The 57,671-nt window shown below is 72.5% G+C and carries 48 protein-coding genes, 1 tRNA gene and 2 rRNA genes (2 of these 51 running past the window's edge); 21 read left to right on the top strand and 30 right to left on the bottom strand.

Translation table 11 applies throughout. From position 1 onward, the window contains the following. From BJ971_RS09795 to BJ971_RS09760, 8 genes are all read left to right on the top strand, one after another. Positions 1-764, top strand: the 3' end of a protein-coding gene (locus BJ971_RS09795; protein WP_239087481.1) for a hypothetical protein. The gene continues 1,219 nt to the left of window position 1, outside the view; only the last 764 of its 1,983 coding nucleotides appear in the window; the start codon falls outside the window, past its left edge; it ends in the stop codon at positions 762-764. A 370-nt stretch (positions 765-1,134) separates the two neighbouring features. Further along, positions 1,135-1,488: a hypothetical protein gene (locus BJ971_RS09790; RefSeq protein WP_184991778.1), complete on the top strand. Its 354-nt coding sequence runs from the start codon at positions 1,135-1,137 to the stop codon at positions 1,486-1,488. Between the two features lie 13 nt (positions 1,489-1,501). Further along, positions 1,502-2,230, top strand: coding sequence for a hypothetical protein (locus BJ971_RS09785; RefSeq protein ID WP_239087482.1), 729 nt, complete (start codon positions 1,502-1,504; stop codon positions 2,228-2,230). Next, on the top strand, positions 2,227-2,994 hold the full coding sequence (locus tag BJ971_RS09780) for a hypothetical protein (protein ID WP_184991776.1): 768 nt from the start codon (positions 2,227-2,229) through the stop codon (positions 2,992-2,994). Before BJ971_RS09785 ends, BJ971_RS09780 begins: the two co-directional genes overlap by 4 nt. Positions 2,995-3,194: 200 nt before the next feature. Further along, positions 3,195-4,076, top strand: a complete 882-nt coding sequence (locus BJ971_RS09775) for a bifunctional DNA primase/polymerase (protein ID WP_184991775.1) — start codon at positions 3,195-3,197, stop codon at positions 4,074-4,076. Then, a complete protein-coding gene (locus BJ971_RS09770; RefSeq protein ID WP_184991774.1) occupies positions 4,073-5,287 on the top strand; it encodes a DUF3631 domain-containing protein in 1,215 nt (404 codons plus the stop codon). Before BJ971_RS09775 ends, BJ971_RS09770 begins: the two co-directional genes overlap by 4 nt. Before the next feature lie 348 nt (positions 5,288-5,635). Then, the gene (locus BJ971_RS09765) at positions 5,636-5,881 is read left to right on the top strand and encodes a helix-turn-helix transcriptional regulator (RefSeq protein WP_184991773.1); all 246 of its coding nucleotides are present in this window, start codon (positions 5,636-5,638) and stop codon (positions 5,879-5,881) included. Positions 5,882-5,967: 86 nt separating this feature from the next. Continuing rightward, positions 5,968-7,083, top strand: a complete 1,116-nt coding sequence (locus BJ971_RS09760) for a site-specific integrase (RefSeq protein WP_239087483.1) — start codon at positions 5,968-5,970, stop codon at positions 7,081-7,083. Positions 7,084-7,239: 156 nt separating this feature from the next. Here the strand turns inward: BJ971_RS09760 and BJ971_RS09755 are convergent. The 6 genes from BJ971_RS09755 to BJ971_RS09730 all read right to left on the bottom strand — a co-directional run bounded on the left by BJ971_RS09755 (position 7,240) and on the right by BJ971_RS09730 (position 12,614). Continuing rightward, a tRNA-Pro gene (locus BJ971_RS09755) sits at positions 7,240-7,313 on the bottom strand. Between the two features lie 86 nt (positions 7,314-7,399). After that, entirely contained in the window at positions 7,400-8,791 is a 1,392-nt protein-coding gene (gene der, locus BJ971_RS09750; protein WP_184991772.1) for a ribosome biogenesis GTPase Der, read from the bottom strand. Continuing rightward, positions 8,788-9,480, bottom strand: a complete 693-nt coding sequence (cmk, locus tag BJ971_RS09745) for a (d)CMP kinase (RefSeq protein WP_184991771.1) — start codon at positions 9,478-9,480, stop codon at positions 8,788-8,790. Before cmk ends, der begins: the two co-directional genes overlap by 4 nt. Positions 9,481-9,524: 44 nt before the next feature. Next, a complete protein-coding gene (locus BJ971_RS09740) occupies positions 9,525-10,265 on the bottom strand; it encodes a pseudouridine synthase (protein ID WP_184991770.1) in 741 nt (246 codons plus the stop codon). Continuing rightward, entirely contained in the window at positions 10,252-11,544 is a 1,293-nt protein-coding gene (scpB, locus tag BJ971_RS09735; protein ID WP_184991769.1) for an SMC-Scp complex subunit ScpB, read from the bottom strand. Before scpB ends, BJ971_RS09740 begins: the two co-directional genes overlap by 14 nt. Then, on the bottom strand, positions 11,541-12,614 hold the full coding sequence (locus BJ971_RS09730) for a segregation and condensation protein A (protein ID WP_184991768.1): 1,074 nt from the start codon (positions 12,612-12,614) through the stop codon (positions 11,541-11,543). Before BJ971_RS09730 ends, scpB begins: the two co-directional genes overlap by 4 nt. A gap of 151 nt (positions 12,615-12,765) precedes the next feature. On the opposite strand from BJ971_RS09730, the gene BJ971_RS09725 reads away from it, so the two are divergent. Then, positions 12,766-13,470, top strand: coding sequence for a sulfotransferase-like domain-containing protein (locus BJ971_RS09725; RefSeq protein ID WP_184991767.1), 705 nt, complete (start codon positions 12,766-12,768; stop codon positions 13,468-13,470). A 4-nt stretch (positions 13,471-13,474) separates the two neighbouring features. On the opposite strand, the gene BJ971_RS09720 is transcribed toward BJ971_RS09725, so the two are convergent. From BJ971_RS09720 to BJ971_RS09630, 19 genes are all read right to left on the bottom strand, one after another. Continuing rightward, entirely contained in the window at positions 13,475-14,380 is a 906-nt protein-coding gene (locus tag BJ971_RS09720) for an aminotransferase class IV (RefSeq protein WP_184991765.1), read from the bottom strand. Between the two features lie 72 nt (positions 14,381-14,452). Next, complete coding sequence (locus BJ971_RS09715) at positions 14,453-15,823, bottom strand: MFS transporter (protein ID WP_184991762.1); 1,371 nt, start codon at positions 15,821-15,823, stop codon at positions 14,453-14,455. 60 nt (positions 15,824-15,883) lie between these two features. Beyond that, on the bottom strand, positions 15,884-18,934 hold the full coding sequence (locus BJ971_RS09710; RefSeq protein ID WP_239087485.1) for a hybrid sensor histidine kinase/response regulator: 3,051 nt from the start codon (positions 18,932-18,934) through the stop codon (positions 15,884-15,886). A gap of 108 nt (positions 18,935-19,042) precedes the next feature. Then, entirely contained in the window at positions 19,043-19,711 is a 669-nt protein-coding gene (locus tag BJ971_RS09705) for a zinc metalloprotease (protein ID WP_184991760.1), read from the bottom strand. Between the two features lies 1 nt (position 19,712). Beyond that, the gene (locus BJ971_RS09700; RefSeq protein WP_184991757.1) at positions 19,713-20,642 is read right to left on the bottom strand and encodes a ParA family protein; all 930 of its coding nucleotides are present in this window, start codon (positions 20,640-20,642) and stop codon (positions 19,713-19,715) included. A gap of 111 nt (positions 20,643-20,753) precedes the next feature. Continuing rightward, a complete protein-coding gene (locus BJ971_RS09695) occupies positions 20,754-21,689 on the bottom strand; it encodes a site-specific tyrosine recombinase XerD (protein ID WP_184998753.1) in 936 nt (311 codons plus the stop codon). After that, positions 21,686-22,801, bottom strand: a complete 1,116-nt coding sequence (gene ald / locus BJ971_RS09690; RefSeq protein WP_184991755.1) for an alanine dehydrogenase — start codon at positions 22,799-22,801, stop codon at positions 21,686-21,688. Before ald ends, BJ971_RS09695 begins: the two co-directional genes overlap by 4 nt. Before the next feature lie 195 nt (positions 22,802-22,996). After that, positions 22,997-23,593 (bottom strand): NUDIX domain-containing protein, encoded by a 597-nt coding sequence (locus BJ971_RS09685; RefSeq protein WP_184991753.1) that lies wholly within the window; start codon positions 23,591-23,593, stop codon positions 22,997-22,999. Then, positions 23,590-25,308 (bottom strand): CTP synthase, encoded by a 1,719-nt coding sequence (gene pyrG, locus BJ971_RS09680; protein WP_184991751.1) that lies wholly within the window; start codon positions 25,306-25,308, stop codon positions 23,590-23,592. Before pyrG ends, BJ971_RS09685 begins: the two co-directional genes overlap by 4 nt. Before the next feature lie 140 nt (positions 25,309-25,448). Next, positions 25,449-27,851: an alkaline phosphatase family protein gene (locus BJ971_RS09675; RefSeq protein WP_184991750.1), complete on the bottom strand. Its 2,403-nt coding sequence runs from the start codon at positions 27,849-27,851 to the stop codon at positions 25,449-25,451. 5 nt (positions 27,852-27,856) lie between these two features. Next, positions 27,857-28,984, bottom strand: a complete 1,128-nt coding sequence (locus BJ971_RS09670; protein ID WP_184991749.1) for a glycosyltransferase family 4 protein — start codon at positions 28,982-28,984, stop codon at positions 27,857-27,859. Continuing rightward, a complete protein-coding gene (murJ, locus tag BJ971_RS09665; protein WP_239087486.1) occupies positions 28,981-30,594 on the bottom strand; it encodes a murein biosynthesis integral membrane protein MurJ in 1,614 nt (537 codons plus the stop codon). The genes BJ971_RS09670 and murJ overlap by 4 nt, the downstream gene beginning before the upstream one ends. A 133-nt stretch (positions 30,595-30,727) precedes the next feature. Then, entirely contained in the window at positions 30,728-31,594 is an 867-nt protein-coding gene (locus BJ971_RS09660; protein WP_184991747.1) for a hypothetical protein, read from the bottom strand. A 109-nt stretch (positions 31,595-31,703) separates the two neighbouring features. Continuing rightward, positions 31,704-32,633, bottom strand: coding sequence for a copper transporter (locus BJ971_RS09655; protein ID WP_184991746.1), 930 nt, complete (start codon positions 32,631-32,633; stop codon positions 31,704-31,706). 27 nt (positions 32,634-32,660) lie between these two features. Then, complete coding sequence (gene steA / locus BJ971_RS09650; protein WP_184991744.1) at positions 32,661-33,839, bottom strand: putative cytokinetic ring protein SteA; 1,179 nt, start codon at positions 33,837-33,839, stop codon at positions 32,661-32,663. Between the two features lie 114 nt (positions 33,840-33,953). Beyond that, entirely contained in the window at positions 33,954-35,711 is a 1,758-nt protein-coding gene (recN, locus tag BJ971_RS09645) for a DNA repair protein RecN (RefSeq protein WP_184991742.1), read from the bottom strand. 133 nt (positions 35,712-35,844) lie between these two features. Continuing rightward, on the bottom strand, positions 35,845-36,732 hold the full coding sequence (locus tag BJ971_RS09640) for an NAD kinase (RefSeq protein ID WP_184991740.1): 888 nt from the start codon (positions 36,730-36,732) through the stop codon (positions 35,845-35,847). Continuing rightward, the gene (locus BJ971_RS09635; RefSeq protein WP_184991738.1) at positions 36,729-37,589 is read right to left on the bottom strand and encodes a TlyA family RNA methyltransferase; all 861 of its coding nucleotides are present in this window, start codon (positions 37,587-37,589) and stop codon (positions 36,729-36,731) included. The genes BJ971_RS09640 and BJ971_RS09635 overlap by 4 nt, the downstream gene beginning before the upstream one ends. A gap of 26 nt (positions 37,590-37,615) precedes the next feature. Next, positions 37,616-37,972, bottom strand: coding sequence for a hypothetical protein (locus tag BJ971_RS09630; protein ID WP_184999370.1), 357 nt, complete (start codon positions 37,970-37,972; stop codon positions 37,616-37,618). A 27-nt stretch (positions 37,973-37,999) separates the two neighbouring features. Between BJ971_RS09630 and BJ971_RS42625 the strand changes: the two genes are divergently transcribed. The 11 genes from BJ971_RS42625 (at position 38,000) to BJ971_RS09575 (ending at position 49,972) form a co-directional block, all read left to right on the top strand. Then, positions 38,000-38,827 carry a pentapeptide repeat-containing protein gene (locus BJ971_RS42625; protein ID WP_377921939.1) on the top strand — a complete coding sequence of 276 codons (828 nt, stop codon included), beginning with the start codon at positions 38,000-38,002 and terminating at the stop codon, positions 38,825-38,827. Between the two features lie 310 nt (positions 38,828-39,137). Continuing rightward, entirely contained in the window at positions 39,138-39,473 is a 336-nt protein-coding gene (locus BJ971_RS09620; protein ID WP_184991736.1) for an SCP2 sterol-binding domain-containing protein, read from the top strand. An 88-nt stretch (positions 39,474-39,561) separates the two neighbouring features. Next, entirely contained in the window at positions 39,562-40,452 is an 891-nt protein-coding gene (locus BJ971_RS09615) for an ABC transporter ATP-binding protein (protein ID WP_184991735.1), read from the top strand. Further along, on the top strand, positions 40,445-41,266 hold the full coding sequence (locus BJ971_RS09610; RefSeq protein WP_184991733.1) for an ABC-2 transporter permease family protein: 822 nt from the start codon (positions 40,445-40,447) through the stop codon (positions 41,264-41,266). Before BJ971_RS09615 ends, BJ971_RS09610 begins: the two co-directional genes overlap by 8 nt. A 5-nt stretch (positions 41,267-41,271) precedes the next feature. Beyond that, positions 41,272-42,375, top strand: a complete 1,104-nt coding sequence (locus tag BJ971_RS09605) for a sensor histidine kinase (RefSeq protein ID WP_184991731.1) — start codon at positions 41,272-41,274, stop codon at positions 42,373-42,375. Beyond that, positions 42,372-43,055: a response regulator transcription factor gene (locus BJ971_RS09600; protein ID WP_239087487.1), complete on the top strand. Its 684-nt coding sequence runs from the start codon at positions 42,372-42,374 to the stop codon at positions 43,053-43,055. Before BJ971_RS09605 ends, BJ971_RS09600 begins: the two co-directional genes overlap by 4 nt. A 383-nt stretch (positions 43,056-43,438) precedes the next feature. Then, on the top strand, positions 43,439-44,194 hold the full coding sequence (locus BJ971_RS09595; RefSeq protein ID WP_184991729.1) for a hypothetical protein: 756 nt from the start codon (positions 43,439-43,441) through the stop codon (positions 44,192-44,194). Further along, the gene (locus tag BJ971_RS09590) at positions 44,187-45,593 is read left to right on the top strand and encodes a serine/threonine-protein kinase (protein WP_184991727.1); all 1,407 of its coding nucleotides are present in this window, start codon (positions 44,187-44,189) and stop codon (positions 45,591-45,593) included. The genes BJ971_RS09595 and BJ971_RS09590 overlap by 8 nt, the downstream gene beginning before the upstream one ends. Before the next feature lies 1 nt (position 45,594). Further along, complete coding sequence (locus BJ971_RS09585) at positions 45,595-45,870, top strand: hypothetical protein (protein WP_184991725.1); 276 nt, start codon at positions 45,595-45,597, stop codon at positions 45,868-45,870. A gap of 23 nt (positions 45,871-45,893) precedes the next feature. Further along, positions 45,894-47,660 carry a vWA domain-containing protein gene (locus tag BJ971_RS09580; RefSeq protein WP_184991723.1) on the top strand — a complete coding sequence of 589 codons (1,767 nt, stop codon included), beginning with the start codon at positions 45,894-45,896 and terminating at the stop codon, positions 47,658-47,660. Continuing rightward, complete coding sequence (locus tag BJ971_RS09575) at positions 47,657-49,972, top strand: hypothetical protein (RefSeq protein ID WP_184991721.1); 2,316 nt, start codon at positions 47,657-47,659, stop codon at positions 49,970-49,972. Before BJ971_RS09580 ends, BJ971_RS09575 begins: the two co-directional genes overlap by 4 nt. 45 nt (positions 49,973-50,017) lie before the next feature. On the opposite strand, the gene BJ971_RS09570 is transcribed toward BJ971_RS09575, so the two are convergent. From BJ971_RS09570 to BJ971_RS09560, 3 genes are all read right to left on the bottom strand, one after another. Next, the gene (locus BJ971_RS09570; RefSeq protein ID WP_184991719.1) at positions 50,018-51,502 is read right to left on the bottom strand and encodes a DUF4407 domain-containing protein; all 1,485 of its coding nucleotides are present in this window, start codon (positions 51,500-51,502) and stop codon (positions 50,018-50,020) included. A 226-nt stretch (positions 51,503-51,728) separates the two neighbouring features. After that, the gene (locus BJ971_RS09565; protein ID WP_184991717.1) at positions 51,729-52,712 is read right to left on the bottom strand and encodes an HAD-IIA family hydrolase; all 984 of its coding nucleotides are present in this window, start codon (positions 52,710-52,712) and stop codon (positions 51,729-51,731) included. Further along, positions 52,709-53,614, bottom strand: coding sequence for a Replicase polyprotein 1ab (locus BJ971_RS09560; RefSeq protein WP_184998750.1), 906 nt, complete (start codon positions 53,612-53,614; stop codon positions 52,709-52,711). Before BJ971_RS09560 ends, BJ971_RS09565 begins: the two co-directional genes overlap by 4 nt. Before the next feature lie 270 nt (positions 53,615-53,884). Between BJ971_RS09560 and BJ971_RS42005 the strand changes: the two genes are divergently transcribed. Continuing rightward, positions 53,885-55,636, top strand: a complete 1,752-nt coding sequence (locus tag BJ971_RS42005) for a hypothetical protein (protein WP_184991715.1) — start codon at positions 53,885-53,887, stop codon at positions 55,634-55,636. Positions 55,637-55,702: 66 nt separating this feature from the next. On the opposite strand, the gene rrf is transcribed toward BJ971_RS42005, so the two are convergent. Both rrf and BJ971_RS09545 read right to left on the bottom strand, forming a co-directional pair. Continuing rightward, positions 55,703-55,819 (bottom strand): 5S ribosomal RNA (gene rrf, locus BJ971_RS09550). A 95-nt stretch (positions 55,820-55,914) separates the two neighbouring features. Then, positions 55,915-57,671: ribosomal RNA gene (locus tag BJ971_RS09545) — 23S ribosomal RNA — on the bottom strand (it continues 1,353 nt past the right edge of the window).

The following is a 57,671-nucleotide window of genomic DNA, read 5'->3' as shown; positions in this document are numbered from 1 at the left end:
CCACCGGTGACCGGCTGCCCACCTCGGTCCGCTCGACGATCGGCGGGGTGCTGTGCATGGGCGTCCGCGACGTCGGAGAGGCGGCACGCGTGCTGTCGGAGGAAACCATCGAGGCCGGCGCGGACCCGTCGTGGAGGAACCGCAAGCCCGGCGCCCTCTATGCCGAGCTGCCCGGCACCGACCCCGACGACTGGTCACTGCCCGGTCGCACCTACAAGATCGACCGGGATGAGGTCGTCGCCGAGCTGGTCAGCTACCTGGCCAGCATCGGCGAGGCACCCTCGGCCGGCGGGCCGGTCTCACCGGTCGCGGGCGCCCCCGCGGCGTCGATCCGTGACGACGATGAGGATTACGACCCGGACGCCGACAAGGACGTCGAGTGCACGCCGCCGCCGGTCGACCCGGACTGCCCGCCCGACGAAGATCCGCACGAGCCGATCACCGTCCCGCGCCGGCCGCGGATCCCGCTCGACCTGGAGGCGGCCGGCGGCCGCAGGTACAGCCCGGTCGAGATCCGCGGCATGGTCCGCGACGGGATCCTCACCGCCTACGGCAACGGCGTGCGCACGGTGCGGCCGTCGAACTTCGCACCGCTGCTCGAAATCGTCGGTGAGGAAGGCCTCAAGCCACCCACGCTGTCGAAGATCCTTGGTGAGTTCTGCCAGGGACCGCACCCGTTGCTGCACCGCAGCAACGACCGCGGTGTCTACGAGATCGTCCCGCCCGACGGCGGCGACGGCGAGCCGCTGGCGCGTGCCGCATGACTGGCTCGACGATCGTCCGCCGAATCCGCCGGGCCGCCACGTGGCGGCCCGGGGGCCGGGCCCGCGTCGTCAGCGTCCGCTGCCCGTACTGCGGGCTGATGCGCCCGGCCCGGCAGTTCCGCCGCGGCGCTCTCAGCTGCCGTCTCTGCGTCGGCAACGGCTGACCACACCACACTCCCACGCCATCTCCGAGCGTCACGCGGTGTGACGCCCGCGGGCATGCATTTCACGCGCTTCATGCACTTCACGGACTTCACGATCAGGTCTGTGAGGTGCATCTACGCGTGCGCGTGCGCGCGCGCAAGCCTCCGTGAAGTCCGTGAAGTGAAATCCGTGAAGTCCCAAGACCGTATACAGAAAGTGACATCACATGTCGTCATGGTTCGGGCTCGCCCGCCGCGGCGCCGCCTACGAACTCGGCCGCCGCCTGTGGGTCTGGTTCCTCGCCTTCGAAATCATCCGCATCGTCGTACGGCGGGTCCTGCCCGCCGCACTGATCGCCGCCGCGCTCGGCATGACCGTGTGGGCGGCGATCCGCACCGCCGGATGGTGGCTGCCCCGGCTGACCGCCCTCGCGGTCGTCGCGCTCACCCTCACCGCCACGGTGTGGCTGGCCCGCCGCTACCGGTGGGAACTCCGCGCCGGCCTGCCCCGCACCGCCGTCGCTGCCCTCGTCGTCGCCCTGGCCGGCGTGCTCGGCACCGCTCTCTACCACCTCCGCTGAAAGGGCAGGCATCGTGAGCAACCTAGAGATCCGCACGATGCGCCGCCCGCGGGCACTGGATCTGTACTGCTGCCAGGGCGGCGCATCCGCCGGGCTCGCAGCGGCCGGGTTTGACGTCACCGGCGTCGACAAGGACCCGCAGCCGCGCTACCCGTTCCGGTTCGTGCAAGCCGACGCGCTCACCTACCTGCGGGAGCTCATCTCGACCGGTGAGATCTACGAGTACGGCCTGATCGGCGCTTCGCCGCCATGCCAGCGCAAGACGAAATGCCAGAAGATCCGGGGCCGGGAGCACCCGGCCCTGATCGCCCCGACCCGGCGGCTGCTCCAGCTCACCGGCCTGCCCTACGTGATCGAGAACGTGCCCCCCGAAGGCGACGACGACGACCCGCTGATCGACCCGATCGAGCTCTGCGGCGCCATGTTCGGGTTGCACACCTACCGGCACCGCTGGTTCGAGTCAAACATCTCGCTGACCGCACCTCCGCACCCGCGGCACAGGCATCCGACGGTCAAGATGGGCCGCCCGGTCGCCGAGGGCCAGTGGTACCACGCCGTCGGGAACTTCTCCGGGGTCAGCTACATCCGCCGCGACCTCGGCGTGCACTGGATGACCCGCGACGGGCTACGCGAATGCATCCCGCCGGTCTACGCCGAGCACATCGGCACGGCCATCCTCGCCACCAGCGGTGAGGCCGTGCGGAGCGGGCGGCCTGAAGCTGTGCGGGCGGTAGCGGCGTGACTGCCGCATCTGACGTCGGGCACGACTCGTCGCGTACCACCGTGGTGGAACCCAACGCGTCGCCCCTGCAGCAGCCGATCCAGACACGACGGATGTGCGCGTGGTGCGAGGGACCCATCCCGACCCGCGCGCGGCGCGACTCGGTGTGCTGCTCGACCCGGTGCCGGCAAGCCCGGCACCGGTTCGGTCGGGCCGCCGGAAAGCCGGTCGCCGAAACTGACGGCCGCCCGCTACGCCTCGCGTACGCCGACCCGCCGTATCCGGGCACGGCGCGGCTCTACCGCGGCCACCGCGACTACGCCGGCGAGGTCGACCACGCGGCGCTGATCCGTCGCCTGTCGACGTATGACGGGTGGGCGCTGTCGACCTCGGCCGCCGCCCTGCCCGCCGTGCTCGCGCTCTGCCCGCCCGGCATCCGCGTCGCGGCGTGGCACCGCGGCGAGCGGCCAAACGTCAGCCGATGGCCACTCAACGCCTGGGAACCGGTCATCTACAGCGGCGGTCGGCCCGTCGACCCGTCGCGTCTCGAACAGTCGCTGCAGACGCGACGCGTCGACTCACTCGTGCACGGCGTCGCCCCGATGACCACCCTCCCGGGCCGGGTCATCGGCGCGAAGCCGGCCGCGTTCTGCCGGTGGCTGTTCGACCTGCTCGGCGCCGCCCCAGGCGATCTGCTCGACGACCTGTTTCCCGGCTCCGGTGCCGTCGCCCGGGCGTGGGCCGCCTACACCAAAGCCGACCCGGCCAAGCCGCGGGCCGCGTGATGACGGCGCCGATCCAGCACGCGGATCACCCACTCGCGCCGCGCTGCCGCCACTGGATCGGCGCCGCGGCCCGTCACTGCCACACCGCCGTGCAGGTGCGGCCCTGCCTCGTGGGGCCGCGCTGCCCTGCTCACACGCCGGCCGCCGTCGCCGGCCTGCCGGATCCTCCATCGGTTCCCTTGAACAAGGAGCGTGCTCCGATGCCCGACCCTGCCCTGCTCTCCGCGGCGCTCGCGCTCGCCGACGAGGGCATTCCGGTGTTCTGGCTCGGCCGCAGCAAACGGCCCGTGGCCAACTGCCCGGCCTGCCCGAAGGTTGAAGACGACCCGAGCCACGACCCCGAGGCCTGTGGATGTCTGACCTGCCACGGCTTCTACGCCGCCACCTGCGACCCCGACCGCATCCGCGCCATGCAGGCGGCCGTTCCTGCCGGGTTGCTCGCCCTGCGCACCGGGACCGTCAGCGACCGGGTGGTGCTCGACATCGACCCGCGCAACGGCGGCACCGTGCTCCGCGACCTAATGCCCGCGACCCGGTGCGCCCGCTCCGGGTCCGGTGGCTGGCACCTGCACTACCGCCACCCCGGCGGACGGCTCGCCGGCAAACTCCGTGGGCACCCGGGCATCGACGTCAAGGCCGACGGCGGGTACGTCGTCGCCCCGCCCTCGATTCACCCCGGCACTCGCCAGCCGTACCGGTGGACCGGTGGCCGGGCCGAGGTTGAGATGCCCCCGCCGCTGATCGCCGCGTGCCGGCCCGCCGAGGCGCCGCCCGCCGGCAGCCCAGTTACGGCCCCGACCCCGACGACCAACGGGCGGGGCATCTCATCCCCGGCCGCGCTACTCGCCGCGCACCTCGACACCCTCGCCCGCGCGCCCGAGGGCCGCCGCCGCAACACCCTCTACGGCGTCGCCCGCGGCGTGGCCCGCATGGTCGCCGCCGGGGCGCTCACCGCCACCGATGCCCACACCGTGCTCTACCAAGCCGGCCGCGCCGCCGGCCAGACCGACCGGGACACCCGTGCCGCGATCGCGGACGGCTTCCGGCACGAATCCGTTGCCACCGAAGGGATTGCCGCATGACCGACCCGTCACCGCCGCCGGAGGGCGCGGCGATCCTCGACCGGCTCCACGCCGCCCTCACCCGGTACGTGATCCTGCCCTCGGCCGAGGCAGTCGACGCCGCCGTGCTGTGGATCGCCGCCACTCACGCCCAACCCGCATGGACCTACGCCGCCCGACTGGTAATCAAGGCGCCGGAGAAGCGGTGCGGCAAGTCCCGGCTCCTCGACGTCGTGGACGGCACCTGCTACCGGCCGCTGATGACCGTCAACGCCTCCACACCGGCGATCTACCGGTCGATCGGCACCGACGACCCGCCCACGATCCTGCTCGACGAAGCCGACACGATCTTCGGCGGCAAGCAAGCCGAGGCCAACGAAGACCTCCGCGGTCTGCTCAACGCCGGTCACCAGCGCGGCCGGCCCACGATCCGCTGGAACCAGCAGAAACAGCAGGTCGAGCAGATCCAGACCTTCGCCATGGCGGCCCTCGCGGGCATCGGCTCGATGCCCGACACGATCGAAGACCGCGCCGTCGTGATCAAGATGCGGCGGCGTACCGCGGCCGAGAGGGTAGCCCCGTTCCGGCAGCGCCGCGACGGCCCAGCCCTGCGGCAGCTCGCCGCCGACCTCAACGCCTGGCTCCGCGGCAACATGATCGAGCTTGAAGCCGCCATACCTGCGATGCCGCTGGAAGACCGGGCCGCCGACACGTGGGAACCGCTGATCGCGGTCGCTGACCTCGCCGGCGGCAACTGGCCCGAACGAGCTCGCAGTGCTGCGCTCGCGCTGAACGCGGCCCGCGAGGGCGACGTCGAGTACTCCGACCGGCTCCGGCTGCTGATCGACTGCCGTACCGTGTTCGGTGACCTCGACGCCATCCCGAGCACCGTGCTGCTCGACCGGCTCAAAAACCTGCCCGAGGCGCCATGGGCCGAGTTCAACGGCACCGGGCTTACCGCGATGAAGCTCGGCGTGCTGCTACGCGAGTACGAGATCGCGTCCGAGAACATCCGATTCCCGCCCCCGGTCGGCCGGATCAAGGGCTTCCACCGCGCCTGCTTCACCGACGCGTGGGAACGCTACTGCCCGGCCGTCGACCCGGTCGAGGTCACCGGCCCCGACAAGCCGTACCAGCCGTACCAAGCCGACGTTTCCGCAGCTCACCCTCGGTACGGCTTGCTGCGGGCGGTACGACCTGAGCCGTACCAGGAGGAGGCCGGTACGGCTTAGCCGTACCGGGCCCCAAAAGCCGTACCGGGGTTGACCTGCACAAACAGGCCCCCGGTACGGCTTGTACGGCTTGACCCCCTCCACGGCACCCCGACAAGCCGTACCGGTTTGGCGCGATCCGCCGAAGGTTCGACCCGCTGAGATGCCTATAGGGACATCGGTGCATCCGGTCATACCAACCGGGTCGAGATCTTGCCCCTGCGGACCTCTCAGCGGTCCACTCTGAGGCCCTCCACGTAGGCGCTCGTACCGCCTTCGACGAACCACGCTCATGCGCAGAACGGGCGCGTAGGGCCGTTCTGCGCGGCCCAACCGCACCGTTCAACGCAGCATCGGGAGGCATTTAGCATGCGACTCAGGCTGTTCACCACTGCCGAGACGCCCGATCAGGCCGATACCGACGACGATCTGATCACGACCGAGGAACTCGCCAAGATGCTTCGCGTCGACCCCTCGACGGTCCGGCGGTGGCGAACCGCCCGACCGATCCAGGGGCCGCCGTTCATCCCGCTGTCCGAACGCGTGATCATGTATGACCGCGAGGACGTCCGTATCTGGATTGCCGGCCGTCGCGTAAACCCGGAGGCGGCGTGATCACAGCCCAACATCTACCTCTCGGCGTAGAGGTCAAATCCGATGTGGAGTTCCGTACCGGCCGGCCAAGGCCATACAGAGCCAGGGTGCGTTGGAACGACCCCACAACCGGCAAGCGGAGATCCAAGTCGCACTCGACGGAGACGCTAGAGCAGGCTCAGGCATGGATCGACGACATGATCCGAGCGGCCCGCGGCGGGATCAACCCCGCCGCGGCCACGCAGCGACTCGCCGAATACGGCGCGGACGTGATGCCACTGGCCATCCGCGGATTGGAGCGCAAGACGCTCGATCCGTACCTGGCCGGCTGGCGGCTACGTGTCGTGCCGACCCTCGGCCACATCCCCACGGCAATGATCACTAACGGTGTGGTGGATCGGGCCGTCTACTCGTGGATCGAGGACGAGTGCAGCCGCTCGACAGTCAAGAACACCCTTGCCATCCTGGTCAGGGTGCTCGAGCAGGCCATGCGCGATGGCGTGGTGGATCACAACGTCGCGCGGGTGAAGGGCTGGCAACGCGAGTACCAGCAGGCCGAGGACGAGTTGGACGACCCGCGCTCGCTCGCCTTGCCGAGTTGGGAGGCGTTGACCACCCTCGCGGACGCCCTCACCGCCCGGTCGCACGGCCAGTTCACCGGGTGGGGGCACATCGTCACTTTCGCGGCCTGTACTGCGGCCCGGATCGGCGAGGTGTCCGGCGTCCGCGCCGGGGACATCGACCGAGCAACGTGGACGTGGACTGTGCGGAGACAGACCACACCGGGACCGGGCGGCCTGATCGACAAGGGCACCAAGGGCAAACGCGCCCGCAAGGTGCCGATCATCGAAGAGGTCCGGCCGATGGTGGTCGAGCGGCTCGACTCGGCGACCGGCCCGGACGCCCGACTGTTCACCGGCCCGCGCGGCGGCCGGATCAGTACCGCGGTGCTGCGGGATGCCACACACTGGGATGAGGTGGTCGCCGAGCTGGGTTACGAGCATTTGCGGCGGCACGACCTGCGGCACACCGGCCTGACATGGCTGGCCGACGCTGGCGTCCACGTGCACGTGCTGCGGAAGATCGCCGGGCACGGTTCGCTGACCACCACACAGCGGTACCTGCATCCGGATCAGCGTTCGATCAGCGAGGCAGGCGACGCGCTCAGCGCCCACCTACGTGCCCCGCGGTCTCCCGCAGTCTCACGGCTACGCGCCGTCTGACCAGGACAAATGAAAGTCAAGGAGTCCATGAACGTGTCGTCTGGTCCCTAAACGGTCCCCAAATGCACATAAGCAAGTAGGAGTTTGAGGATCAAGAACGATACGAAGAAGGCCGTTTACCAGGAAAAACACCCAGGTAAACGGCCTTCTTGATCGTCGGGCTGACAGGATTTGAACCTGCGACCCCTTGACCCCCAGTCAAGTGCGCTACCAAGCTGCGCTACAGCCCGATGCCACGCCCCGGTACCCCAGTGCGCGGCAACCACATCACCCTACCAACAACCCAACCCCGACCACACACCGGTATACCGGCGCGTCAGCCGTGAGCCTTCCCCCGCCCACCAGGCCCCAACTTCTTCCGAGGCCGCACGGACACCTCGATCGGGCTCCCCTCGAACCCGAACTCCTCACGAAGCTTCCGCTCCACGAACCGCTGGTAACCAGCGTCCAGGGGCGCGGTCGTGAACAGCACGAACCGAGGCGGCGAGACCCCGGCCTGCGTGGCGAACATGATTCGAGGCGCCCGGCCGCCGCGGACCGGGTGCGGGGTGGCCTGGGTCAGTGCCGTCAGCCACTGGTTCAGCGCCCCGGTGAGGATGCGCTTCTCCCAGCTTGCCAGCGCCCGGCGAATTGCCGGCGCCAGCTTGTCGACGGCCCGGCCGGTCTTGGCGGAGATGTTCACCCGGATGGCCCACGGGATCCGCTTGAGTTCCCGCTCGACCTCCTTCTCCAGGTAGTTCCGCCGATCGTCGTCGACCAGGTCCCACTTGTTGAAGGCGATGACCAGCGCCCGCCCGGCCTCGACCACCGAGGTCAGCACCCGCTGGTCCTGCTCGCTGATGACCTCCGCCGCGTCGAGGAGCACCACCGCGACCTCAGCCGCCTCCACCGCCCCGGCGGTGCGCAGCGACGCGTAGTACTCCGTGCCGGAGGCGTGGCTGACGCGCTTGCGCAGGCCGGCGGTGTCGACGAACTGCCAGACCTCGCCGTCCATCTCGACCAGGCTGTCGACGGGGTCGACCGTGGTGCCGGCGACGGAGTCGACCACCGCGCGCTCTTCGCGGGCGACGCGGTTGAGCAGCGAGGACTTGCCGACGTTCGGGCGGCCGACGAGTGCCACTCGGCGGGGGCCGCGGGGGCCGCCCTCGATGATCGGGGGTGCGGGCGGGACCGCCGCGAGGATCGCGTCGAGCAGGTCGCCGGAGCCTCGGCCGTGCAGTGCGGAGATCGGGAACGGCTCGCCGAGGCCCAGGCTCCAGAGGGCTACGGCCTCGTGTTCGATGGCCTGGTTGTCGGCCTTGTTCGCGACCAGGATGACCGGCTTGTGGCTGCGGCGCAGCATCTTCACGGCCTTCTCGTCCACGTCGGTGGCGCCGACCATGGTGTCGACCACGAAGATGACCACGTCGGCGGTCTGCACGGCGATCTCGGCCTGGGCGGCGATGGCGGCCGCACGGTCCTTGGCGTCGGGTTCCCAGCCGCCCGTGTCGACCACCGTGAAGCGGCGGCCGTTCCACTGGGCGTCGTACGGGACCCGGTCGCGGGTGACGCCGGGCTTGTCCTCGACGACCGCCTGGCGGCGGCCGATGATGCGGTTGACCAGGGTCGACTTGCCGACGTTGGGCCGGCCGACCACGGCTACTACGGGGACTGGCCCCTCGGCAGGCGGGGATTCGGAATCCAGAACGAAATCAGGGGCCTCGGTCACGAACTCACCTTGCTGTTCAACATGCTGAGGAGCTCCGCGACGACCTCGTCGATGCCCATGCCCGTGGTGTCGAGCGTGGTCGCGTCGGAGGCCTGGCGGAGCGGGTCGGCGGCGCGGCTGGAGTCGAGCTTGTCGCGGCGGGCAAGGTCGGCCTCGGTGGCGGTCACATCCGTCGCGTCCTCGGCGCTGCGGCGCTGGGCGCGGGCGGCGGCGGAGGCGGTCAGGTAGACCTTCAGGTCGGCGTCGGGGGCGACGACCGACGCGATGTCGCGGCCCTCGACGATGATGCGCGGCGCGGCGGCGATGATGTCCTTCTGAAGCTGGACGAGCATCGCGCGTACCGCCGGGACCGCGGCGACGGCCGAGACCGCGCCGGTGACCTCGGGGCCGCGGATGGCCGCGTCGACGTCGATGCCGTTCGCCTCGAAGTGGGGGGCGGCCGGGTCGGTGCCGATCGACAGGTCGGTCTCCTGGGCGATCTTCAGCACGGCGTCGGCGTTCTGCGGGTCGACGCCGGCGTGCAGCACCGCCCAGGTGATCGCCCGGTACATGGCGCCGGTGTCGAGGTAGATGCCGTCGATCGCGGTGGCCAGCCGACGGGAAACGGTGGACTTGCCCGATCCCGAGGGACCGTCGACGGCAACTACACACCGCTCGGGCCGCACTGCCTGCACCACCGTTACCTCCATGAAGACCGACGAATCAACAACCTATTGTGCCCGGCGTGCGAAGCTCAGTCGCCGACGGCCTTGAACAGGGCGCCGACCTCGGCGTTCGAGAGCCGGCGGAAGCCGCCGGGGCGCATGTCGCCGAGGCGGATCGGGCCGACCGCCGTGCGGATCAGGCGGGACACCGGGTGGCCGACCTCGTCCATCATCCGGCGGACGATGTGCTTGCGGCCCTCGTGCAGGGTGATCTCGATCTGGGCGGTCTTGCCGACCGCGTCGATGAGCTTGAACGTGTCGACTTTGGCGGGGCCGTCCTCGAGCTCGACGCCGCCGAGCAGCCGGCGGCCGACGTTGCGCGGCAGCGGGCCGGCGACCTCGGCCAGGTAGGTCTTGGCGATTCCGTACGACGGGTGCATCAGCTTGTGCGCGAGCGCGCCGTCGTTGGTCAGCAGCAGCAGGCCCTCGCTGTCGGCGTCGAGGCGGCCGACGTGGAAGATCCGCTGCTCGAAGGTGCCGAGGAAGTTCGCGAGCTCGTTGCGGCCCTTCTCGTCATCCATGCTCGAGACGACGCCGCGGGGCTTGTTCATCGCCAGGTACACCAGCTTGGTGTCGGTGATGATCCGCGCGCCGTCGACGTGGATCTCGGCGGTGGCGGGGTCGACCTTGTCGCCGAGCTGGGCGACGCGGCCGTTGACGGTCACGCGCTTGCGGAATATCAGGTCCTCGCAGGCACGGCGGGATCCGACCCCTGCGGTGGCGAGGATCTTCTGCAGCCGTATGGAGCCAGCCTGTTCAACCTGAGGCATCGAGCACTTCTTCCACGTCGTCGGGTAGGAACGGGGCCAGCGGCGGGAGCTGGTCGACCGAGTTGAGGCCGAGCTTCTCCAGGAACAGCGCCGTGGTGCGGTACAGGAATGCCCCGGTCTCGCCCTCAGTGCCGCATTCCTCGATGAGGCCGCGAGTGTTAAGCGTACGCATGACGCCGTCGCAGTTCACACCGCGGATGGCCGAGATGCGCGACCTGGTTACAGGCTGCTTATAGGCGACTACAGCGAGTGTCTCCAGGGCGGCCTGCGTCAGCCGCACGGACTGCCCATCCAGTACAAATCGCTCCACATACGGCGCATATTCCGGCCGGGTATAGAGACGCCAGCCACCCGCCGCCCGCCGCAGGTCGAACCCGTGCCCGGCCGCCGTGTAGCGCGCCGAGATGTCCTCCAGCATCGCGCCGACACGCTCGGCCGGCTGCTCCACGATCTGCGCGAGCTGCAACTCCGCGACCGGCTCGTCAACCACCAGCAGGATGGCCTCAAGCGCCGCCCGCAACTCGCCGTCCTCCATCGGGACCGGCTCCGGCGTTACTTCCTCTTCCTTTTCAGTACGGCGCGACGGCTCCTCAGAAGCAGCAGCGTCGCCCTTGCGGCGACGACCCTGTGCCGGGATCTCGGACGGCCGTGCCGGGGCCTCCGGCTCCCCGTCGGCACCGGCGTCGGCGGACTCCGCGTCGGAGAGCACCGCGGCGACGGCGACCGCCGGCTCGGCGACCCCGTCCAGGCCCCACCCAGCGGGGTCCGGGTCGATCTCGGCCTCGTCGTCCGCGGCGGCCTCGAGGACGGCATCCGCCGTCGGGGCGTCGACCGTCGGCGACGGGTCGTCCTCGTGCTCGACGGCGTCGACGATCGCCTCGGGCATCGGCAGCTCGGGGCCGCCGCCGACCTCGGTCGGCTCCGGCTCCGGCTCGCCGGGCAGCTCCTGCGGCGCGTCCACGCCCGGCTCCCCCGGGAACTCCTCCGGCGTCCTGGTCCCGCCCTCGGCCGGGTTCGCACCCTCGAAGTCGGGCTCCTCGTCCGCCGACGCGGACGCGACCACGCCGTCGTCGGACAGCACCGGCTCGGCGGACGCGACGTCGTCGTCCGCCGGAGTCGCCTCGGCGGGCGCCTCGGTGGGCGGCTCGTCGTGGTCCTCGTCCGCGGAGACCCGCTGCGACGCCGCGTACTCCTCGTCGGGCGGGCGCGGCGCCCGTTCCCACGGCGGCACCCAGGAGGCTGCCTGCGCGGCAAGGGACTCGGGTCGCTGGTCGGTCATCGCTGTTCCTCGTCGATTGAATCTGCGGATTCGGCTTCCGGGCCGGGATCGTCGTCGTCTGCGTCTGCGTCGGTCGGGGCGGGCTCCGTGGCGTCCGGGTCGGCGGCGGCCGTGTCCGGCTCCGGCGGGGTGCCCTCGTAGTCGTCGATGTCGAGCTCGACCTCGGTCAGGTCGCCGCCGACCCAGCGGACCGTCATCTCCTCCAGCGACACCGGCTGCTCGAACTCGACGAGGCCCTCGCGGTAGAGCTCCAGCAGCGCCAGGAACCGCGCGACCACCTCGAGGGTGTTCTCGCAGTCGGCGATGAGCAGGCCGAACGTCGCGCTGCCGGCCCGGCGCAGCCGTTCGCTGATCAGCGCCGCGTGCTCGCGAACGCTGACGCGCACCTGGTGGATGTGCGCGATCGACACCTCGGGCGGGCCCGGCTTGGGCAGGAACTGCCGCAGCGCCAGCTTCAGCAGCCGCTCCGCGCCGACGCCGAGGACCAGGTCCGGCAGCGCCTCCGCGTACCGGGGCTCGAGGGAGACCGCGCGCGGCCAGCGCCGCGCGCCGAGGCCCTCCAGGTCCGCGATGACGGCCGCGGCCTCCTTGTAGGCCTTGTATTGCAGCAGCCGGGAGAAGAGCAGGTCGCGGGCCTCGAGCAGGGCCAGGTCCTCCTCGTCCTCGACCTCGGCCGCCGGCAGCAGCCGCGCGGCCTTCAGGTCGAGCAGGGTGGCGGCGACCAGCAGGAACTCGCTGGTCTCGCCGAGGTCCCAGTCGTCGCCCATGGCCCGGATGTAGGCGATGAAGTCGTCGGTGACCTGGTGCAGCGCGATCTCGGTCACGTCGAGCTTGTGCTTGCCGATGAGCTGGAGCAGCAGGTCGAACGGCCCGGTGAAGTTCGTCAGCCGCACGGTGAACCGGCCGGTGTCGGCCTCCGGGACGCCGTCGATGGCGGCGCCGTCAGGGGCGGCGGTGTCCAGCACCGCGGCGTCGGCGGTGCCCGGCTCGGCGGGCTGCGGCGACGGGACTGGCTGTTCGGGCACGTGCTGACGGTAGTCCACGGGTCCGACAGGCTGCTCCCGGCTCATGCTCAAACCCCCGCGACCTCGAGTGCAGCTTCCCCCAAGATCAACGCAATGACCGGCGAGCGGTAACTGTCCGTGCGGGCGCGGAAACGCCGTACCCGAAAGAGATCATCGGCGGAGGGTCCGGGAGCGGGCGGGGTGTGATCCTGGTGGCATGACGACGCGGGTGGCGATGTGGTCCGGGCCGCGCAACATCTCCACGGCCATGATGCGCAGCTTCGGCTCCCGCGCGGACACCGTGGTGGCCGACGAGCCGTTCTACGCGCACTACCTGGCCGTGACCGGCCTCGACCACCCCGGCCGCGACGCGGTGCTGGCGAGCCAGCCGAACCGGTGGCAGGACGTGGCCGCGGCGCTGACCGGCCCGCCGCCGGCCGGGGCCGCCGTGTACTACCAGAAGCACATGGCACACCACCTGCTGCCCGGCATGGGCCGGTCCTGGCTGCCCGCGCTCACCCACGCGTTCCTGATCCGCGATCCGGCGCACGTGGTCGCCTCCTACGCCCGGGTGCGCGGCGAGCCGACGCTCGCCGATCTCGGCTACCCGCAGCAGGCGGAGATCTTCCGCGCCTTCGGCGGTCCGGTGGTCGACGCCGCCGACGTGCTGCGCGACCCGGACGCGGTGCTGCGCCGGCTCTGCGCCGCCCTCGGCCTGGAGTTCGACCCGGCCATGCTGCGCTGGCCGGCCGGGCCGCGCGACACCGACGGCGTGTGGGCGCCGCACTGGTACGCGTCGGTGCGGGCCTCCACCGGGTTCGCGCCGTACGACCCGGCGCCGGCCGAGGTGCCGCAGCGGCTGCGCCCGCTCGTCGAGGCGGCAACCCCGTACTACGAGGAGCTGGCCGCGCACCGGCTCTGACGCCCTACCCGGTGACCACCGGGGTGCCGTGCGCCCGGGCGTGCTCGCGGTAGAGGCCGGCGATCCGGGCGGTCAGGTCGCCGGGCCGCCCGGCGCCGATCGGCCGGCCGTCGATCATCGTGACGGCGGCGATCTCGCCCATCGTGCCGGTGCAGAACGCCTCGTCGGCGGCGTACATCTCGGCGAGTGACACGTCGCGGACCGCGGCCGGGATCGCGGCCGACCGCGCCAGCTCCAGCACGGTCTGCCGGGTGATGCCCTCCGGGCAGGCCGCCGTGGTCGGGGTGACAAGCGTCCCGCCGATCACGGCGAACAGGTGGGTGGCGTTGGTCTCGGCGACGAAGCCGCGCCCGTCGAGCATCAGCGCGTCGTCGGCGCCGGCCACGTTCGCCTCGATCTTCGCCAGGATCGAATTCAGCAGGTTGGCGTGGTGGATCTTCGGGTCGAGCACGTCCGGGCCGGGGCGCCGCACGCTCGCGGTGATCAGCCGCAGCCCGGTGGTGTCGTAGACCGGCGCCTTGAACTCGGCGAGCACGATCAGCGTCGCGCCCGCCTGGTTCAGGCGCGGGTCCATCCCGCTGGTGATCTTCACGCCGCGGGTCAGGGTGAGCCGGATGTGCACGCCGTCGACCATCCGGTTCGCGCGCAGGGTGGCCGTGATCGCGTCGGTGAGCTCGGCGTCGGTGGGCACGGCCGCGAAGTTCAGGGCGGCCGCGGAGCGCCGCAGCCGGGCCAGGTGTTCGGTGAGCCCGAAGATCCGGCCCTGGTAGAGGCGCAGGCCCTCCCAGACGGCGTCGCCGCCCTGCACCGCCGAGTCGAACGGCGAGACGCCGGGCTCGTCGCGGTGCCGCAGCACCCCGTTCACCCAGTACACGATGTCGGCGTTGCGCTCGTCGTAGCTCTGCAACATCGGCGACGGCCCCCTGAACGGCGGGCCCGCGGTCGTGACCCACCTGAGTGGATCATAGAGCGGACAGGAGGGTCAGGTCGCCAGGTCCGGCTCCGACGGGACCGGGCCGGCGGTGGCCGCCGGGCCCGCCGCATATCGGTTGCGCAGCCGCCGGTACGGGCCGCTGCGCAGCGCCAGGACCGTGGCGATCATGCCGATGACGCCGGTCAGCACGAACACGAGCGCGAGCCCCCGGTCGGCGCCGGTGCCGAACCAGGAACCGATCGCCCGGGCGCCCGCGCCGCCCGCGGTCATGAACGGGATGAACACGAACTGGGCGATCGGCGCGATCAGGAACGCGGTCAGCGGCGAGGCGGCCTGCTCGACGCTCTGCGCGAAGCCGAAGACCCGGCCCTGCCGCTCGTACGGCACGACCTTCTGGAGGATGGTCTGCTCGGCGGCCTCCGCGTACGGCACGAGCAGCATGTACACGTACATGCCGACGGCGAGCGGGGCGATCGAGGAGCGCAGCGGGAACAGCATGGTGACGGTCCACAGCACGAGGTTGACGAGCAGCAGCAGCCGGACCGGGTTCGTGCCGAGGCCGGTCCGGGCGACGAGCAGCCCGCCGACGATGAAGCCGGTGCTCAGCAGGCCCCAGAGCAGGCCCCACGCCTGCACCGAGACCAGCGACAACCCGTACGCGTCCATGAGCGCCATGAACACGCCGCCCAGGAAGTTGTTGAACGCCGAGAAGAGGATCAGGGCGGTCAGCCCGGGCACCGCGGCGATCACCCGCATGGTGCCCCGCACGTCGACGGTGCGTTTCGCCGCGGCGGGCGGGCCACCCGGGTGCGCGCGCTCCGGCACCGTGACGAAGGCCAGGTGCACCAGCGCCACGGCGAGCACCACCAGCGCCAGGACCAGCACCCAGAACATTCCGCCGAACGCCACGAGCACGCCGCTGATCACCGACGTCAGCAGGAAGGTCACGCCGGAGGTGGTGCCGACCAGCCCGTTGGCCCGGTCCCGGGTGTCCTCGCTGATCAGCACCGTCACCAGCGTCGGCAGCGCGATCGTGCGGATGTTGCCGGCGATCACGCCGAACATCAGCAGCACGATGAGCGTCCACAGGGCGACGCTCGCCGGGTCGGTGAACGACCCGCGCGGTGCGGCCTGATAGACCACGAAGGCCGCGGCGTACAGCAGGAGGGACGCCGCCGCCGACACCTGCATCATCGTCTTCTTCGAGTGGTGGTCGACCAGGCTGCCGAACCAGATGCCGGTGAGCGCCGTGTTCACCAGGAAGATTCCGGACACCACGCCAGTGGCGAAGACCGAGCGGGTTTGCAGGTAGACGTAGAAGGTGATCGCGAACCAGACCGTAAAGTTGATCACCGAAACCAGCAGCGTGTTGACCAGCAGCTGGTAGAACGCCTTCCGGTTCCCGCGGATGATGGCCATGGCACAGACCGTATTGCCTCAACCCCGGTTGATGTCCAGGCGATGACACATCGACACTCGTCACACTCCGCGCGCGCTGTCCTCGGCGGCGGCCTCCTGTAGCCGGGCGTGTACCCGCTCGAGCAGGTCGCTGCGCGTGAACGGCTTCTCGATGATGCTGACGCCGGGCGGGAGGGTGCCGTTCTCGGTGAGGACCGGCTGGGCGTACCCGGACATGTAGAGCACCGGGATGCCGGGGCGCAGCGCCTCCAGCCGGGCGGCGACCTCGTTGCCCATCATGTTCGGCATGATCACGTCGGTGAGCAGCAGGTGGATCGGATCCTGGTGCTGCTCGGCCATGCGCAGCGCGCCGGCGCCGCCGTCGGCGACCAGCACCTGGTAGCCGGCGCGCTTGAGGATCCGGCTGGCCGCCTCCCGCAGCGCGGCCTCGTCCTCCACCAGCAGGATCGTCTCCTGCGGTGCGGCGGTCTCCGCGGCGGGCGCGTCAACGGCGGCCTGAGCCTCGGCCTCGCCCTCCGCATCGGTGGCCGGCAGCACCAGCGTGATCGTGGTGCCGATGCCGTTCTCGGAGTAGATGCGCACGTGGCCGTCGGCCGCCGCGATGATGCCGTAGACGGTGGCCAGCCCGAGCCCGGTGCCGGCGCCCTGCGGCTTGGTGGTGAAGAACGGCTCGAAGGCCCGCTCGGCCACCTCGGCGGGCATTCCGGTGCCGGTGTCGCTGATCCGGACCCGCGCGTACCGGCCGGGTACCAGCCCGGTGCCGTCGGCGACGTCGTCCTCGTCGAGGCAGGCGTTGCCGGTGTCGATCGACAGCGTGCCGCCGGTCGGCATCGCGTCCCGCGCGTTCACCGCGAGGTTCAGCAGGACCTGCTCGAACTGGCCCGGGTCGACGCAGACCGGCCAGAGCTCCCGGTCGAGGTGGGTGATGAGGTGGATGTGCTCGCCGAGGGTGCGCCGCAGCATCTGCTCGACGTCGCCGACCACGTGGTTGAGGCTGACCACCTGCGCCTGGGTGATCTCGCGCCGGCCGAACGCCAGAAGCTGCTTGGTAAGCCGGGTGGCGCGCTCGGTGGCCCTGGCGATCTGGGCCAGGTCGGCGCGGGCCGCGCTCAGCTCCCGCTGATCCGGTTCGGGGGCGGCGAGCGTGTCGGTGAGCAGTTCGGTGTAGCTGGCGATCACCGCCAGGATGTTGTTGAAGTCGTGCGCCACCCCGCCGGCGAGCTGGCCGAGGCTCTCCAGCCGGCGGGTGTGCTGCATGCGGCGCTCGGCGGCGTCGCGTTCGGCCTGCGCGGCGAGGCGCTCCCGCTCGGCCTGCGCGTGTATCCGTTCCGTGACGTCGCGGACCGCGGCGGAGACGATCACACCGTCTTCCGTCTCGATGGCGGACAGGCTGACCTCGGCGGGGAACTCGCTGCCGTCCTTGCGGACACCCACCAGGGGCTCGTCGACGCCCAGCTCCTGTGGCTGCGGGTCGGCGAAGTAGGTCCGGCGCTGGTCGGGTTGGGTGGCGCGGAACCGCTCCGGTGCCAGGATGTCGACGTCGCGCCCGAGCAGTTCGTCACGGTGGTAGCCGAACAGCCGCTCGGCCTGCGCGTTGATCAGGACGATCTTTCCGTCGGCGGTGACGCCGACGATCGCGTACGGTGACGCCTCCAGCAGACCCCGGAACATCGCCTCGGCGCGCCGGCGTTCGCTGATGTCGCGCGCGATGCAGGCGAAACCCGTCGGATGGCCGGCGGCGTCGCTGATCAGCGAAGCCGTCAGCGACGCCACGACCGGCGTGCCCGCCGCGGTCCGGTGCTCGACCTCCATCTCCTCGATTCGCTCGCCGCGGGCGACCCGGTCCCGCAGCCGCCGCCCCGCCTCCCGATGGCCGGGCATCAGCAGTCCCGCGAACTCCTGGCCGACCGCCGCCGCGACGCTGTATCCGTACAGCTCCTCGGCGCCGGCGTTCCAGCTGGTGATCATCCCGTCGAGATCCGTGCTGATGATCGCGTCGGAGGAGGACTCCACGATGACGGCCAGCCGGTGGCGCTCCTCGAGCACGGCGGCCCGCTCGGCGAGCGCCGCCGCGTGGGCGCCCAGCTCCGCGAAGAGGTCGACGTCGTCGTCGGCGAACAGGGTCCGGTAGCGGTGCAGCAGCACCAGCGCCCCGCCGGGCACCGTCAGCGGCGCCGCGCTGACGAACCGGGTGCCGCTCGCTCGGGCGAGGTCCACCGCCAGCTCGGGAGGGTTGGTCCAGCCGGCGAGCGCGTCGATGGCGATGTTGCTGGTCAGCAGCAGCTCGACGCCGCCGACGTAGCGCCGCTCACCGAGGGGAAGCTCGGGGTCGCTGACCGGGACGATGACGCCGTCCGGGCCGGGCAGGAGCACCACCACGGCGTCGGCGCCGATGACCCGGCGCGTGCCCTCGCAGTAGCGCCGCCAGATCTGCCGCGTGGACGCGTCGGCCGGGGTGGCGAGCAGCTGCCGCATCACGGAGTACGCCGCTCCCCACGACCAGACGCGGCGCAGCCAGCGCGGCGGCAGGAAGGCGAGCAGGTAGATCAGCGCCGCGAGCAGCACCAGGCTCCACATCGCCGCCGCGGCGGTAAGTTGCGTGCCGGCCAGCAACAGCCCCGCACCGAGGACCAGGGTGCCCGCGGCGGCGCACCACAGCCGGGTCCGTGCCGCGCCGCCGCGTTTTCGGCCCTCCCGCGCCAGCAGCGTCGCCGCGATGGCGTCCAACGCGAAGACCAGGGCGGTGAGCTCCCAGGTGGCCCGGGACGGCTGCGAGCTCGGCAGGAAGATGATCTGCACGGCGCCCGCGATCCAGACGGCTGCACCGGCGCCGAGGAGCCAGGCCGACACCGGCCGCAGCCGGCTCACCAGTCGCAGCGTGAGGAAGGGCTGGCCCGCGATGATGATCACGAGCACCGACACCACCTGCCAGGGTGGTTCGGCGTAGGTCACCCGGACGGCACGCAGGACGAAGATCATGGACATCGCGGCGAAGATCCACACCAGGTCGCGCAGCAGGGGGTCCCGGCGCCGCAGGTAGGTCACCAGGGTCCAGACGAACACCATCACGTAGAGCGCGGTGATCGACTGCAGCACCCTGGGGTCCCCCACTTGATGATGATTCATCCGATTGCGGCACTACGCCGGGCAAACGACGCAATGCATCATGCATCATCGAGCGGCGGTGGCAGGGCGACGGGGAACGGCCCGACGAGACCGTCAGCCCCACACGCGCAGGAAGAGCACGCCTAGCGCGTCCAGGATCATCAGCAGGAACGGGTACTGGAACGGGAAGAAGCAGCAGACCAGCAGGACCAGCACGCCGATGTTCTTGTCCTCGAACCAGAGCCGCATCTTCTGCATGCCCGGCCCCGGGCGCCGCTGCGCCGACCACAGGATGCCGAAGCCGTCCAGCGGCGGGATCGGGATCAGCGCCAGCAGGCCGAAGGTCAGCAGCCCCACCGCCAGGCAGAGCAGCACCTGCTCCCCCAGCGGCAGTGCGAACCCGCGCAGCACGTCCGAGGGATGCAACACCGACAACAGGAAGCCCGGGTACAGGGTCGCGTAGGCCGCGAACAGGACCTGGGAGACCAGGACGCAGGCCACCGGGCCCGCGGCGAAGACCGCCGCCGCCCGGCCACGACCCTGGTGGCGCGGCACCTCGTCGACCGAGATCGACTTGCCCCAGCCCATGCCGCCGACCGCCGCCGCGACGGCGCCGAACGGGTCGACGTCCTCGCGCAGCCGCGGCGACACCGGATCCCGGCGGTCGCTGAGCCGCAGGGCGCGCGCCGTGATCCGGATGGCGAGTGCACGCAGCAGCAGGCCGATGAGGAAGGCGCCGACCAGCGCGGCGAACGCGACCGGTTCGCCGAGGGCGAAGAGCAAGCTAGCGCTCCGCCTGCGCGGCGATGACCTCGCGGGCGAGCTGGCGGTAGTTGCGGGCGCCCGACGACGCCGGGTCCAGGCTGGTGATCGGCGCGCCGGCCACCGTGGACTCCGGGAACTTCACCGTCTTGGTGATGACCGTCTGGTAGACCTTGTCGCCGAACGCCTCGACGACCCGCTGGAGCACCTGACGGCAGTGCGTGGTGCGACTGTCGTACATGGTCGCAAGGATGCCCTCGAGCTCGAGGTCGAAGTTGAGCCGCTCGCGGACCTTGTCGATCGTGTCGAGCAGCAGGGCGACGCCGCGCAGGCTGAAGAACTCGCACTCGAGCGGGATGAGCACGCCGTGCGCGATGGTGAGCGCGTTGATCGCCAGCAGGCCCAGCGAGGGCTGGCAGTCGATCAGGATGAAGTCGTACTCCTTGCGCACGGTGCGCAGCACCCGCGCCAGGGCCATCTCGCGGGCGACCTCGTTGACCAGCTGGATCTCGGCCGCGGACAGGTCGATGTTGGCCGGCAGCAGGTGCAGCCCGGCCACGTCCGTCTTGATGATGACGTCCTCGGCGGTGACGTCGTCCTGCATCAGCAGGTTGTAGACGCTCAGGTCGAGGTTGTGCGGGTTGACGCCGAGGCCGACCGAGCAGGCGCCCTGCGGGTCGAAGTCGACGAGCAGCACCTTGCGGCCGTATTCGGCGAGGGCGGCGCCCAGGTTGATGGTCGTCGTGGTCTTGCCGACGCCACCCTTCTGGTTGGCGAGCGCGATGATCCGCGCCGGGCCGTGCCGGTCGGTCGGCATCGGCTCGGGGATCGGCCTGCGCATCGTGTAGGCCGTCGGGTCGGCCGGGCCGAGGTCGGCACCGAGATCCATGGAGCTCTGCTGGTCGCGCAGGGCCGAGGTCCACGCCTCGGCGCGGTCATGGTTCCCGGTCATTTTCCTGCCCCCTCTCGACCCGCAGCCGGAGCCGATGCCCGACTGTACGCCACAGAGGCCGCCCTGCCGGGGTCAGCCGTCCGGCGTGTCGCGTCTACTCACGCACACCGTTCAACGAGCCCGCGGGTGGGAGGTCGCGTACACCTCCCGAAGTCGGTCCACTGTCACCAGCGTGTAGACCTGAGTGGTCGTCACCCAGGCGTGCCCGAGCAGTTCCTGCACCACCCGGACGTCCGCGCCGCCGTCGAGCAGGTGGGTGGCGTAGGAGTGCCGCAGGGTGTGGGGCGACACCGCGTGCGGGCCCTCGACGGGCAGCCCGGCGCTCTCCGCGGCGCGGTGCAGGATCGTCCAGGCGCTCTGCCGCGAGAGTGGACCGCCGCGTGCGTTGAGGAACACCGCCGGGGTGCCGCGGCCGGCGGCGGCCAGCGCGGGCCGGACCTGGACGAGGTAGGCCTCCAGCGCCTCCCGGGCGTAGCGGCCGACCGGCACGAACCGGGTGCGCCCGCCCTTGCCGTGCAGCGTGACCGTCGGCTCGTCGCCCAGCGCCAGGTCGTCGACGGCCAGCCCGACCGCCTCGGAGATCCGCGCGCCGGTGCCGTACAGGAATTCCAGCAGGGCCCGGTCGCGCGGCGGGACGGCGACGGCGAGCAGGCGGGCGACCTGGTCGACGTCGAGCGCCTTGGGCAGGCGCTTGGGCGGCGCGGGCGGCTTCACCTCGCGGCTCACGTCGTGCGCGACGATGCCCTCGCGGGCGGCGAAGCGGTGCAGGCCGCGCACGGCGCTCACGGCCCGCGCCGCCGACGCGGCCGACAGCGCCGGATGCTCCGGGTCGCCCTCGCGCAGCCGCGCGAGGTGCCCCTCGACCTCGGCCGCGGTGACGGCGGCGAGATCGCCGACGCCGGCCGCGGCCAGGGTCTCGAGATAACGGTCCAGGTCCCGCCGGTACGAGGCCAGGGTGTTACGGGACAGGCCGCGCTCGACCGTGAGGTGGTCGAGGTAGGTCCGCACGGCCCGCCGCAACGCCGGTTCCGCCGCCGGTGAACTCAGCTGAGCACCTCGGCCAGGGTGTACGCGTGCATGCCGTGCGCCTCGGCGACCGGGCCGTAGGTGACGTGCCCGCCGTGGGTGTTCAGCCCGAGCGCCAGCGCCGGGTCGGCCAGGACCGCGTCGCGCCAGCCCCGGTTCGCCAGCTCCAGCGCGTACGGCAGGGTCACGTTCGTCAGCGCGTACGTGCTGGTGTGCGGCACCGCGCCGGGCATGTTCGCGACGCAGTAGAACATCGACTCGTGCACCCGGTAGACCGGGTCCGCGTGCGTGGTCGGCCGCGAGTCCTCGAAGCAGCCACCCTGGTCGATCGCGATGTCGACGAGCACGCTGCCCGGCTTCATCCGCGAGACGAGCTCGTTGGAGATCAGGTTCGGCGCCTTCGCGCCGGGCACCAGGACCGCGCCGATCACCAGGTCGGCGTCGATGACGGCCTTCTCGATCTCGTACGCGTTCGACGCGATCGTCTGGAGGTGCCCGCGGTAGTCGGCGTCGGCCGCGCGGAGCCGGGCGATGTTCTTGTCGAGCACCAGCACCTCGGCCTGCATGCCCAGCGCGATCGCCGCCGCGTTCATGCCCGAGACGCCGGCGCCGATGACGACGACCTTGGCCTGGTAGACGCCGGGGACGCCGCCCATGAGCACGCCGCGGCCGCCGCCGGAGCGCATCAGGTGGTACGAGCCGACCTGCGGCGCGAGCCGGCCCGCGACCTCGGACATCGGGGCGAGCAGCGGCAGGCTGCGGTCGGGCAGCTCGACGGTCTCGTAGGCGATGCCGGTGACCTTGCGGTCGATGAGCGCGTCGGTGCACTCCTTCGACGCCGCGAGGTGCAGGTAGGTGAAGAGCACCTGGCCCTCACGCATGCGGCCGTACTCCTCGGCGATCGGCTCCTTGACCTTGAGGATCAGGTCGCCGGCGGCCCAGACGGCGTCGGGGCCCTCCAGGATCGTGGCGCCCGCGGCGGCGAAGTCCGCGTCGTTGATCGAGGAGCCGGCGCCCGCGCCGGCCTGCACGAAGACCTCGTGGCCCGCCCGGTTCAGCTCGAAGACCCCCGCGGGGGTGATCGCCACTCGAAACTCGTTGTTCTTGACTTCGCTCGGAATGCCGACCTTCACGAGTCGACACCGTCCTTTCCGGGAGAGACGTCGATGGCTCATACCCGAGACGGGCTGCTTCGCAGAATACCGTCCCACCAAGTGGAAGATACTGCCGATCTGACGACCGAAGATCAAGAAGTCGGCCGCCGTAGCCGGTGTGGCCCAGAACACCCGGCCGGCACGTCTCCGGTGCGGAGGCGTGCCGGCCGGCGCTCAGATCGGCGGGGTGCCGGCCGGGCGCAGGGTCGCCCAGCCGTCGTCGCGGGCCCGGGCGGCGGCGAGGAGCCCGCCGGCCGCGGCCGCGTTGGTGATCTCGCCGCGCAGCACCATGGCGACGGCCTCGTCGAGGTCGTACCAGGCGATCTCGATGTCGGCCTCCTCGTCGTACCGCTCGTGCCGCTCCTCCTGCGGCACCGGCGACAGCTCCCGGGCCAGGAATACCCGGACCGTCTCGGCGCTGAAACCCGGCGAGGTGTGCAGGTCGATGAGCAGGTCGAAGCGGGCCGCGTTGAGGTCGGCCTCCTCCGCCAGCTCGCGGGCGGCGGTGAGCGCCAGGTCCTCGCCCGCCACGTCGCGCAGGCCCGCGGGCAGCTCCCAGAGCTTCGTGCCGAGCGGGTGCCGGTACTGCCTGATCAGCACGACCCGGCCGACGTCGTCCATGGCGACGACCACGACGGCGTTCTTGTTGACCACGACGTCCCGCTTGGCGACCCGCCCGCCGGGCATCGTCACCTCGTCGGTGTGGACCGTGAAGATCGGCCCGGAGTACCGCTCCGTACGGGAGACGACCTCGTGCGCGAACGAGGTCATGAGGCCGCGACCGCCGCCTTGACGGCGTGGTTCGGCTCCGCGACCTCCACCGGCAGCTCGTCGGCGGCCGCGTACTCCACGGCGGCGTGCACGAACGCCGCGAACAGCGGGTGCGCCCGGGTCGGCCGGCTCTTGAGCTCCGGGTGCGCCTGGGTGGCCACGAAGAACGGGTGCTGCTCGCGGTCCAGCTCGATGAACTCCACCAGCCGCCCGTCGGGCGAGGTGCCGGAGAACCTCAGGCCGGCCTTGCTCAGCCGGTCCCGGTAGGCGTTGTTGACCTCGTAGCGGTGGCGGTGCCGCTCGGAGATCTCGTTGCTGCCGTACGCCTCCGCGACCACCGAGCCCTGCGCCAGCGCCGCCGGGTACGCGCCGAGGCGCATGGTGCCGCCCAGGTCGCCCTTGCCCGCGACGATGTCCTGCTGGTCGGCCATCGTGGAGATGACCGGGTGCGCGGCGCGCTCGTCGAACTCGAGCGAGTTGGCGCCCTCGAGCCCGGCCATGTTGCGCGCGGCGTCGATCGTCATGCACTGGAGGCCCAGGCACAGCCCGAGGATCGGGATCGCGTTCTCCCGGGCGTACCGGGAAGTGTTGATCTTGCCCTCGATACCGCGGATGCCGAAGCCGCCGGGGATGACGATGCCGTCGACGCCCTTGAGCGCGTGTGCCGCGCCGGCCGCGGTGTCGCAGTCGTCGCTGGGCACCCAGCGCAGCTGCACCCGGGCGTGGTTGGCGAAGCCGGCCGCCCGGATCGCCTCGCTCACCGACAGGTACGCGTCCGGCAGGTCGACGTACTTGCCGACCAGCGCGACGGTGATCGTGCGGCGCGGGTGGTGCACCCGCTCGAGCAGGTCGTCCCAGGTCGACCAGTCCACGTCGCGGAACGACAGGCCCAGCCGCCGCACCACGTACGCGTCCAGGCCCTCGCGGTGCAGCACCTTGGGGATGTCGTAGATGCTCGGCGCGTCCGGCGCCGCGACGACGGCCTCGCGGTCGACGTCGCAGTAGAGCGACAGCTTGTGCTTGAGCTTCTCCGGGATCTCCCGGTCGCTGCGGCAGACCAGCGCGTCCGGCTGGATACCGATGTTGCGCAGCGTGGCGACCGAGTGCTGGGTCGGCTTGGTCTTCAGCTCGCCCGACGGCGCCAGGTACGGCACCAGCGAGACGTGCAGGTAGAAGACGTGGTCCCGGCCGATCTCGTGGCGCACCTGGCGGATCGCCTCGAGGAACGGCAGCGACTCCATGTCGCCGACGGTGCCGCCGACCTCGGTGATGACGACGTCCGGCGTGCGGCCGAACTCGTCGGGAGCGGCCATCGCGAAGATGCGCTCCTTGATCTCGTTGGTGACGTGCGGGATGACCTGCACGGTGTCGCCGAGGTACTCGCCGCGGCGCTCCTTGGCGATGACGGCCGAGTAGATCTGGCCGGTGGTGACGTTGGCCTTCGCCGACAGCGCCCGGTCCAGGAAACGCTCGTAGTGGCCGACGTCGAGGTCCGTCTCGGCACCGTCCTCGGTCACGAAGACCTCGCCGTGCTGGAACGGGTTCATCGTGCCGGGGTCGACGTTCAGGTAGGGGTCCAGCTTCTGCATGACCACCCGCAGTCCGCGCGCGGTGAGCAGATTGCCGAGGCTGGAGGCGGTGAGGCCCTTGCCCAGCGAGGAGGCGACGCCCCCGGTGACGAAGATGTGCCGCGTCTCGCGAACTGTTGCTGCCAAGGCCTGCTCCCGTGGTCGGTCAGATGCGATCGTGCAGACCGGCGCTCAACCCAACGCGTTGATCGCGCCATCCACGGGATTCCACGGTAACACCATCGCCGCCGGGCGAGCGTCCGGGCTGGTCGCCGCGCGTGTCCGGGTCACGCACCGCGGACGGTCACGCCCTCGGAGTCGGATTTGTCCGCACGCGCGGGCGTCCGCCGGCGGGTCCGGACCGGGATCGGGCGCATGGACAGGCCGGGCCCGCCCGGACCGTCGGTCCCGCCCTCCGGCCGGGTGCGGTCGGCCGCGTGCTCGAGCACCCTCAGCGTCGTCAGCACGGCCAGCGGCACGGCGACGGCCGCCGCGGCGCCCGTGACGGCGAACGCCGCGCCGCCGAGCACCCCGGCGATCAGCGTCGCCACCGCGATGCCGGCCAGGGCCGCGCGCAGCGCCGGATGCAGGCCGAAGACCCGGTTGAGACCGCCCCAGGGCGAGAAACGGCAGAAGGCGAGCATCAGGACGCCGACGACCGCCAGCAGCGTCAGCGGGCTGTCCAGGGCGTGCGCGTTGGAGGTGGCCGCGCGCTGGATCGCCGGGCCGGCCGTGCCGTCGCCGAGCGCGGTCAGCGCCCGGCCCAGGCTGCCCTGCTCGTGCTCGGGCCGGCGCAGGTCCAGCACGGCGAAGCCGATGGTCACCGCCAGCCCGGCCACGGCGGCCCAGGCGAAGCGCGGGAACGTCAGCCAGCCGCCCGTGCTGATCGCGGCGGCGACGCACACCCCGGCGGTCACCGCGATCGCGCCGACCGGGTCCGCGCCCAGGTACGGGCTGCCGACCACGACGACGCCGAAGCCGCCGATCAGCACCACCACGACGGGGCGCCACGGGCGGCGCACCGCCTGGGCGAGGCAGCCCGCGACGCCCAGGATGCCGGCGACGAAGATGCCCAGGCCGACGCTGCCGACGCCGGAGTAGCGCGCGCCCTCCAGCGCCGAGTAGCCGGCGACGCCGTTGAGCTGAAGCTGCGCGCCGGTCAGCAGGTCGAAACCGATGACGGCCGCGGAGACGGCCGAGACCAGGCCCATCGGCCACAGCGTGCGCGCGTAGCGCGGCACCAGGCGCACCGCGGCGGTGCCGGCCGCGACCAGGGCGAGCGTCAGCAGGGCGAAGACCGGGCCGGGATGGTCCGTGCGCCACCACGGCGACGCGTCGGCGAGCAGCGCGGCCGGGATGGCCAGGGCCGCGGCGATCAGCAGCACCTCGACGGCGAGCCCGCGCCACTTCGGCGCCGCGGCCGGGCCGGTCGGCCCGGCATGCCGCCGCGCCCGGATCATCAGCGGCACGACAAGCAGGAACACCGCAAGCTGTACGGCGGCGAGCGCGGTGAAGAACGTGCCGGCGATGCCCAGCTGCGCGCCCGCGCGCCGGTCCGCGTTGTGCACGCCGAGCACCGCGTCCGCCGGATCCCTGGGACGCCCGGGCGCCGAGAACGCGCTGTGCCCGCTGAACAGCCGCGCGGGTTCCGGCCGGCCCAGCGAGGTGAGCACGGTCGGCGCGAGGTCGACAAGCTGCACGTAGCCGTCGCGGCCGGTGCCCGCGGAGGACAGCCAGCCGCCCCGCCAGCCCGGACCCTCGGCGATCGCCACGTGCAGCCGCGAGGTGGTGTCGGTGTCCGAGACCCCCGCGACCATCACCACCGAGCGCTCGGGCCGGGCGGCGACGACCCGCGCCAGCGTCGCGTCCGCCTGCGCGACGAGCGACTCCCGCTCGGCGCCGGTGCCGGTGATGGTGCCGAGGTCGACCACGCTGAGCACGCACAGCGACAGCAGGTTCCGCGGGTCCGGCGGCAGCGACTCCGCGTAGCGGTCCACGCGGCCGAACGGTCGGGCCGCCGCGACCGCGGCTCCCGGCCCGACCGCGACGGTGCACCGCAGCGACTCGGCCAGCGCGCCCGGCACCGCCCCGTACGGCTGATTGTCCTGGTTCTCCCGCACCACGCCGCCGAGCTGCGGCAGGTTCGCGCCGATGCCGTCCGGCTGCTCCAGCGCCGGGGCGACCGCCGGGCACTGATCGTCGATGCGCTGGTCGTTCCAGATCGCGTGGTTGCCGGCGCCGAGGGTGAGCCAGCCGTCCGCGGGGCAGGTGGTGTGGTGCGCGGAGCGCACGGAGAGCCAGCCGATCGAGCCGAGGGTCGCCTGCCGCCACAGCGCGGGTGTGCGCTGCGGGTCGAGGTCCTCCCAGCGCAGGCCGGCGGCGCCGGCCACGATGACGTAGTCGGCGGTGTCCTGCGGCGCACCGGTGGCGGGACGCACGGCCAGGCCGGCGATGCTGGCGCCGGCCGCGAGCACGATCAGCACGTACGGCAGCCAGGTGCGGCCGCCGCGCACCCGGGACGGCGGCGCGGAGTCGGGTCTCGGCCCGCGGCGCAGGCTGCGCCAGGCCCGGCCGGGCCACCGGCCCGGCCGCCGGCGCGCCACCGCGGGCGCCTTGGCGCGCGGGCGCGCGGCGCCGTCCCGGCCCGCACCGGCCTCGGACGCCTCCGGGCCGGGGTGGGCGGGTTCCACTTCGCTCATCCCTGGCCCGCCCGGGCGCCGGCGGTCACCGACGAGTAGGCGGCGAGTACGTCCGCGACGGTGTCCTCCTCGGTCGGCCAGGTCGCCGCCTGCCGCGGCCCGCGGGCGGCGTAGTCGGCAAGCCGCTCCGGGTCGGCGAGCAGGCCGCGGACTGCGGTGTCGAGCGCGTCGACGTCGCCCGGCGCTATCAGCAGCGCGGCGTCGCCGACCAGCTCCGGCAGCCCGCCGACCGCCGTGCTGACCAGCGGCACCCCGGCGCGCAGCGCCTCCTGTGCGAACAGCTGCCGGGCCTCCCAGTCGCTGGTGATCACGGCAAGGTCGGCGCCGGCCAGCAGGTCCGGCACGTCGTGGCGGTGCCCGAGCAGGTAGAACTTCGCGTGCAGCTCCGACGCCCGCTGGGCGAGCACCATGTAGCTCGGCCCGGAGCCCGCCACCACGACCACCGGCGCGGGCTTGAGGCCACGCCACCGCGCGGCGGCCTCGAGCAGCACGTCGTAGCGCTTCTGCGGGTGCAGCCGGCCGACGGCGAGGATCAGCGGGGTGCCCGGCGGCAGCCGGAACTCGGCGCGCACGGCGGCCCGGGTGCGCCGGGCCGGTGCGAGCGTCGGCGCGGACACCGCGCCGAGGCGGGCGGCGCGGGCGCCCAGCGAGACGGCGCGGGCGACCAGGTCCTCGGACGCGCCGAGGGTGAGCGTCGCCGCCCGGGCCACGATCCGTTCGACGAGCGCGGACGCCTGCCCGCGCAGGCCGCGGGCGAGCACCGCGTTGTGCCAGGTGACCACGAGCGGCGCGGCGGGACGGGCGAGCGAGGCGACGAACGCGGCGCGCAGCCCGTGCGCGTGCACGACGTCGACGTCGCGGCCGGCCAGGGCCCGGCGCAGCGACCGGACCGCGCTGGAGTCCTGCGGGCCGGGGTTGGCCGGGATCTCCACCGAGAAGAACTCGGCGCCGGCGACGGAGAAGCCGAACAACTCGTCGGTGGCGACCGGGCCGCAGACCAGGACCCGGCATCCGGCGGCGAGCAGGCCGCGCACCAGCGAGGCGACGTGCTGACCGACGCCGCCGGTGCTGGAGCCCAGCACCAGGGCCACCGAGCCGTGCCACGGCTGCGCTGTGTCGGTCACGTCGGTTCCCTCCCGTCCGGCGCCGAACTCCGGCGGATCCGTGCCGTCGCCTTGGCCACCAGGGGCCGCAGGTCGTGGCGGTCCAGCGGGTAGACGACCGCGACGAAGACGACCAACACCACGACACCGCCCAGCATGCCCGAGAGCACGCTCACCCACCCTGCCGGGGTCGAGCCGAACGCATGCCGAATCCCCTCGACGACACCCCAGCCCGCCAGCCCGGCGACGACCGCCGCAACGATACCCACGCCGGTCGCGCGCGGCAGCCCCGCGAGCGCCGCGGCACCGGCGCGGCGGCGTACCACGGCGACCAGCAACACACCCAGGGTGAGCATGCCCACACTGTTGGCCAGGCTCAGCGACAGCACCCGGTCGGCGCCGGGCAGGGCGCCGACCAGCGCCAGGGCGGCGCCGGCGGCGACAGCCCAGCCCGCCGCGGTCGCCGCCGCGGCGGCCGCGGTCGCCCCGCGGGCGTACAGCGCGCGGGAGAGCAGCGCGAACAGCGCGAACCCGAGCAGGCCCGGCGCGAAGCCGGCGATGCCCGGCGCGGCCTGCGGCGTGCCGAGCAGCCGCGCCACCGGCCCGGCGAGCGCGAACAGGGCCGCGCCGCCGAGACAGGCCAGCAGCGCCACGGTCCGGGCGGTGCCGGCCAGGGCGGCGCGGTAGCCGTCCTCGTCGCCGCGCTCGGCCGTCGCGGCCAATGTCGGATATGCGGCAGTGGCGAGCGGAACGGCAAGCACCGCCCACGGCAGCAGGTACAGCGCCTGCGCCAGGTTGAAGGTGGTGAAGTCGCCCTTGCCGGCCGCCAGCAGCATCACCACGACGATCATGACCTGCTGGGAACCGACGGTGACCGCGCCCGCCCAGCCGAGCCGGACGACCTGGCGGCCGGCGTCGCCCGGGAAGCGCAGCGCCGGGCGCAGCCGCAGGCGCAGGCCGCGCAGCGGGATCAGCAGGCACAGGCTGAGCACGACCACGCCGAGCGTGGTGCCCAGCGACAGTACGAGCTCGCCGCCGGTGCTCAGCCCGCGCAGGTCGCTGCCCCGGCCGTCCACCAGCGCGTACGTCAGGTAGGCGCCCATCACCACGACGCTGGACAGCAGCGGGGCGATGACCGGCCAGGCGAACCGGTGGTGTGCCTGGAGCACCCCGGCGAGCACGATGCCGACCCCGTACAGGGGCAGCTGGGGCGCGAAGACCCGCAGCATCCGGGCGCCGACCTCGTGCGCGTCGGGCGGCATGTTCGGCAGCAGCCCGACGATGTGCCCGGCGAACAGCGCCACCGCGATCGCCAGCGGAACGAGCAGCAGCAGCGCCCAGGTCAGCAGCGCGGACGTGACGGCGTTGACCCGGTCCCGGTCCCCCGCGGCGACCGCGCCCGCCAGCAGCGGCACCACCAGGCTCGCCAGCGCGCCGCCGGCGACGAGCTCGAAGACGATGTTCGGGACCGTGTTGGCGGCGGAGTAGAGGTCGCCGAGCGTGTTCGCCTCGACCGTGCCGATGAAGACGACGGTGCGGCCGAAGCCCGCGATCCGGGCGAGCACGGTCAGCCCGGCGATCAGTGCCGCCGCGCCGGCGATGCGCCCGGCGCCGAAACGCGCCGCGGGCACAGGGGGTGTCTCGCGGGTCATGGCGTCGCCGAGCCGAGGTCCAGGTTGCGCGTCGCGAGCGGGGCCCGGCGCAGGCCGCCATGACCCGCGCGACTCCCCCTGGTCCCGGCGAGGTCCTGGTCCGGTCCGCCCGTCATTCCGCGGGCCGGCGGCCCAGCGCGTCCAGCTCGCGCAGCCACGGCGTGTCCTGGATGACCTTGGTGAAGCTGACCTTCTCGCTGGCGGCGGTCAGCCCGGCCAGCACGGTCAGGGCGACGGCGCGCCCGGCGGGCCCGGTCCGGGCCGCCAGGGCCACCCCGAGCAGCGCGCCGAGCGCGTTGGCGCCCGAGTCGCCGAGCATGATCTCCTCGCCCAGGTCCGACGGGAGCAGCGCCGCGCCCGCGCCGAGCGTCCCGGCGGCGACGCCGGCGCCGCGGCCGACCGCGAGCGACGTGCCGATCAGCGTGCCCGCCTTCAGCGCGCGCCCGGGGCGCAGATCAAGCAGGTTGACCAGGTTGGCAGTGCCGGCGATGACCCCGGCGCCCAGCAGCACGTCGGTCGTGCGGCGCACGGCGCCACCCCGGCGGCGACCGCGGTGTGCGCGCACGCCCGGGTCGCGCGCGAGCAGCGCGGCGGCGGCGAGCCCGGCGGCGCCGAGTCCGGCGATCTTGATCATGCCGCTGGTGACCCGGCCCTCGCGCAGCGCGCCGAGGTGCCCGGCGAAGCCCTTCGCGGACTTCTGCTCGGGCCGGTTGCCGACCATGTCGTCGTAGAAGCCGACCGCGCCGGACGTGGTGCCCGCGGTGAGCACGGCCGCGGCCACCGCGGCGCTCGGCGCGCCGGCGGCCGCGGCGACGGTGGCGCCCGCGGCGAGCGCGGGACCACCCGCGAGGGTGACCGTACGGCCGTGGAAGTTGGTCCGCTCCAGCTGGGCGGCGCGCGGATCGCTACGGATCCAGGCCAGGGCGGCGCGGGCCACCAGGGCGCCGATCCCGAACGACTTCACGACCCGAGTGGCCATTGGTGTGAACTCCCGCCTCGCCGGGCCGCACCCCTGCGCGGCCGACCGCCGAGTCTAGGCGGTCCCGGCTCGGCGGCACGGACGCGCCGCCCGCGGGTCAGGCCGCAGGTCAGCCCGCGACCTTGGGCACCTGCGACGTGGCGCCCGCCGACAGGCCGTAGTGGCCGACCTTGCCGGCCACCACCCGCTCCACCACGGTCATCGCGGTCGCCAGCTGGCCCTGCTCGGTGCTCACGTTGTCGACCGTCGAGATGCCCTTGACCAGGGTCGGGTCGGCGCGGACCTCGGCGACCAGGTTGCCGTCGCCGATGCCGTTGCCGCCGACGACCAGCGGCCGGTCCTTGGCGAACTGGGTCGTGAACGTCACCGCGTTCTGGTTCTTCTTCGCGGCGTCACGGTCGACCGGCGGCAGGCCCGAGACCACGACTGTGGCCTCCGCGCCCGGCGCCACCTCGTCGGAGACCGCGATGTAGCCCGGCTCGGTGTACGCCGTGAGCACCGCCGTCAGGTCCGCGGGCGTCACCGGCACGGGCCGCTGCAGCAGCGCGACGGCGAGCAGCGCGCTGGAGGTCTCGACGCCGTCGCTGTTGAGCGGCAGCCCCTCGGCGGGCACGGTCGGCTGCGAGGCCTTGTCGGCCAGCTTCAGCAGCTCGTAGGCGTTCGCCGGGTCGAAGAACTTGTCCTGCACGGTGACCGTGCCGGTGATCCGGGCGCCGGCGACCTTGAGCATCGCGGTGACGCCCTCGGCGTAGTCCTGGCCGCTGGGCAGCACCATCACCAGGATCTTGCGCCCGGCGAGCTTGCCGCCCAGCAGCGCGGGCGAGATCTCGGTGGCGAAGTCCTGCGTGCGGTTGAGCTCCTCGCGGTACTGGTTCGCCTGCTCGCGGTAGTTGCTGTTGTCCTTGCTCAGCGCGTCGACGCGGTCCTTGAGGGTGTCGGCGACCGGCCCGTTGAGCGCGGCCGTGCCGACCACCAGCCCGATGGCCAGGGCAAGGAAGACCGCGGTGAGGGACACCACGTGGTACCGGAAGTTGATCACGCCAAAAGCCTCTTGGTCACTCGCGGATTAGAAAAGCTGCCCTAATTGGAAGACCAGATTGTCCCACCACTCGGACACCACGGAGAGATAGGCCTTGCCGACCGTGGAAACCGCGACCGCCGAGGCCATCGCCGCGATCGCGGACAGCACGAGCAGCAGCAGGGACGAGCCGGAGATGTTCTGCTTGTAGAGCCGGCTCACGCCCTTGGCGTCGACCAGCTTGCCGCCGACCTTGAGCCGGGTCAGGAACGTCGATGCCATGCCGCCACGGCCCTTGTCCAGGAACTCGACCAGGTTGGCGTGCGTGCCGACCGCGACGATCAGCGTCGCGCCCTTGTCGTCGGCCAGCAGCATGGCCAGGTCCTCGCTCGTCGCCGCCGCCGGGAACGTCACCGCCTGCACGCCGAGCCCGTGCACCCGGTCCAGCCCGGGCGCGCGCCCGTCCGGGTACGCGTGCACGATGATCTCGGCGCCGCAGCGCAGCACGTCGTCGGTGACCGAGTCCATGTCGCCGATGATGATGTCCGGCGTGTAGCCGGTCTCGACGAGCGCGTCGGCGCCGCCGTCGACGCCGATCAGCACCGGCTTGAACTCGCGGATGTATGGCCGCAGCACGTCCAGGTCGGCCTTGTAGTCGTAGCCGCGCACGACGATCAGCGCGTGCCGGCCGGAGATCTGCGTCTGCACGTCCGGCACGCCGACGCCGTCGAGCAGCAGGTCGCGCTCCTGCTTGAGGTAGTCCATGGTGTTGGCGGCGAACGCCTCGAGCTGCACGGACAGGCCCTCGCGGGCGTCGGCCATGGCGGCGGCGACGGTCTGGGTGTCCTGCGCGATCCCGCTGGCGACGGGCTCGCCGTCGAGCAGCACGGTGTCGCCGTCGACGCTGACCAGGGCGCCCTCGCTGATCCGGTCGAAGACCTCGTCGCCCAGGTCGTCGACGAGCACGATGCCGGCCTGGATCAGCACCTCGGGGCCGAGGTTCGGGTATCGCCCGGAGATCGAGGGCTTGACGTTGAGCACGGCGGCGACGCCGACGGCGACCAGCGAGTCGGCGGCGACCCGGTCGATGTCGACGTGGTCGATGATCGCGATGTCACCCGGACGCAGCCGTCCGACCAGGCGCTTGGTCCGGCGGTCGAGTCGGGCGGTGCCGGAGACAGCTCCCGGTTCGACGCTCCGGGTCCGGCGCAAGGTGGGTAGTCGCATCCCGGCCATCCTGACATGCCATTTCATGCATCACCCACGCGACATGCACAAGGTCACCGACAAAAGCGACAAACAGCCGTCACTCTGCGCAGTATTCACCGTTCACGGGCCCGGTCAGCCGCGCTTTTCCCGGTCGGCGACCGCCAGCAACTCCTCGGCGTGCGCGATGCCCAGGTCCGAGTCCGGCAGGCCGGCCAGCATCCGGGCCAGCTCCCGCGCCCGCTCGGTCTCCTCGACGATGCGCACCCCGCTTGTGGTGATCGCCCCGCCGGTGTCCTTCGCGACCACCAGGTGCCGGTCGGCGAACGCGGCCACCTGCGGCAGGTGGGTGACGACAAGCACCTGGTGTGTGCGCGCCAGCCGGGCCAGCCGCCGGCCGATCTCCACCGCGGCCTGCCCGCCCACGCCGGCGTCGACCTCGTCGAACACCAGCGTCGGCGGCCCGCCGGCCCCGGCGAACACCACCTCTATGGCCAGCATGACCCGGGACAGCTCCCCGCCGGAGGCGCCCTTCTGCAACGGCAGCGCCGGGGCGCCGGGGTGCGCGATCAGCCGCAGCTCGATCTCGTCCGCGCCGTCGGGACCGGCCGCGACCTCGGCGCCGTCGACGGTCACCGTCGGCTCGTCGCGCCCGGCGGTCCGCGGCTGCACGGCGATCTCGACCCGGGCGTGCGGCATCGCCAGCCCGGTCAGCTCGACGCTTACCTGCTCGGCGAACCGCCCGGCGGCCTCGGCCCGGGCGGCGGTCAGCCGCGCGGCGAGCTCGCCGACGGTCGCGGCGATGCGCAGCCGCTCCCGGTCCAGCTCCTCGAGCAGCTCGTCGGAGCTGTCCAGCGCGGCCAGCCGGGTCCGCGCGTTCTCCGCCCAGGCGATGACGCCCTCGACGTCGTCGGCGTACTTGCGGGTGAGCGCCCGCAGCGCCGCGCGCCGCTCGTAGATGACCTCGAGCCGGGCCGGGTCGGCGTCCAGCGCGCTCAGGTAGGCCGACAGCTCCGCGGAGACGTCGCCCACCAGCGTGGCGGCCTCCTCGATCCGGGCCGCGAGCTCGCTGAGCGCCGGGTCGACGGCGGCCTGCGCCTCCAGGGTGCGCCGCGCGGTGCCCAGCAGCAGGGTCGCGTCCGGCGTCTCCTCGGTGGCCTCGACGCCGCCGGCGAGCGCCTGCGCGGCCAGCGAGGCGGCCGTGCGCAGCCCCTCGGCGTGCTCGAGGCGCTGCACCTCGGCGCGCAGGTCGTCGTCCTCGCCCGGCTGCGGGTCCACCCGGCTGATCTCGTCGAGGCCGAGGGTCAGCAGGTCGGCCTCCTGGCTGCGCTCACGCGCGTGCCGGCGCCGGTCGGCGAGATCCTCGACAACGGCGCGCCAGCGGGTGAACGCCTCCCGGTAGGTCTCCAGCAGCTTCTCGTGCTCGGCGCCGGCGAAGCGGTCCAGCGCGGCGCGCTGCTCGGCCGGGCGCAGCAGGCGCAGCTGGTCCGACTGGCCGTGCACGGCCACCACCTGCTCGCCGACCTCGCTGAGCATCGCCACCGGCATGCTGCGCCCGCCGACGTGCGCCCGCGAGCGGCCCTCGATGGTCACCGTGCGGCTCAGCAGCACCGACCCGTCGTCGTCCAGCTCGCCGCCGGCGTCGGTGATGCGCGTCTGCAGGGCGTCGCCGAGCGAGCCGGCCAGCCGCAGCCGGCCCTCGACCACCGCCCGGCCGGGATCCGCGCGGACGCGGCCGGCGTCGGCGCGGCCGCCGAACAGCAGCCCCAGCCCGGTCACCACCATGGTCTTGCCGGCGCCGGTCTCACCGGTGATGGCATTCATGCCCGTGGTCAGTCGCAGTGTCGTGTCATCGATGACGCCAAGCCCGGTGATGCGCAGTTCCTCCAGCACAGGCCGAAGGGTATCGGTGCACACCGACAATTGCCCACCGCCCCCGACCGACGAGGATTGTTCGCGACGGTGGAGACCGCGTGCACGGCCTGCGGGACGGTCCGGGTCGAGGTCGGTCGCGAACAATCCTCGATCAGCGGCGGTTACCTCTCCAGCCGTCGACCGGTAGCGCGAACTTGGCCACCAGCGTGTCGGTGAAGGGCCGGGGCGCGAGCCGGACCAGCCGTACCGGAAGCTCGCCACGCTGGACCGTGACCTGCGCGCCCGGCGGCAGGTCCCAGGTGCGCCGGCCGTCGCAGCAGAGCACCGCGAACGACGTGTACGGGTCGACGGTCAGCACGAACCGCGAGGTCGGCGCGGTGACGATCGGCCTGCTGAACAGGGCGTGCGCGCTGATCGGCACGAGCAGCAGCGCCTCGACCTCCGGCCACACCACCGGGCCGCCGGCCGAGAACGCGTACGCCGTCGAGCCGGTCGGCGTGGCGCACACGACGCCGTCGCAGCCGTACCGCGACAGCGGCCGCCCGTCCACGTCGACGAGCAGCTCGAGCATCTGCGCCCGCTGACCCTTCTCGACACTCACCTCGTTGAGCGCCCACGAGTCGGCGATCAGCCGGCCGTCGTACTCGGCGCGCACGTCCAGGGTGAGCCGCTCGTCGACCGTGTAGTCGCCGGCGACGATGTCGCGCACCGTCTGGTCGATGTTTGTCAGCTCGGCCTCGGCCAGGAAGCCGACCTTGCCGAGGTTGATGCCGAGCAGCGGCGCCTTCGCCGGGCGGGCCAGCTCGGCCGCGCGCAGGAACGTGCCGTCGCCGCCGAGCGCGAAGACGATCTCCACGCCCTCCGCGGCCGTCGGGTCGTCGACCGGCGTGACGCCGGCGGGCAGCTCGAGGTCGGCGACCTCCTGCGCGAGCACGCGCACCTCGAAACCGGCCGCGACCAGGTCGCGGGCGACGGTCTGGGCATGCTGAGTGCTCTGCCGGCGACCGGTATGTGTCACCAGCAACGCGGACCGCGTCACGAATCCTCCAGCGGAACAGGGACCGACGGCGATGCCGGCCCGGCGGAGGCTACCTGCCCGGACGGGCCGGCGGCGACCACGGTGTGCACGCGGGCCTCGTCGGCCGGCGGCGCGCCCCGGCGGAACCAGAGGAAGAACTCGACGTTGCCGCTCGGGCCGGGCAACGGGCTCGCCGCGACCCCGGCGACGCCGAGGCCCAGCTCGGCGCCGGCCGCGGCAACGTCGAGGACCGCCTCGGCGCGCAGCAGCGGGTCACGCACGACGCCGCCGGAGCCGACCCGCTCCTTGCCGACCTCGAACTGCGGCTTGACCATCAACGCGAGATCGCCGTCCGCCGCGGTGCAGCCGGCCAGCGCGGGCAGCACCAGCCGCAGCGAGATGAACGAGAGGTCGGCGACCGTCAGCTCCACCGGCCCGCCGAGCATGTCCGGCGTCAGGGTGCGCACGTTGGTGCGTTCCATGACGGTGACCCGCTCGTCGTTGCGCAGCGGCCAGGCGAGCTGGCCGTAGCCGACGTCGACGGCGTAGACGCGGGCGGCGCCCTCACGCAGCAGCACGTCGGTGAAGCCGCCGGTGGAGGCGCCCGCGTCGAGGCAGCGCCGGCCCTTGACCGCCAGCGGCCCGAACGCCGCGAGGGCGCCGGCGAGCTTGTGGCTGCCCCGGGAGACGTACTCGGTGGCCGGATCGTCGCCGGTGACCACGACAGGATCGGCCGGGTCGATCATGGTGGCGACCTTCTGCGCCACCGTGCCGCGGACCTGGACCCGGCCGGCCGCGACGAGCGCGGCGGCCTGCTCCCGGGACCGGGCCAGCTTGCGGCGGACTAGCTCGGCGTCGAGACGCGCACGGCGGGCCATCGGATCCAAACTTCTCGGGTACGGGGTCAGCGGTCGATGCTAGCCAGCGTCTCCTGGAGCACCTGATGCGCGGCCTCGTACTCGGCGATCTGGTCGCCCGGCGCGAGCGCGGCGGCGTTGGCCAGCGACCGCAGCACCGCGTCGACGGCGGGATGCCCGGTGCCCTGCTCGCCGCCGGCCGGCCGGGCCGCCACGGGCAGGCGCTCCTCGCCCTGCGCGGTGTCGTCACCGTCCGCCGTCCGGGCCTCGTCCGGCTCGTACGCCGGCGCTGGCTGCTGCGGCGGTCCCGGGCGGAAGCCGCCCGGTGGCGGCGCGGGCCGGAAACCGCCGGGCGGCGGAGCGGGGCGCGGGCTCGCGGGCGGCTGCTGGTTCGGGTAGGTCACGGCGTTGCCTCCGGCGCGGCGGAATCGGTGGTCTTCGGTGCGGCCTTCTTGGCGGCCGTCTTCTTCGCCGCGGTCCTCTTGGCGGCGGTCTTCTTGACTACGGGCGGGAGCGGCGTGGCGGCCGCGGCCTCCTTCACCGGCGCGGTCGGTGCGGCGACGGTCCCGGCCGGAGTACCGACCCCGGCCGGCGCACCGCTTCCCGGCGACGCCGGAGCACCCGACGGGCCTGCCTGCGGCGCACCCGACGGGCCTGCCGGCGGCACCGACCCGGCGGTGCCGGCGTCGACACCGACAGCCTCGCCCGGCTCGGCCGTGCTCGGCGCGGCCTTGACCTGCGCGGCCTTGGCCGCCTTGCCCGGCGCTGCCTTACCCGGAGCGGCCTTGGCGGAAGCCGACTTGGCAGGAGCAGCCTTGGCGGGAGCGGCCTTGGCGGGAGCCGTCTTAGCGGGAGCGGTCTTAGCGGGAGCGGCTTTGGCGGAGGCCGACTTGGCGGGAGCCGACTTGGCAGGTGCGGACTTGGCGGGAGCCGGCTCGGCGGGTGCCGCGGCGGCGGGGGCGGCCTTGGCGGGAGCCGCCTGCTTGGGTGCCACGCGCGCCGGGGTGACCGGCGCGCCCGCGGCCGGCATCGCGTTCGGGGTGGCCTTGACCGCCTTCTTCGCGACCGCCTTCTTCGCCACGGCCTTCTTGGCCGGCGGCACGGCGACGGCCGGTGTCGCCTCGCCGTTGCGCTCCGCGCCCGCCCGCGACCGGGCGTCACGCAGCTGCCGCTCCAGGTCGCGCACCCGGTCGGTCAGGTCGGAGACCTCGTCGGCCGTCGCCAGCCCCACCAGCCCCAGCGCCCGGTCCACCTCGTAGCGCACGATGTTGGTCAGCGCCTCGCGGTTGGCCACGCCCGTCGACAACAGGTCCTCGACCAGGCCCTGTAGCTGAACGGCCGTCGCGCCGCCGCGGTTCACGAGCTCGCCCGCGACCCGTTGGGCCTTCTTGCGCGGCGCCTCGGTCAGTCCGAGCGCCAGCTCGAGATACGCCCGCCATGCGTCCTGCATGTCGACTCCCTCCGACTCCGCCACGCCGTTGCGCTGCTGCCACGCTACCGGGCCGAACCACGGGCGTGCTGCGGTACCGTGCGGTGCGTCAAGGTGGCGTCGCGAAGGAGGTCGGGGAATTGGCAAGCGTGGACGAGTGCCGGCAGGCGCTACATGATCTTGCTGCCCGGCTGGACGCGAGCGCGGAGACCCGCGGCCGGCTCGATCTCGACCGCACGCTCGCCTGCCGGATCCCGGACCTGGACACGGCGTTCCACGCCCGGCTCGACGGCGGCCGCCTGGTCGACATCGCCGACGGCGACGACCCGAAGGCGAAGATCGCCCTGACCGCCGACAGCGACGAGCTGATCGCGCTGGTGACCGGCAGGCTCGACGTCACCAAGGCGATCGCGTCCCGCCAGGTCTCGATCAAGGCGAACCCGTTCGACCTGCTGAAGCTGCGCAAACTCCTCTGACCCCGGCCGCGCATACGTCCCGCGACGTATGCCGGAGGCCGCGCGGTGCCGGACGCCGCCGGCCCGCGCCGCGGCGACGATGGGACGCATGACAGCTCCCGTCGAGACCCGGCGCCTGACCAAGCGGTACGGCGCGGTGACCGCCGTCGACGCGCTGGACCTGACCGTCCGCGCCGGCGAGGTGTACGGCTTCCTCGGACCCAACGGCGCCGGCAAGACCACGACCCTGCGCATGCTGCTCGGCCTCGTCCGGCCCACCTCGGGAGAGGTACGCCTGTTCGGCGCCCCGCCCGGGCGCCTCGACGGTGTCGGCGCGCTGATCGAGGGCCCGGCCTTCTACCCGTACCTGAGCGGCCGCGACAACCTGCGCGTGCTGGCCCGCCACGCCGGCGTTCCGGCCGACCGGATCGCGGCCGTGCTCGACCAGGTCGAGCTGACCGGCCGGGCCCGCGACCGCTACGCCACCTACTCGCTGGGCATGAAGCAGCGGCTCGGCGTGGCCGCCGCCCTGCTGAAGGACCCGCGCCTGGTGGTGCTCGACGAGCCGACAAACGGCCTCGACCCGGCGGGGATGGCCGACATGCGCCTGCTCGTGCGGCGCCTCGGCGCGGCCGGCTGCACCGTGCTGCTCTCCAGCCACCTGATGACCGAGGTGCAGGAGCTCTGCGACCGGGTCGGCGTCATCGCGAACGGCCGGCTGGTCGCCGAGAGCACGGTCGCCGAGCTGCGCGGCGACCGCACGCTGCGGCTGGTCGCCGCTCCCCTGGACGCCGCCGCGGCCCGGGCCCGCGACCTGCTCGGCGCGGACGCCGTCCGGGTCACCGGCGACGGCCTGGACCTGGCGGTCCCGCCCGACCGCGCGGCCGAGGTGAACGCGGCGCTGGTCGGCGCGGGCATCGCCGTCAGCGAGCTGCGCGCCTGCGAACGCAGCCTGGAGCAGGCCTTCTTCGCCCTTACCGGAGGCGGTACCGATGACTGACCACATCCGCGCCGAGGCGCTTCTGCTGGTGCGCCGCCCGGCGACCTGGGCGCTGCTGGCGATCGCGCTCACCCTGAGCGTCACCTTCACCTACCTGATCCCGTACGCGGGGTACGCGGGCGGCACCGGCGGACCGCGCGCCGACCGCGGCCTGGACGCCCTGCTGCCGGACCGGCTGGTCGGCAACTCGATCGGGGGCCTGCCGGTCTTCCTGGGCGCGCTGATGCTGATCCTCGGCGTGCTCGCGGCCGGCGGCGAGTACGCCTGGGGCACGTGGAAGACCGTGCTGACCCAGGACCCGGCCCGCCTGCGGGTGTACGCCGCCAAGCTGGTGACCCTCTGCCTGGCCGCGCTCGCCGGTGTGGTCGCCGTCTTCGCCGCCGGCGCGCCGGCGAGCCTGCTCATCGCGCTCGCCGAGGACCGGCAGGTGGACTGGCCCGGCGTGGCCGACCTGGCCGGCGGCGTCGGCGCCGGCTGGCTGATCGCGGCGATGTGGACGGTGCTCGGCGCCCTGCTCGGCATCGCGCTGCGCGGCGTCGCGCTGGCGGTCGGCCTGGGCCTGGTCTGGCTGCTCGCGGTGCAGAACCTGCTCGCCCTGATCGCCGCGCCGCTGCTGGACTGGGTGGCGCAGGCGCAGAAGGCCCTGCCGGGCCCGAACGCCGGCTCCCTGGTCGCGGCGCTCGGCGCCGGCGCGGACACGCCGGGCGTCGCGGCGCTCGTCGGCGGCGGTCAGGCGGCCGCGGTCGTGGCCGGGTATCTGCTGGCGTTCGCCGCGCTGGGCGGCGCGCTGCTGCACCGCCGTGACATCCTGTGAGCGTCATGAAGCGGGTGCGGAGTTATGTGCCGGACGCCCTGCTGGCCCTGGCGCTGGCGGGCGTCGGTCTGATCGGCACGGCCCCGGCGGGCCGCAACCAGGGCATCGACTCGGTGCCCGGCTGGGCCTACGTCCTGGTGGTCGCGGCGGCGCTGGCGATGGTGGCCCGCCGGTCCGCGCCGGTCGTGGCACTGACGGTCTGCGCGGCCGCGGTGGGCGTCTACCTGCTCGGCGGGCAGCCGTTCGGGCCGATCCTGCTGAGCCTGCTGGTGGCGGTCTACTCGGTGGGCGCGCACCGGCCGCTGAGGCAGGCTGCCGTCGCCGCGACGGGTGCGTTCGCCGCGCTGCTCGTCGGTGGCCTGATCGGCGGCGGCCTGAGCCTTGACGCGGTGGCTCCCCCGCTCGCCTGGGTGGCCGGGCCGCTGGCGGTGGGCGTCACCGTGCGCGTCGGGCGCGAGCAGCGGGTGCAGAACCGCCGCGACGAGGCACGCCGCCAGGCCGACGCCGAGCGGCTGCGGGTCGCGCAGGAGGTGCACGACGTGGTCGGCCATGGCCTGGCCGCGATCAACATGCAGGCCGAGATCGCCCTGCACCTGCTGGCCAGGCAGCCCGCACAGGCGGAGGCGGCGCTCACCGCGATCAGCCGCACCAGCCGCGAGTCCCTCGACGAGCTGCGCGCCGCGCTCGGCGCGGTACGCCGCGGCGACGACTTCGACGACCGCTCGCCGGCGCCGGGGCTGGCCCGGCTGCCGGAGCTGCTGGACCGCACCCGCTCGGTCGGTGTCCCGGTGACGGTCGACCTGGCCGGCAACCTGGAGTCGCTGCCGGCGGCGGTGGACCTGGCGGCCTACCGCATCGTGCAGGAGGCGCTGACCAACGTGCTGCGCCACGCGGGCACGGCATCGGCGTCGGTCTCGGTCGCCCGCACCGGCGAGGACGTGACCGTGTCGGTCAGCGACACCGGCCGGGGCGGCCCGGCGGACGTCACACCGGGGCACGGACTCGCCGGGATGCGCGAGCGCGTCACGGCGCTCGGCGGCTCGCTGACCGCCGGCCCCCGGCCCGAGGGCGGCTTCGCCGTGACCGCGACCCTGCCGGTGCGCGGGTGAACGGGCCCGCCCGCGACGCCGCCGGCCCGATCCGCGTGGTCGTCGCCGACGACCAGGACCTCGTGCGCATCGGCCTGCGGGCGCTGCTGGAGAGCGAGGGCGACCTGGTCGTGGCCGGCGAGGCCGCCGACGGGCTCGGCGCCGTCGAACAGGTGCGCGCGCACCGGCCCGACGTCGTCCTGATGGACGTGCGCATGCCCGGCATCGACGGCATCGAGGCCACCCGCCGGATCGCCGCCGACCCGTCGCTGGCCGGCACCCGGGTGATCGTGCTGACGACCTTCGAGGTCGACGCCTACGTGTTCGACGCGCTGCGGCACGGCGCCAGCGGCTTTCTCACCAAGGACACCAAGCCGGCCGAGCTGATCCGCGCGATCCGCCTGGTCGCCGGCGGCGAGGCGCTGCTGTCGCCGTCGGTCACCCGGCGGGTGGTGCGCGAGTTCGCGTCCCGGCCGGCCCGGGTGCTGCGCCCGCACCCGCGGCTGGACTCGCTGACCGACCGCGAGCGCGAGATCGTCGGCCTGGTCGGCGAGGGCCTGAGCAACGACGAGATCGCGGCCCGCCTGACGGTGAGCCCGGCGACGGCACGCACCCACGTCAGCCGCGCGATGGTGAAGCTGCACGCCCGCGACCGCGCGCAACTGGTGGTCTTCGCCTATCAGTCCGGCCTGGTCGACTAGATCCACGATCCCCTTACCCGACCTTCGGGGTGACCGGGCCGTCCGAATGGCCGTCATTCGGCCGGGTGAAGTCCGGGGAAGTGCATTCGGACCGGCTATCCGAACCATTCTTGTGAATGGCCGCCCGGCTCCGCCCGCCCGCGCTCGCGCACCGGCGCCGAGCTGCGAACTCCGATCTCCTCAAGGGACCGTACGGCCCATGCCGCGCGGCTTTTCCGGCTACCCCGGACGTGGCCTGTCACCCGTCCGGTGTCAACCGGGGACATTCGGCCATTTACGTGATCCCCCGCCGCTGCTTTACCTTTTGTTTTCCGGCGGTGTCATCCGACCGGTTCGCAGTGCAGTCCCTGTGCCGAAGCCGCCGCGTCGATCGGAGAAGTCGCATGAGTCCGGACCCGCGTTTCGAGCGGGCCGTCCTCGGCGCGTTCCGGGCCGCGGTAGAGCGCTACTGCACGGTCGTCAACGCCGGCGACGTCGACCCGGGCTCGCTGCGGATCTCGGTCACCGTCGCGACCCGCACGCCGATGGGCCGCGACTTCGCCGGCAAGGTCCACCGGATCGTGCACCCGTCGACCCATCGGTGGCTGCCGCTGGCCCGGGTCGTCTCGGTCGTGTGCACTGTGGACCCGAGCCTGCCGGACGACCCCGGCCACCGGTTCCTGATCCAGCCGCCGGCGCTGCCGGCGCCGAGGCAGGCGCCGCGGCAGGCGCTGCCGCAGACCCGGATCGAATCGCAGGAGGTGCCGCTGCCGCCGGCGCAGCCGCCGCCGGAGACCGTGCACCTGACCCTGCGCTACGGCGCCGACTTCCACTGGGTCTGCCACCTCGCGTCCGCGCCCGGCTGGGTGCCGCTGGGCCGGTGGACCGGCAGCCGGCACGACGCCTCGGTGCGCCTGCCCGAGTACGCCACGTTCCTGCCCCGCGGCGAACTCGTCTACCTGCGCCACCAGGGCCACCGCGTCGAGTTCGCCCGGTCCCGGGTCCGGCCCACCTACCTGGTCCGCGTCGACGGCACGCCGCTGCGCGCGAACGGCCGGCCGATACAGGCCGGCCCGGCCGGATCGATCGAGTACGCGGACGGCGCCGCCTCGTCGACCCGGCTCGACTACCTACTCGCCTGGGACGGTGGCCGTGGCTGACGCGCAGGAACCCGCGATGGTCATCGACCTGAGCGGGCCGCACTGGCACGTTCAGCTCACCGTCGCCCCGCCACCGACCGACGACCGCAAGTCCGTCGACTTCGACGTGCCGCTGATCGGCGCCGGTGAGTCCGGGCAGCTGCGCCGGATCCGCACCGAGGTCATCTTCACCACCGCCGCCAACGAGCGCCTCGGCTGGCAGAACTGGCACGTCAAGATCTACGGCTGCGCCGACCTCGGCGACGCCGAGGCCCTGCGCCAGCACCTGCACGAACAGGCAAGCGCGCTGCAACGGGCCAACCAGTACCTGGGCGACCACGGCCGCCGTACCCCGATCGAGCCGCCGTGGGCGGTGGTGCCGGTGCAGGTGGTCCGCGGCGACGGCCAGCTCGAGCAGTTCTCCGGCGCGGTCACCACCCGGCTCGGCACCCCGTCCGATCAGATCGTCGCCCAGCTGGATCGCCGGCTGCCGTCCTGGATCGGCGAGGGCGCCCGCCCCGACCTGTACCTGCTTGCCGTCTCGCCGCAGATCGACCTGCTCCGGTGGGAGGCGCTGCGGCGCTGGCCCGGCACCGAGCACCTGATCGACTTCCGCCAGCTCGCCGCCGGCCTGGACCAGCTGCACCAGCTCAAGTGGGCGCACTGCGACCTCAAGCCGGACAACGTCTGCTGGTGCACGTACCAGGAGACCAGCGGCTACGTGCTCATCGACACCGACGCCGCCACCCAGGCCGACCCGCCGCCACCCGTGCTGCGCGGCACCGAGCTCTACGAGTACGGCGGCCTGCGCCGGATGCGCACCGACCCGTCCCGGGCCTGGCGGCTGACACCCGGCCTGCTCTACGCCCAGGACCGGTTCGGCCTGATGATCGTGGTGCTGTGCGCGCTCGCGGGCCGGCACTGGGTGGAGACCACCCTGCTGAACACCGACCCCGACAACCCGGTTCTCCGGGTCGCCGACAGCGAGGCTGCGGTGCGCAAGGCGCTGGGCGAGCACTGGGCCGACCCGCGGTGGGAGCCGCTGATCACGGTGCTGGCCGAGCCGTTCGGCACCGGGCCACGCGGGCAGGCCGCCCTGGAGGCGTCGCGGCCGTGGGCCGAGGCGTGGCTGGCCGAGGTGATCGAGGCCGAACAGCGCTGCGACCGCGACCGGCCCGGTCTGCCGGCACCGGCCGGCACCGAGCTGGTACCCGCGTACGCCGACCACATCGAGGCGGTCCGGGCGTACGCCCAGCGCGGCCCGGCGACCCGGCCGGAAAGGGTGCACCGGGCGTACGACGAGATCGGCGCCCGGGCGCAGGAGGTGGCGCTGCGCCAGGCCGTGCTCTGGTCGTCGATCTGGTGTGTGAGCTGCGTCGCCGTCGCGGTGGCGCTGGGTTTTCTGGTGGGCGGGGGATGAGATGACCGATTCCTGGCGCGTGGCGCTGCGAGACCGGGTGGCCCGGCGGTGCGGCGACCCCGACAAGCACTTCGCCCGGTACGGGTACACGTTCGGCAACTGGATCGACGCCGCGCCGGGCGCCCGGCTGCCGGCGTTCCTCGAGGTCGAGGCCGGCGTCGCCGACTACCTGAAGGTGGCCGCGCAGACCGGCCGCCAGCTGGGCACCGCCGCCGGCCTCGTGGTCGGCGGCGCCGCGGCGACGCTGGTGTTCCTCGTCGTCTGCGTGGTCGCTTGATGCTGTGGTCGAGGACGCCGCCGGTGACCGAGGACCCTTCGGAGCGCTTCGGCAAGGCCTGCCCGGTCTGCCGCCAGCAGCTCGGCAGCGGCGCGCCACCGGTCGACCGGCAGACCGGCCGGTTCCTGATGCCGCCGTCGTTCCGGCTCGAGGTCGGCGCGCCCGACGGCCGTAACGGCCTGCCGTGGCGGGTGAAGATGCTGGCCGGCAACTACCGGCCGGCGGAGTCGACGGACCCGGTCTTCAACGAGCACGAGATCGACTTCAGCTACCTGCTGTGCGGCGGCGGCCACATCTTCCCCGACGCGGCGCTGGTGTTCCACTCCGGACCGGCCCGCGGCGCCGACAACGTCCAGCAGAAGATCGACGACTGGAACATGGTCGCCGCGATGGGCGCGCCGGCCAGCGGCAAGACCTACCTGCTGGTCCGGATGCTGCGGCAGAACCTCGACAACCTGACGCACTGGAGCGCGCAGAACGACCCCGGCCGGATCCGGCTGCGCAAGCTCAGCCCCCTGGAGGAGCTGCCGCTGACCGCCCGGATCAGCAAGTACAACGAGACCCGCAACACCGGCGAGGCGATCCAGCCCACCGGCACCGACCGCCAGGCGACCCCCGCCGGCATGCTCGACGACCAGCTCCGCGACGCACTCGCCGCGATACAGGAGCTGATCCGCCGCACGGTCGTCGACGGCGACCGCCGCGCCAAGCAGTGGGGGCGGCAGTTCCGCCAGCCGCTGGTGCTGCGCACCGACACCGGCGACCGGCGCACCTGGACCGGGGTCGCCGACCTGCCCGGCGAGCTCTTCGACGAGCAGGGCACCAACCGGCGCGAGGCCGGCATGCTCCGCTCGTTCGACGCCCTGCTCTGGGTCGTCGACCCGGCCGTCGCGCCGAACGCCACCGACTGGATGGCCACCGAGTCGGTCACCGAGGAACGCCTGCTGCTCAACGGCAGCCTACGGCCCGGCACCGTCAGCGCGTACGGCGCCGAGGTCGTGCGCGGCAACCGCGAGTCCATCCAGGACGGCATCGGCGAGCAGATCACCATGGTCGACGGGCTCTTCGCGACCGACGAGGGCCGCCCGCTGCAAATGCTGATCGCCATCACCAAGTGCGACCTGATCCGCGCCGCGCTGGAGAGACCGGGCCTGACCCTGCCCGACATCGGCGCGCCCGGCGACGTCGAACGCGGCACCGCCAGCTACCTGGCCTTCGCCGTCGAACGCTGGGCGCAGCGCTCCACCCCGGCCGACCCCGGCGCCGCGCAGCTGCTCACCTACCTCTGGGGCGCGAGCTCGACCGAGCCCGCCGTCCGGCAGCGCCGCGCCGTCCAGGTCGCCCGCGGCCTGCTCGGCCACTTCTCCAAGGCCGACGAGTTCTGGAAGCTCGTGCACGTCGGCACCGCCAACGAGGTGCACATCCCCGGCGGCGACGTCATGGCCGAGGTGCCGCAGCACATCCGGGTGCCGTCGATCGACGAGCACCTCGACAGCGCCCTGCGGCCCGGCTCCGACGCGCAGATCCTGCTCCGCGACCTGATCATGTCGGCGGTCGGCTGCGGCCTCGCGTACGGCCTCGGCCAGCAGAGCGCCCTGTACCGCATGCACCGCGAGCCGTGGATCACGCTGCGGTTCTTCCTGTGCTCGCCGCTGGCCACCGTGCCGATCGCGGTGGACGACATCCGGCTCAAGCCGCTCGACCCCCGCAGCCGTTTCCCCCGCGTCGAGGACCGCGCCGCCGCACTCACCCAGCTCCTGCTCGCCGTTCTCGGGAGGGCTCGCCGATGAGCACGTCGATGATCATGGTGCAGTGGGCCGACCTGACCGGCCGCGGCTTCAGCCCGCACGAGGTGGGCCCGCCCGCGCCCCGGGAGTACTGGGCGGCCGCCGAGCGCCTGTTGCAGGCCGACCTGAGCCAGCCGCCCGAGGGCATCCGCTCGACGATCGGCCACCCGATCTGGACGCTGCGCCGCGTACAGGTGCAGGGCCGGTGGTTGTGGTGCTTCGTCGTGCAGGGCCGCCGGGGACCCTTCGGGGTCGCCGGCACCTGCCGCTTCGCGTTCGCCACCGAGGACATGCCGGCCCTGCGGGCCTGGACCGCCGGCAGCGAGCTCGCCGCCGGCGACCAGGGCCTGCCGCCCGTGCCGCACGACGCCGGCTGGTTCGAGCGCACCGTGCTCCAGGTTCTCGGCGGCGTCGTGGTCAGGCAGTCCGCCATCCCCGTCTCGGGCGGCCCGGCCGAGGCTGCGGCGCTCATCCCGGCCGCGCTCAAGGTCCTGCCCGAGCGCCAGTCGCGCGCCTGGTCCTGGACGACATGCATGCTGCAACGGCCCGACTCCGCGGACCTGCGGGTGGTGTCCGGCGGCTGGCCCGAGGAGTTCCGGCGCAGCGAGCCGAACCGCGCCGAGTCCATCGACCACTGGTTCCGCCGCGGGCCGGTGAGCGAGGACGAGATCAAGTCACACCTCGGCCGCGCCGACGTGCGCCGCGGCTTCGAGTACCTGGTGCACTACGCCAGCACCGGCAAGCGCCCCGAGCCGGAGCTGCTCAGCGGCGACTACTCGCTCGACGAGATGCTGATCGAGCTGGGCCACGCCAACCACGTGCCGGGCTGGTCCGACGTGCCGTCCATGCTGGAGACGCCCGGCGGGGTCCGGCGGCTGACGGCGAATCACCGGCCGCTGGTGCAGGAGTGGGCCGAGCGCGAGCCGACGGCCGCGATCGCCCGGCTACAGGACTTCACCGCGCCGCTCGCCGAGGACGTGCTCACCGGCGCGGTCAGGGCGCAGGACGACACCTCCGAGAATCTCCTCCGGCTGCCCACCGCCGCGGCGCCCGAGCTCACCGACTGGCACGACCACCTCGCGGCACTGCTGCTGAGCTGCTACCGGCAGCCGAACCGGCTGCGCGAGCACACCCGCCAATGGATCACCCCGCTCGGAGTGCTCGGCAACGACCGCGACCTCGCCGCCGCCCGGGACTGGCTGCTGAAGCTGGGTCTCACGCCGGACGACGACCCCGAGCACTTCCCGGCGAGCCCGGACATCATCATCGGCGAGCTCAACCACCACCACGAGTACACGCCGAAGGCCGACGCCGAGCTGGCGCTCACCCGCAACCCGCTGGCCCTGCTGGACTCGCTCGCGGGTGAGCTGCAACCGCTGCCGGCCGACGAGGTCGCGACGATGCTGTGGATATCGGCATCCCGGAACCCCGGCCGAACCTCCGAGATGCGGCTGCTCCAGCCGCTCGCCGCCGCGCTCACCCGGGCCGGCCTGCGCGGCAAGGCCGACGAGTCATGGGTCGGCGACCTGCTCCGCACCGCCCTGGCCCAGCCCTCGGCCCGCCGCACCAACCGGCTCAAACGCATCATGTGGGGCGCCCTCGAGGCGCTGCTCGAGCTCGACCCGGACGCGCCGCGCACCCGGTCGCTGGCCGAGCGCTGCCTCGTCGTCGGCTACGACAACGCACCGCACGACGTGGCCACCGCGCTGCGGCTGGCGAAGAGCCGGCTCGCCCCGGTCGAGCCGCCGCGCCGGGTCCGGCCGCCGGACGACGAGGACGCCGGGCACCCGCACACCACCCGCCCATCCTGGCGGCGCTGGTTCGAGGGTCATCCGCGGGAGCAGGCACTCACCTGGCGGCACATCTTCGTCCTCGGAGCCGGCCTGGCGGCCGCGGCGCTCGCGACCTCCGCCGCGATGATCATCCTCCGGGTCGAGCCGGCGCCGGCACCGGGGCGCAAGCAGCCGCAGGCCGCCGCGGCGCCGGCGACCGTCGAGCCGACCACCGCGGCGGCGGCGGCCGAGGTTCCGATCCAGGTCCTCCTGGAGCCGCCGTCCCGCAGCAACCCGGACGACGACGTACGCGAGTTCCGGCGTCAGCTGGAGTTCAAGGTCCTACGACTGGGCAAGCCGAAGAGGATCGAGATCATCGCCTACGGCACCGGCGACGAACGGGCCAAGAGGCTGCGGACCATGCTTCAGCACGACTACCCCGAGCTTCAGTTCGTGAGCATCGGTGCGTGGGCGAACCACGAGAAGCCGCCCGCCGGAATTCCGGACGGCTCGCTGGTCGGCAACTTCTACTTCCACGGCTGACCACGGCACGGCGGGAGGGCCGGCGGCCCTCCCGCCGTGGTCCGTCTACTTGAAACGCCAGCGCGGCACGGTGCCCTCGCCGTCGCCCTCGTTCTCCGGCAGCGCCAGGTGCGTCTCCGCACCCGCCGCGCGGGTCGTCGACTCGTCGGCCGGCCAGTCCTGATAGCCGGAGCGGTCCGCCTTGGCCCGCCGCGGACCCGGGAACCGCAGCGTACGGCGGGTGGCCGGCTCCTCGCCGCCGTTCAGCCGGTGCAGCTCGTCGCTGCGCCACCGGTCCAGCTCCCGCTTGCGGATCTCCGTCTGCACGTGCGTCTCCCGGCCGGCGGTCTCCTTGCGGATCTCCTCCTGCCGCGCCGCCTGCGCCTTGAGGTCCTGGCGTTCCTGCTCCCGCTCGAACTCGATCCTGGCCCGCGCCGCCTGCACGTCGCTCTTCTCCGCGGTCGCCAGGATCTCGTCGTACGCGGTCGCCGGCCCGATGTTGAGCAGGAACTTGGTAAGCACCGGCAGGATCTCGATCGCGGTGATGAACAGCAGCAGGGTCAGGTACGCCGTCTTCAGCGTCGCGTTGCTGTCGGTGATCTGGCTCAGCGCCTCGAGCTGGGCGAGCAGGCCGCGGTCGTTGCCGCTGTCGATGAGATAGCGGTCCTCCTCGGCCTGCTTCAGGCTCTTGAGCCGCGCCAGCTCGGACTCCTTGGTCGCCAGGTCGCCCTGCGCGGTCGCCTGTTCCTTGGAGCTTGTCGACTTCTGCCGCTCGAGCGCCTCGTTCTTCGACCTGTCGAGCCGCTCCTTGGCCGAGTCCCGCTGGTCACGCAGCTCCGCCGCGGCCTTCAGCTTCGTCTTGTACGCCGGGCCGCCGCCCCGCTGCCCGGTGCCGTCCGTGCCGTCGAACTCGGCGATCGCGGCAGCGCGCGCGTCGGAGTACCGCTTGTCGAGCTTGTCGTACTCGGCCTGGTCGCGCACGACCGCGGCGTCCTTGCCGACCAGGTCCTCGATCAGCGAGCCCGCCGCGACCTGCTGGAGCCGGGTCACCTCGGCCTGGAGGCCGGGAATCACCGCGAAGCGGGCGTCGGTCTTGAGCTTCTGCTCGTAGACGTTGCGCTCGACCTGCCGGGTGACGGTCAGCTGGGCCTGGATCTCCTGCTGGAAGATCCACAGCACCAGCGGCGTCGAGACCACCGCACCGATCACCAGCGCGAGCAGGATGCGGGGCACCAGCGTGGCCAGGTTCTCCCACCAGCGTTCGCGGCGGCCCGCGGCGGCGACCAGCCACCGGTCCAGGTTGGCGATGGCGAGCGCCCACAGCAGAGCGATGACGGCGGAGGCAAGCAGCGGTGCGCGTACCCCCGTGTGCAGGGCGAAGCCCGCGGAGAGCCCGGCCATGCACGCGGTGGTGAGGACGATGCCGCCGAGCCCGGAGAACTTCCGTTTCTCCCGGGGACTGCGCGACAGCGTGTCGGGATCGGCGCCGGAGAGCCAGATCAGCAGTCCTCGCCGCGGGGGCGTCCTGTCCTTGTGTGTCCGTGCTGCCACTTGGTCGTCGACTCCCGTCGGGGCCACCACAAAGCGTCGGAACCGACCTCTGGGTGTCCACTATCTCCGGCCGCACCCGGCGGGGAAATCCCCCGTAGGCGTGGCGCCTGCCGGTGATCAACGACGCCCCGGCGCGGCGGTTATCCGCCGTTCGGACAGCCCTGAACGACCGACGGCCCGTCCTACCCGGGTGCGGGTGGAACGGGCCGTCGGTGTTGCTTGTGGTTCAGGCGGGTAGACCCCAGCCGGTCAGCAGTTCGCGCGCCTCGTCCGAGCCGGCCCGCGCCTCGCCGCCGTTCCAGTACACGCGGGCGAGCAGCCGCAGCGCGTCCACCGGCGTACCGGATCCTTCGAGCCTTCCCGAGGCCAGCCGCCAGCCGCCGAGTTCGTCCGCGCCGGCCGGGATCCGGGCGGCGTCGGCCGAGCCGAACAGCCCCGAGACGTCGTTCGCCACATAGGTCGGCCGGTGCTGCTTCGGAGCCTGCAACACCTCCGCCGGCCCGCTCACGCCGGTCAACACGAGCAGGCAGTCCATGCCGGCGCCGACGGCACCCTCGATGTCGGTGTCGAGCCGGTCACCGACCACCAGCGGCCGCTCGGACCCCGACTGCGACGCCGCGGTCTCGAACAGCGCCGGCGCCGGCTTGCCGACGATCACGTCCGGCTCCCGGTTCAGCGCCGTGCGCAGCACCGACAGCAGCGAGCCGTTGCCCGGCAGCGGGCCGCGCGGGCTCGGCAGGGTCCGGTCCGTGTTGGTCGCCATCCAGAGCGCGCCCGCCCGTACGGCCAGCGACGCCTCGGCGAGGATCCGCCAGCCGACGTCGGGCCCGTAGCCCTGCACGACGGCCACCGGCTCGTCGTCGAGCCGCTCCACCGGGGTGAGGCCGGCGTCGCGGACCTCGGCCCGCAGCGCCTCCGCGCCGACCACCAGCACGGGAGCCCCCGCGGGCAGCCGCTCGGCGAGCATGGCCGCCGCCGCGCCGGCCGAGGTCAGCACCTCGTCGGCGGCGGCGGACACACCCATGCCCGTCAGCAGGGCGGCGACGTCGGCGGCGCGCCGCGACGCGTTGTTCGTCGCGTACGCGACCGCCGTGCCGGCCGCGCGCAGCCGCTCGACCGCCTCGGCCGCGCCGTCGATCGGCTTGTCGATCAGGTAGACGACGCCGTCGAGGTCGAAGATGACCAGGTCGTACCCGTCTACCAGGCTCACGCTCCGGTCTCCTTGCCGCCCTGCGTCACGCCGCCGGCCGGTTCGTCGTCCTCGTCGACCTCGTCGTCCTCGTCGACGTCCTCGGCGCCGCGGGCGACGAACTCGTCGTCACCGGCCTTGCCGTCGGCGACGTCGTCGACCAGTTCGTCGTCGTCCTCGTCGTCGTCATCTTCGTCGTCGTCGGACTCGTCGTCGTCGAGGTATGCCCCGTCGAGGTCGTCACCGTCCTCGTCCTCGTCGTCCTCGTCCGCGGACTCGTCGTCGTCCTCGTCGTGGTCCGCGCGGGCCTCGGCCGGGTTCTCGTCCCCGTCCAGGTCGTCGTCCTCGTCCGGGTCGTCGCCCTCGATCGTGACGCCGTCGAGCTCGAGCAGCCGCTCGGCCGCGTCGGTGAGGCTGTCCTGGTCGGTGGCCGCCGCCCGGGCGAACCACTCGCGGGATTCCTCACGCCGGCCAGCGGCGAGCAGCGCGTCGGCGTACGCGTAACGCAGCCGGGCCGCCCAGTCGGCGTCCTCGTCGGCGGTCAGCTCACGCACCTGGAGCATCGCCACGGCCGCGTCGTGCTGGCCGAGGTCGCCCCGCGCGCCGGCCGCCACGATCAGCAGCTCGATCGCGCCGGCCTTGTCGAGCGCCTCCTTCTCGGCGCCACGGAACAGATCGATCGCCCGTTCCGGGCGACCCAGCGCCCGCTCACAGTCGGCAAGCTCGGCCAGGTGGGTCTGCCGGCCCGTCATCCGGTGGTACGTCCGCAGCTCCGCGATCGCCGTGGTCCAGTCCCCCGCGGCGTACGCGGCGAGCCCGACGGCCTCCCGCACCACCGCGATGCGCGACGCGAGGCGCCGGGCGGCGATCGCGTGGTGCAGCGCGAGCTCGGAGTCCTCGTCGATGATCTGGCCGGCGGCCACGAGGTGCCGGGCGACCCGGTCGGCGGTGTCGCGCGAGAGGCTCAGCAGCTCGGCGCGCACCTCCTTGTCGAGGTCGGTCGCGGCGACATCCTCGGGCAGTTCCGGCGCCCGGAACGCGGCCTGGTCCTCGCGCTCCACGAACACGCCCTCCCCGCGGGGCCCACGGTCGTCGCGGGAACGTTCGTCACGCGGTCCACGGTCGTCACGGGGTCCACGGTCGTCGCGCGGTCCACGGTCGTCACGGGGTCCACGGTCGTCGCGCGGGCCACGGTGGTCGCGCGGGCCACGGTCGTCACGGGGGCCGCGGTTGTCACGCGGGCCACGGTCGTCGCGGGGGGCGCCGCCGCTGCGGTCGTCGCGCGGGCCCCGGTCGCTGCGGTAGCCGCCGCGGTCGCCGCCACCGGAGTAGCCGCCCCGGTCGCCACCGCTGCGGAAGCCGCCGCGGTCGCCGCCCTGGGGACGGTCGCCGCCGCTACGGAAGCCACCCCGGTCACCCTGCGGGCGGTCGCCCTGGGGACGGTCGCCGCGGTATCCGCCGGAACCGCCCTGGAAGCTGCCGCGCGCGCCGCCCTCGGAGCGGTCGCCGCCACGGTAGCCGCCGCGGTCGCCGCCACCGGAGTAGCCGCCCCGGTCGCCACCGCTGCGGAAGCCGCCGCCCTGCGGACGGTCGCCACCACTACGGAAGCCACCACGGTCGCCGCCCTGCGGACGGTCGCCACCGCTACGGAAGCCACCACGGTCGCCGCCCTGGGGACGGTCGCCACCGCTGCGGAAGCCACCGCTCTGCGGACGGTCACCGCCGCTACGGAAGCCACCACGGTCGCCGCCCTGCGGACGGTCGCCACCACTGCGGAAGCCACCGCCTTGCGGACGGTCGCCGCCGCGGTAGCCGCCACGGTCGCCGCCACCGGAGTAGCCCCCACGGTCGCCGCCACCGGAGTAGCCGCCCCGGTCGCCACCGCTACGGAAGCCGCCGCCCTGCGGACGGTCGCCGCCACCGCGGTAACCACCACGGTCGCCACCGCCACCGCCACCGGAGTAACCGCCCCGGTCGCCACCGCTACGGAAGCCGCCGCCCTGCGGACGGTCACCGCCACCGCGGTAACCACCACGGTCGCCACCGCCACCGCCACCGGAGTAACCGCCCCGGTCGCCGCCACTGCGGAAGCCGCCGCCCTGCGGACGGTCGCCACCGCGGTAACCACCACGGTCACCGCCGCCGGAGTAACCGCCACGATCTCCGCCGCCGGAGTAGCCGCCGCGGTCGCCGCCCTGGGGGCGGTCGCCGCCGCGGTAACCGCCACGGTCACCACCGCCACCGCCACCGGAGTAACCGCCCCGGTCGCCGCCGCTACGGAAGCCGCCGCCCTGCGGACGGTCGCCACCGCGGTAACCACCACGGTCACCGCCGCCGGAGTAACCGCCACGATCTCCGCCGCCGGAGTAGCCGCCGCGGTCGCCGCCCTGGGGGCGGTCGCCGCCGCGGTAACCGCCACGGTCACCACCGCCACCGCCACCGGAGTAACCGCCCCGGTCGCCGCCACTGCGGAAACCGCCGCCCTGCGGACGGTCGCCACCGCGGTAACCACCACGGTCGCCGCCACCGGACTGGCCGCCACGGTCGCGGTTGCCGCCGCCGGAGTAGCCGCCACGGTCGCCGCCCTGGGAACGGTCGCCGCCACGGTAGCCACCGCGGTCGCCGCCACCGGAGTGGCCGCCACGGTCACCGCCGGCGCGGAAGCCGCCCTCGCGGCGCGGGCCGCCTCGGTCTCCCCGATCACCACGGGGGTTCGCGCCGGAGCCTCCGTCGCGACCGCGGCCGGCCCGGCCCTCGTCGTCGCGGTTGGTGGAGCCGCCGTCCTGCGGTCCTGGGTTCACGGGTCAAGTCCTTCCAAGTTCGGCGGGCCCTCACAACGTCGGCGAGGTCGGCCGGAGCACATCAAGTACGGAGCGGTATCAACTGCGGGTTCGGGCCACTACGGTCGGGGACACGGCGAGCACGCGTCCGTCCAACGCTACTAGGGCCCGCACGCACAAAAGCAGTCGAGGGCCAACCCCTACCGGGGAAGGCCCTCGACTGTACGTTAAGTCCGGCGGCGTCCTACTCTCCCACACCCTCCCGAGTGCAGTACCATCGGCGCTGGAGGGCTTAGCTTCCGGGTTCGGAATGAGACCGGGCGTTTCCCCTCCGCTATAACCACCGAAACAGCTATCAGCGACACAACCAACATCCCTCTGACACACAAGGGTGGTTGTTTGCTGTGAATCACACAGTGGACGCGTCGAGCATAAAGTTTGGTGTAGTTAAGCCCTCGGCCTATTAGTACCGGTCGACTGAACCTATTACTAGGCTTACATCTCCGGCCTATCAACCCAGTAGTCTAGCTGGGAGCCTTACCCACTCAAGGTGGTGGGATACCTCATCTCGAAGCGAGCTTCCCGCTTAGATGCTTTCAGCGGTTATCCCTTCCGAACGTAGCTAACCAGCCGTGCCCCTGGCGGGACAACTGGCACACCAGAGGTTCGTCCGTCCCGGTCCTCTCGTACTAGGGACAGCCCTTCTCAAGTATCCAACGCGCACGGCGGATAGGGACCGAACTGTCTCACGACGTTCTAAACCCAGCTCGCGTACCGCTTTAATGGGCGAACAGCCCAACCCTTGGGACCTGCTACAGCCCCAGGATGCGACGAGCCGACATCGAGGTGCCAAACCATCCCGTCGATATGGACTCTTGGGGAAGATCAGCCTGTTATCCCCGGGGTACCTTTTATCCGTTGAGCGACACCGCTTCCACACGCAAGTGCCGGATCACTAGTCCCGACTTTCGTCCCTGCTCGACCTGTCAGTCTCACAGTCAAGCTCCCTTGTGTACTTACACTCAACACCTGATTGCCAACCAGGCTGAGGGAACCTTTGGGCGCCTCCGTTACCTTTTAGGAGGCAACCGCCCCAGTTAAACTACCCACCAGACACTGTCCCTCGACCCGATCAGGGCCGCAAGTTAGATACCCAAATCCAACAGAGTGGTATTTCAAGATTGCCTCCACCCGAACTGGCGTCCGAGCTTCACAGGCTCCCACCTATCCTACACAATTACATTCGGATACCAATGTCAAGCTATAGTAAAGGTCCCGGGGTCTTTCCGTCCTGCCGCGCGTAACGAGCATCTTTACTCGTACTGCAATTTCGCCGGGCCTGTGGTTGAGACAGTGGGGAAGTCGTTACGCCATTCGTGCAGGTCGGAACTTACCCGACAAGGAATTTCGCTACCTTAGGATGGTTATAGTTACCACCGCCGTTTACTGGCGCTTAAGTTCTCCGCTTCGCCCCGAAGAGCTAACAGGTCCCCTTAACGTTCCAGCACCGGGCAGGCGTCAGTCCATATACATCGTCTTACGACTTGGCATGGACCTGTGTTTTTAGTAAACAGTCGCTTCCCCCTGCTCTCTGCGGCCATACCACGCTCCACCCGCAAGGGGCTTCACGCGTCCGGCCCCCCTTCTCCCTAAGTTACGGGGGCAATTTGCCGAGTTCCTTAACCACAGTTCGCCCGTCGCCTCGGTATTCTCTACCTGACCACCTGTGTCGGTTTGGGGTACGGGCCGCTCGGAACATCGCTAGAGGCTTTTCTCGGCAGCATAGGATCACTGACTTCACCTGAATCGGCTCGGCATCACGTCTCAGCCTCAATGTGTCACGGATTTGCCTATGACACGGCCTACACGCTTACCCCGGCACAACCACCGGCCGGGCTCAGCTACCTTCCTGCGTCACCCCATCGCTAAACTACTACCCACCAGGATCCCAGACTCCCCACCCTTGACCCGAAGGTCGCCGGCAGATCGCGTGGTTAGCATAATGAGGTTCGTCTTGGGCGCTCCTTCGCGGGTACGGGAATATCAACCCGTTATCCATCGACTACGCCTCTCGGCCTCGCCTTAGGCCCCGACTCACCCAGGGCGGATTAGCCTGGCCCTGGAACCCTTGGTCATCCGGCGGAAGGGTTTCTCACCCTTCATTCGCTACTCATGCCTGCATTCTCACTCGTGTAGCGTC

The sequence above is a fragment of the Amorphoplanes digitatis genome, from assembly GCF_014205335.1.
Taxonomy (GTDB): Bacteria; Actinomycetota; Actinomycetes; order Mycobacteriales; family Micromonosporaceae; genus Actinoplanes; species Actinoplanes digitatus.
This window is presented reverse-complemented; position numbering and strand designations above follow the sequence as displayed.

Bases quoted from the DNA above. Each gene is read 5' to 3' on its own strand.
- BJ971_RS09660 (WP_184991747.1), bottom strand. From the start codon at position 31,594: ATGGCCACTCGGGTCGTGAAGTCGTTCGGGATCGGCGCCCTGGTGGCC.
- BJ971_RS09720 (WP_184991765.1), bottom strand. From the start codon at position 14,380: ATGTTGCAGAGCTACGACGAGCGCAACGCCGACATCGTGTACTGGGTG.
- steA (WP_184991744.1), bottom strand. From the start codon at position 33,839: ATGCGACTACCCACCTTGCGCCGGACCCGGAGCGTCGAACCGGGAGCT.
- BJ971_RS09635 (WP_184991738.1), bottom strand. From the start codon at position 37,589: ATGGCCCGCCGTGCGCGTCTCGACGCCGAGCTAGTCCGCCGCAAGCTG.
- BJ971_RS09605 (WP_184991731.1), top strand. From the start codon at position 41,272: ATGAAGCGGGTGCGGAGTTATGTGCCGGACGCCCTGCTGGCCCTGGCG.
- BJ971_RS09685 (WP_184991753.1), bottom strand. From the start codon at position 23,593: ATGACCTCGTTCGCGCACGAGGTCGTCTCCCGTACGGAGCGGTACTCC.
- BJ971_RS09770 (WP_184991774.1), top strand. From the start codon at position 4,073: ATGACCGACCCGTCACCGCCGCCGGAGGGCGCGGCGATCCTCGACCGG.
- BJ971_RS09610 (WP_184991733.1), top strand. From the start codon at position 40,445: ATGACTGACCACATCCGCGCCGAGGCGCTTCTGCTGGTGCGCCGCCCG.
- BJ971_RS09615 (WP_184991735.1), top strand. From the start codon at position 39,562: ATGACAGCTCCCGTCGAGACCCGGCGCCTGACCAAGCGGTACGGCGCG.
- scpB (WP_184991769.1), bottom strand. From the start codon at position 11,544: ATGACCGACCAGCGACCCGAGTCCCTTGCCGCGCAGGCAGCCTCCTGG.
- BJ971_RS09700 (WP_184991757.1), bottom strand. From the start codon at position 20,642: ATGACCGGGAACCATGACCGCGCCGAGGCGTGGACCTCGGCCCTGCGC.
- BJ971_RS09585 (WP_184991725.1), top strand. From the start codon at position 45,595: ATGACCGATTCCTGGCGCGTGGCGCTGCGAGACCGGGTGGCCCGGCGG.
- cmk (WP_184991771.1), bottom strand. From the start codon at position 9,480: ATGGAGGTAACGGTGGTGCAGGCAGTGCGGCCCGAGCGGTGTGTAGTT.
- BJ971_RS09765 (WP_184991773.1), top strand. From the start codon at position 5,636: ATGCGACTCAGGCTGTTCACCACTGCCGAGACGCCCGATCAGGCCGAT.
- BJ971_RS09740 (WP_184991770.1), bottom strand. From the start codon at position 10,265: ATGCCTCAGGTTGAACAGGCTGGCTCCATACGGCTGCAGAAGATCCTC.
- BJ971_RS09715 (WP_184991762.1), bottom strand. From the start codon at position 15,823: ATGGCCATCATCCGCGGGAACCGGAAGGCGTTCTACCAGCTGCTGGTC.
- BJ971_RS09575 (WP_184991721.1), top strand. From the start codon at position 47,657: ATGAGCACGTCGATGATCATGGTGCAGTGGGCCGACCTGACCGGCCGC.
- BJ971_RS09775 (WP_184991775.1), top strand. From the start codon at position 3,195: ATGCCCGACCCTGCCCTGCTCTCCGCGGCGCTCGCGCTCGCCGACGAG.
- BJ971_RS09790 (WP_184991778.1), top strand. From the start codon at position 1,135: ATGTCGTCATGGTTCGGGCTCGCCCGCCGCGGCGCCGCCTACGAACTC.
- BJ971_RS09730 (WP_184991768.1), bottom strand. From the start codon at position 12,614: ATGAGCCGGGAGCAGCCTGTCGGACCCGTGGACTACCGTCAGCACGTG.
- BJ971_RS09595 (WP_184991729.1), top strand. From the start codon at position 43,439: ATGAGTCCGGACCCGCGTTTCGAGCGGGCCGTCCTCGGCGCGTTCCGG.
- BJ971_RS09725 (WP_184991767.1), top strand. From the start codon at position 12,766: ATGACGACGCGGGTGGCGATGTGGTCCGGGCCGCGCAACATCTCCACG.